The sequence below is a fragment of the Cellulosimicrobium cellulans genome, from assembly GCF_016921195.1.
Taxonomy (GTDB): Bacteria; Actinomycetota; Actinomycetes; order Actinomycetales; family Cellulomonadaceae; genus Cellulosimicrobium; species Cellulosimicrobium cellulans_F.
The window spans coordinates 1-57318 of the sequence record NZ_JAFGYF010000007.1; the positions used below are offsets into that span (position 1 = coordinate 1).

55 protein-coding genes (1 of these 55 only partly in view) are annotated in these 57318 nt (G+C 74.5%); 42 read left to right on the plus strand and 13 right to left on the minus strand.

Features of this window, described 5'->3' with window-relative positions; all coding sequences use genetic code 11:
* Positions 1-251: 251 nt before the first annotated feature.
* Positions 252-2069: an AMP-dependent synthetase/ligase gene (locus JN535_RS14490; RefSeq protein ID WP_205206259.1), complete on the minus strand. Its 1818-nt coding sequence runs from the start codon at positions 2067-2069 to the stop codon at positions 252-254.
* A 107-nt stretch (positions 2070-2176) separates the two neighbouring features.
* Between JN535_RS14490 and JN535_RS14495 the strand changes: the two genes are divergently transcribed.
* Both JN535_RS14495 and JN535_RS14500 read left to right on the plus strand, forming a co-directional pair.
* Positions 2177-2527, plus strand: coding sequence for a chorismate mutase (locus tag JN535_RS14495; protein WP_205206260.1), 351 nt, complete (start codon positions 2177-2179; stop codon positions 2525-2527).
* 156 nt (positions 2528-2683) lie between these two features.
* On the plus strand, positions 2684-3883 hold the full coding sequence (locus tag JN535_RS14500; protein WP_205206261.1) for a baeRF2 domain-containing protein: 1200 nt from the start codon (positions 2684-2686) through the stop codon (positions 3881-3883).
* A gap of 60 nt (positions 3884-3943) precedes the next feature.
* Here the strand turns inward: JN535_RS14500 and valS are convergent, their stop codons facing one another.
* Together valS and JN535_RS14510 are read right to left on the minus strand one after the other, a co-directional pair.
* Entirely contained in the window at positions 3944-6751 is a 2808-nt protein-coding gene (valS, locus tag JN535_RS14505) for a valine--tRNA ligase (RefSeq protein WP_205206262.1), read from the minus strand.
* 63 nt (positions 6752-6814) lie between these two features.
* Positions 6815-7795, minus strand: coding sequence for a hypothetical protein (locus JN535_RS14510; RefSeq protein WP_205206263.1), 981 nt, complete (start codon positions 7793-7795; stop codon positions 6815-6817).
* A 43-nt stretch (positions 7796-7838) separates the two neighbouring features.
* On the opposite strand from JN535_RS14510, the gene JN535_RS14515 reads away from it, so the two are divergent.
* Genes JN535_RS14515 through JN535_RS14525 form a run of 3 tightly spaced genes read left to right on the plus strand, consistent with a single transcriptional unit; the run spans position 7839 to position 10149 of the window.
* Positions 7839-8837, plus strand: coding sequence for a TIGR03557 family F420-dependent LLM class oxidoreductase (locus tag JN535_RS14515; RefSeq protein ID WP_205206264.1), 999 nt, complete (start codon positions 7839-7841; stop codon positions 8835-8837).
* A complete protein-coding gene (cofE, locus tag JN535_RS14520) occupies positions 8834-9712 on the plus strand; it encodes a coenzyme F420-0:L-glutamate ligase (RefSeq protein ID WP_205206265.1) in 879 nt (292 codons plus the stop codon). The genes JN535_RS14515 and cofE overlap by 4 nt, the downstream gene beginning before the upstream one ends.
* A gap of 53 nt (positions 9713-9765) precedes the next feature.
* Positions 9766-10149, plus strand: coding sequence for a hypothetical protein (locus JN535_RS14525; protein ID WP_205206266.1), 384 nt, complete (start codon positions 9766-9768; stop codon positions 10147-10149).
* Between the two features lie 33 nt (positions 10150-10182).
* Here JN535_RS14525 and JN535_RS14530 read toward each other — a convergent pair whose 3' ends face one another.
* The 4 genes from JN535_RS14530 to JN535_RS14545 form a co-directional block, all read right to left on the minus strand.
* Positions 10183-10548 carry a VOC family protein gene (locus tag JN535_RS14530; protein WP_205206267.1) on the minus strand — a complete coding sequence of 122 codons (366 nt, stop codon included), beginning with the start codon at positions 10546-10548 and terminating at the stop codon, positions 10183-10185.
* An 85-nt stretch (positions 10549-10633) separates the two neighbouring features.
* Complete coding sequence (locus JN535_RS14535; RefSeq protein ID WP_307868751.1) at positions 10634-11857, minus strand: AI-2E family transporter; 1224 nt, start codon at positions 11855-11857, stop codon at positions 10634-10636.
* A 62-nt stretch (positions 11858-11919) separates the two neighbouring features.
* Positions 11920-12513, minus strand: coding sequence for an HhH-GPD-type base excision DNA repair protein (locus JN535_RS14540; protein ID WP_205206268.1), 594 nt, complete (start codon positions 12511-12513; stop codon positions 11920-11922).
* A 7-nt stretch (positions 12514-12520) separates the two neighbouring features.
* Positions 12521-12931 carry a nitroreductase family deazaflavin-dependent oxidoreductase gene (locus JN535_RS14545; RefSeq protein ID WP_205206269.1) on the minus strand — a complete coding sequence of 137 codons (411 nt, stop codon included), beginning with the start codon at positions 12929-12931 and terminating at the stop codon, positions 12521-12523.
* 50 nt (positions 12932-12981) lie between these two features.
* Here JN535_RS14545 and JN535_RS14550 point away from each other — a divergent pair, with 50 nt between their 5' ends.
* Positions 12982-13485, plus strand: a complete 504-nt coding sequence (locus JN535_RS14550) for a metallophosphoesterase family protein (protein WP_205206270.1) — start codon at positions 12982-12984, stop codon at positions 13483-13485.
* Positions 13486-13491: 6 nt separating this feature from the next.
* Here JN535_RS14550 and JN535_RS14555 read toward each other — a convergent pair whose 3' ends face one another.
* A complete protein-coding gene (locus JN535_RS14555; RefSeq protein WP_205206271.1) occupies positions 13492-14442 on the minus strand; it encodes an AraC family transcriptional regulator in 951 nt (316 codons plus the stop codon).
* Positions 14443-14582: 140 nt separating this feature from the next.
* Here JN535_RS14555 and JN535_RS14560 point away from each other — a divergent pair, with 140 nt between their 5' ends.
* The 4 genes from JN535_RS14560 (at position 14583) to JN535_RS14575 (ending at position 16901) form a co-directional block, all read left to right on the plus strand.
* The gene (locus JN535_RS14560) at positions 14583-15485 is read left to right on the plus strand and encodes an NAD(P)H-binding protein (RefSeq protein WP_205206272.1); all 903 of its coding nucleotides are present in this window, start codon (positions 14583-14585) and stop codon (positions 15483-15485) included.
* Positions 15482-15958 carry an anthrone oxygenase family protein gene (locus JN535_RS14565; RefSeq protein WP_205206273.1) on the plus strand — a complete coding sequence of 159 codons (477 nt, stop codon included), beginning with the start codon at positions 15482-15484 and terminating at the stop codon, positions 15956-15958. The genes JN535_RS14560 and JN535_RS14565 overlap by 4 nt, the downstream gene beginning before the upstream one ends.
* A 62-nt stretch (positions 15959-16020) precedes the next feature.
* Positions 16021-16473 (plus strand): CoA-binding protein, encoded by a 453-nt coding sequence (locus tag JN535_RS14570; RefSeq protein ID WP_205206274.1) that lies wholly within the window; start codon positions 16021-16023, stop codon positions 16471-16473.
* Between the two features lie 2 nt (positions 16474-16475).
* Entirely contained in the window at positions 16476-16901 is a 426-nt protein-coding gene (locus tag JN535_RS14575) for a TIGR03667 family PPOX class F420-dependent oxidoreductase (RefSeq protein ID WP_205206275.1), read from the plus strand.
* 11 nt (positions 16902-16912) lie between these two features.
* Here JN535_RS14575 and JN535_RS14580 read toward each other — a convergent pair whose 3' ends face one another.
* Genes JN535_RS14580 through JN535_RS14595 form a run of 4 tightly spaced genes read right to left on the minus strand, consistent with a single transcriptional unit; the run spans position 16913 to position 20515 of the window.
* On the minus strand, positions 16913-17446 hold the full coding sequence (locus tag JN535_RS14580) for a hypothetical protein (RefSeq protein ID WP_205206276.1): 534 nt from the start codon (positions 17444-17446) through the stop codon (positions 16913-16915).
* 26 nt (positions 17447-17472) lie between these two features.
* A complete protein-coding gene (locus tag JN535_RS14585; RefSeq protein ID WP_205206277.1) occupies positions 17473-18378 on the minus strand; it encodes a putative F420-0 ABC transporter ATP-binding protein in 906 nt (301 codons plus the stop codon).
* The gene (locus JN535_RS14590) at positions 18375-19463 is read right to left on the minus strand and encodes a putative F420-0 ABC transporter permease subunit (RefSeq protein WP_374100512.1); all 1089 of its coding nucleotides are present in this window, start codon (positions 19461-19463) and stop codon (positions 18375-18377) included. The genes JN535_RS14585 and JN535_RS14590 overlap by 4 nt, the downstream gene beginning before the upstream one ends.
* Positions 19460-20515 carry a putative F420-0 ABC transporter substrate-binding protein gene (locus JN535_RS14595; protein ID WP_307868753.1) on the minus strand — a complete coding sequence of 352 codons (1056 nt, stop codon included), beginning with the start codon at positions 20513-20515 and terminating at the stop codon, positions 19460-19462. The genes JN535_RS14590 and JN535_RS14595 overlap by 4 nt, the downstream gene beginning before the upstream one ends.
* A 228-nt stretch (positions 20516-20743) precedes the next feature.
* On the opposite strand from JN535_RS14595, the gene JN535_RS14600 reads away from it, so the two are divergent.
* Positions 20744-21580: an SDR family oxidoreductase gene (locus JN535_RS14600; RefSeq protein ID WP_307868754.1), complete on the plus strand. Its 837-nt coding sequence runs from the start codon at positions 20744-20746 to the stop codon at positions 21578-21580.
* A gap of 12 nt (positions 21581-21592) precedes the next feature.
* On the opposite strand, the gene JN535_RS14605 is transcribed toward JN535_RS14600, so the two are convergent.
* Positions 21593-22405 (minus strand): class I SAM-dependent methyltransferase, encoded by an 813-nt coding sequence (locus tag JN535_RS14605; protein WP_205206280.1) that lies wholly within the window; start codon positions 22403-22405, stop codon positions 21593-21595.
* A gap of 143 nt (positions 22406-22548) precedes the next feature.
* On the opposite strand from JN535_RS14605, the gene JN535_RS14610 reads away from it, so the two are divergent.
* From JN535_RS14610 to dprA, 31 genes are all read left to right on the plus strand, one after another.
* A complete protein-coding gene (locus JN535_RS14610) occupies positions 22549-23295 on the plus strand; it encodes a winged helix-turn-helix transcriptional regulator (RefSeq protein WP_205206281.1) in 747 nt (248 codons plus the stop codon).
* Positions 23292-24875: a molybdopterin-dependent oxidoreductase gene (locus JN535_RS14615; RefSeq protein WP_205206282.1), complete on the plus strand. Its 1584-nt coding sequence runs from the start codon at positions 23292-23294 to the stop codon at positions 24873-24875. The genes JN535_RS14610 and JN535_RS14615 overlap by 4 nt, the downstream gene beginning before the upstream one ends.
* Positions 24876-25194: 319 nt before the next feature.
* Positions 25195-25431 carry a hypothetical protein gene (locus JN535_RS14620; RefSeq protein ID WP_205206283.1) on the plus strand — a complete coding sequence of 79 codons (237 nt, stop codon included), beginning with the start codon at positions 25195-25197 and terminating at the stop codon, positions 25429-25431.
* A 577-nt stretch (positions 25432-26008) separates the two neighbouring features.
* On the plus strand, positions 26009-29482 hold the full coding sequence (gene ileS, locus JN535_RS14625; RefSeq protein ID WP_205206284.1) for an isoleucine--tRNA ligase: 3474 nt from the start codon (positions 26009-26011) through the stop codon (positions 29480-29482).
* Positions 29479-30894, plus strand: coding sequence for a bifunctional folylpolyglutamate synthase/dihydrofolate synthase (locus tag JN535_RS14630; RefSeq protein ID WP_205206285.1), 1416 nt, complete (start codon positions 29479-29481; stop codon positions 30892-30894). Before ileS ends, JN535_RS14630 begins: the two co-directional genes overlap by 4 nt.
* 172 nt (positions 30895-31066) lie before the next feature.
* The gene (gene dhaK / locus JN535_RS14635) at positions 31067-32062 is read left to right on the plus strand and encodes a dihydroxyacetone kinase subunit DhaK (protein WP_205206287.1); all 996 of its coding nucleotides are present in this window, start codon (positions 31067-31069) and stop codon (positions 32060-32062) included.
* 69 nt (positions 32063-32131) lie between these two features.
* A complete protein-coding gene (dhaL, locus tag JN535_RS14640) occupies positions 32132-32776 on the plus strand; it encodes a dihydroxyacetone kinase subunit DhaL (RefSeq protein WP_205206288.1) in 645 nt (214 codons plus the stop codon).
* Positions 32773-33510, plus strand: a complete 738-nt coding sequence (gene dhaM / locus JN535_RS14645) for a dihydroxyacetone kinase phosphoryl donor subunit DhaM (RefSeq protein ID WP_307868756.1) — start codon at positions 32773-32775, stop codon at positions 33508-33510. Before dhaL ends, dhaM begins: the two co-directional genes overlap by 4 nt.
* Before the next feature lie 73 nt (positions 33511-33583).
* On the plus strand, positions 33584-34273 hold the full coding sequence (locus JN535_RS14650) for a TetR/AcrR family transcriptional regulator (RefSeq protein ID WP_307868757.1): 690 nt from the start codon (positions 33584-33586) through the stop codon (positions 34271-34273).
* 108 nt (positions 34274-34381) lie between these two features.
* The gene (locus JN535_RS14655; protein ID WP_205206292.1) at positions 34382-36112 is read left to right on the plus strand and encodes an MDR family MFS transporter; all 1731 of its coding nucleotides are present in this window, start codon (positions 34382-34384) and stop codon (positions 36110-36112) included.
* A gap of 4 nt (positions 36113-36116) precedes the next feature.
* Positions 36117-36611, plus strand: coding sequence for a DUF4233 domain-containing protein (locus JN535_RS14660; protein ID WP_307868758.1), 495 nt, complete (start codon positions 36117-36119; stop codon positions 36609-36611).
* Between the two features lie 78 nt (positions 36612-36689).
* Entirely contained in the window at positions 36690-37142 is a 453-nt protein-coding gene (gene ndk, locus JN535_RS14665) for a nucleoside-diphosphate kinase (RefSeq protein WP_205206293.1), read from the plus strand.
* Between the two features lie 206 nt (positions 37143-37348).
* A complete protein-coding gene (gene smc, locus JN535_RS14670; protein WP_205206295.1) occupies positions 37349-40903 on the plus strand; it encodes a chromosome segregation protein SMC in 3555 nt (1184 codons plus the stop codon).
* Positions 40904-41052: 149 nt separating this feature from the next.
* Positions 41053-41433: a hypothetical protein gene (locus JN535_RS14675; protein ID WP_205206296.1), complete on the plus strand. Its 381-nt coding sequence runs from the start codon at positions 41053-41055 to the stop codon at positions 41431-41433.
* 51 nt (positions 41434-41484) lie between these two features.
* A complete protein-coding gene (gene ftsY / locus JN535_RS14680) occupies positions 41485-42666 on the plus strand; it encodes a signal recognition particle-docking protein FtsY (RefSeq protein WP_205206298.1) in 1182 nt (393 codons plus the stop codon).
* Between the two features lie 208 nt (positions 42667-42874).
* Entirely contained in the window at positions 42875-44188 is a 1314-nt protein-coding gene (locus JN535_RS14685) for an ammonium transporter (protein ID WP_205206299.1), read from the plus strand.
* The gene (locus JN535_RS14690; protein ID WP_205206300.1) at positions 44185-44523 is read left to right on the plus strand and encodes a P-II family nitrogen regulator; all 339 of its coding nucleotides are present in this window, start codon (positions 44185-44187) and stop codon (positions 44521-44523) included. Before JN535_RS14685 ends, JN535_RS14690 begins: the two co-directional genes overlap by 4 nt.
* Before the next feature lie 16 nt (positions 44524-44539).
* The gene (locus JN535_RS14695; RefSeq protein ID WP_205206302.1) at positions 44540-46390 is read left to right on the plus strand and encodes a [protein-PII] uridylyltransferase; all 1851 of its coding nucleotides are present in this window, start codon (positions 44540-44542) and stop codon (positions 46388-46390) included.
* A gap of 109 nt (positions 46391-46499) precedes the next feature.
* Positions 46500-48110: a signal recognition particle protein gene (ffh, locus tag JN535_RS14700; protein WP_205206304.1), complete on the plus strand. Its 1611-nt coding sequence runs from the start codon at positions 46500-46502 to the stop codon at positions 48108-48110.
* 150 nt (positions 48111-48260) lie between these two features.
* Positions 48261-49385, plus strand: coding sequence for an amidohydrolase family protein (locus tag JN535_RS14705; protein WP_205206311.1), 1125 nt, complete (start codon positions 48261-48263; stop codon positions 49383-49385).
* Positions 49386-49555: 170 nt separating this feature from the next.
* Positions 49556-49993: a 30S ribosomal protein S16 gene (gene rpsP / locus JN535_RS14710; RefSeq protein WP_205206313.1), complete on the plus strand. Its 438-nt coding sequence runs from the start codon at positions 49556-49558 to the stop codon at positions 49991-49993.
* The gene (locus JN535_RS14715; RefSeq protein ID WP_205206314.1) at positions 49993-50232 is read left to right on the plus strand and encodes an RNA-binding protein; all 240 of its coding nucleotides are present in this window, start codon (positions 49993-49995) and stop codon (positions 50230-50232) included. Before rpsP ends, JN535_RS14715 begins: the two co-directional genes overlap by 1 nt.
* A 141-nt stretch (positions 50233-50373) precedes the next feature.
* Entirely contained in the window at positions 50374-50967 is a 594-nt protein-coding gene (gene rimM, locus JN535_RS14720; RefSeq protein ID WP_205206316.1) for a ribosome maturation factor RimM, read from the plus strand.
* Between the two features lies 1 nt (position 50968).
* A complete protein-coding gene (gene trmD / locus JN535_RS14725; protein ID WP_205206318.1) occupies positions 50969-51778 on the plus strand; it encodes a tRNA (guanosine(37)-N1)-methyltransferase TrmD in 810 nt (269 codons plus the stop codon).
* Positions 51779-52051: 273 nt separating this feature from the next.
* The gene (gene rplS, locus JN535_RS14730) at positions 52052-52411 is read left to right on the plus strand and encodes a 50S ribosomal protein L19 (protein ID WP_205206320.1); all 360 of its coding nucleotides are present in this window, start codon (positions 52052-52054) and stop codon (positions 52409-52411) included.
* 145 nt (positions 52412-52556) lie between these two features.
* Entirely contained in the window at positions 52557-53360 is an 804-nt protein-coding gene (gene lepB, locus JN535_RS14735; RefSeq protein ID WP_205206322.1) for a signal peptidase I, read from the plus strand.
* Positions 53357-54208, plus strand: a complete 852-nt coding sequence (locus JN535_RS14740) for a ribonuclease HII (RefSeq protein WP_374100513.1) — start codon at positions 53357-53359, stop codon at positions 54206-54208. Before lepB ends, JN535_RS14740 begins: the two co-directional genes overlap by 4 nt.
* Before the next feature lie 37 nt (positions 54209-54245).
* Positions 54246-54545, plus strand: coding sequence for a DUF2469 domain-containing protein (locus JN535_RS14745; protein WP_024840525.1), 300 nt, complete (start codon positions 54246-54248; stop codon positions 54543-54545).
* A 114-nt stretch (positions 54546-54659) separates the two neighbouring features.
* Entirely contained in the window at positions 54660-55019 is a 360-nt protein-coding gene (locus JN535_RS14750) for a YraN family protein (protein WP_205206323.1), read from the plus strand.
* On the plus strand, positions 55019-56557 hold the full coding sequence (locus tag JN535_RS14755) for a YifB family Mg chelatase-like AAA ATPase (RefSeq protein WP_205206325.1): 1539 nt from the start codon (positions 55019-55021) through the stop codon (positions 56555-56557). The genes JN535_RS14750 and JN535_RS14755 overlap by 1 nt, the downstream gene beginning before the upstream one ends.
* A protein-coding gene (gene dprA, locus JN535_RS14760; protein ID WP_307868763.1) for a DNA-processing protein DprA crosses the window boundary here: on the plus strand, positions 56550-57318 show its 5' portion. The gene runs 572 nt beyond the window's last position; the window shows 769 of its 1341 coding nt (coding positions 1-769); the start codon lies at positions 56550-56552; its stop codon lies beyond the right edge, outside the window. The genes JN535_RS14755 and dprA overlap by 8 nt, the downstream gene beginning before the upstream one ends.

Here is a 57318-nt window from a genome sequence, read left to right on the forward strand (position 1 = left end):
CGGGGTGGGTGGTGGTGCCGCGTCGTGGCGGGCCTGGCGGGAGCCGCGAGGAACGAGCGGCGGATGGTAGACGCGGCACCACCACCCACCCCGCCCACCCAGGGCGACCACACGCCGTCGCACCCAAGAACCACGGCTCTACCTCGCGCGACCACGGCTCTACCTCACGCAACCACGGCTCTACCTCGGCCGACCAGGGCTCTACCTCGCGCGACCAGGGCTCTACCTCGCGCGACCAGAGGTCTACGTCGTCAGGCGTCGGCGCCCACCCGGGCGCCGTAGAGGGCGTCGATCGTGTCGGCGAAGTCCTGGATGACCAGCCCGCGCTTCACCTTGAGGGACGGGGTGAGGTAGCCGTTCTGCTCGGTGAAGTCGGTCGTGAGGACGGTGATCTTGCGGATCGACTCGGCGCGGGAGACGGCCTCGTTGGCGTGCGCGACGGCGCGGTCGAGCGCGGCCAGGACGTCGGGGTGCTGCGCGGCGGTGTCGACGTCCATGCTCGGCAGGCCGTGCGTCGAGAGCCAGCCCGGCAGCATCTCGGCGTCGAGCGTGACGAGGGCGCCGACGAAGGGGCGCTGGTCGCCCACGACGACGACCTGGCTCACGAGCGGGTGGGCGCGCAGGCGGTCCTCGAGCACGGCGGGGGCGACGTTCTTGCCGCCGGCGGTGACGATGATCTCCTTCTTGCGGCCGGTGATGCGCAGGTAGCCGTCGTCGTCGAACGCGCCGAGGTCGCCGGTGCGGAACCAGCCGTCCCGGAGCGCCTCGGCGGTGAGCTCGGGCTGGTTGCGGTAGCCGCGGAAGACGTGGTCGCCCTTGACGAGCAGCTCGCCGTCCCCGTCGATGCGCAGCGAGGTGCCCGGGAACGCCGGCCCGACCGTGCCGATCTTGGTGAGCCCGGGCAGGTTCACGGCCGTGGGCGCGGTCGTCTCGGTGAGGCCGTAGCCCTCGAGGATGCGCAGCCCGACGCCGCGGTAGAAGTGGCCCAGCCGTTCGCCGAGCGGCGCACCGCCCGAGATGGAGTAGGTGAGCTGCCCGCCCATCGCGGCGCGCAGGGTCCTGTAGACGAGGCGGTCGGCGAGGGCGTGCTGCGCGCGCAGCCCGAGCGAGGGCCCGCCCGTGGCGTCGAGCGCGCGCGACCACGTGATCGCGACCTTCGCGGCCCAGTGGAAGATCTTGCGCTTGGCACCCGTCCCGGCCCTCTGCTCCGCGGTGTTGTAGACCTTCTCGAAGACGCGCGGCACGGCGAGCAGGAACGTCGGGTGGAACGTGCCGAGGTCGGCGACGAGGTTCTTCGTGTCCCACGAGTGCGCGAGGACCGCGTCCGACGCGACGACGACGACCTGGATGAAGCGCGCGAAGACGTGCGCCAGGGGGAGGAAGAGCAGGGTGCGGGCGCCGTCGGCGTCCAGGATCTCGGCGAGCCCGGCGCGGCCGTTGAGCGCGAGGTGGACGAAGTTGCGGTGCGTGAGCTCGACGCCCTTGGGACGGCCGGTCGAGCCGGACGTGTAGATGACCGTCGCGAGGTCGTCGGCCCGCTGGGCGGCGCGACGGCGCTCGATCTCCTCGACGGGGACGTCGGCCCCCGCGGCGCGCAGGGCGTCGACGGCGCCGTCCTCGACGACGAGCACGTCCTCGAGCTCGGGCAGGCGGTCACGCACGGACGCGAGCTCGGTGGCGTGCGCGGCGGTCTCCACGAGGGCGAGGCGGACGGCGGCGTCGGAGCAGATCCAGTGCACCTGCTCGGCCGACGACGTCTCGTAGACGGGCACGGGGACGGCCCCGACGGCCCACGTCGCGAAGTCGAGGAGCGTCCACTCGTAGCGCGTGCGGGACATGATCGCGACGTGGTCGCCGGGCTCGATGCCGCGGGCCACGAGACCGCGGGCGACCGCGACGACGTCCGCCTCGAACTCCTGCGCCGTGACGGGCTCCCACGGGCCGTCCGCGGTGCTCCGGCGCTCGACGAGCGTCGCCCGGGGACCACGGGCGACGCGGTCGGTGAGGAGGGTGCTGATGGTCGCCGTGGGGGAGACCTCGACGAGGCTCGGCGACGCGTGTTCCGTCATGGGACTCTCCGCTGAGTGGGACGGCAGGTAGGGACGGCGTGACACTTTACTCCGTACTCCGAGTATCGCGTTCCTCGCCCGGCACCGGGCACGCCTAGGATCGGTGCGTGACGAACCAGCCCGGCCAGCCCGCCGTCCCCGCCGAGATCCTCACGCTGCGCGACAGCATCGACAACATCGACGCGGCGCTCATGCACCTGCTCGCCGAGCGGTTCAAGTTCACGCGCCGGGTCGGGGAGCTCAAGGCGCAGGGCGGGCTGCCCCCGGCCGACCCCGAGCGGGACCGGCAGCAGATCGCGCGCCTGACGGGCATCGCCGAGGCCGCGGGGCTGGACCCGGAGTTCGCCGAGCAGTTCCGCGAGTTCATCGTCCGCGAGGTCATCCGCCACCACGAGCGGATCGCCGCCGACCACGCCGCGTCGGGCGAGGGCGCGCCGGTCCTCGACACCTACTCCTGACGCATCCGAGCCGCGCGAGGATCCGTTCCGACGCGCGGTGGCGACGCCAGTCGATCTGACCGACCCTGGAGGGGTCCCAGGGTGGGCCCCGGCACCGGGAGGACCGGCGTGCCGGGCGGCCCGCCCGCCACGCCGACGGACGCTAGAGGTGTTCGCATGAAGATCGATTGGCTCAAGCCCCTCCTCGGCCACCCGGGCCCCTTCGCGACGGTGTACATCGACGCCACGCGGGCCAACGAGGCCGGGGACCGCGAGGTCGAGAATCGCTGGAAGGGCGTGCGGCGCACGCTGCGCCAGGAGGGCGCGCCCGACGCCGTGCTCGACGACCTCGAGGAGGTGGTGCTGCGGCCGACGCGGGTCGGGGGCACCCACGGGCGCGTGCTGATCGCCGACGACACGGGCGTGCTCGTCGACCGGGTCGTCAAGGACCCGCCGGCGCTCACGAAGGGCTCCTGGGGCCCGGTGCCCGCGCTGCTCCAGGCGGCGCGCGCGGCGGACGAGTCGGTCGACTACGTGCGCGTCGTCGTCGACCGCCAGGGCGCAGACCTCACGTGGTCCGTCGCGGGCGGCCACCTGCCGTACACGGAGCCGGAGTCGGTCGAGGGCGGCCACGACGTCATCAACAAGGTCCGCACCGGCGGGCTGTCCCACAAGCGCATCGAGTCGCGCGCGGAGGACTCGTGGGAGCGCAACGCCGAGGCGGTCGCGGCCGAGCTCGAGCGGCAGGCGGCGGAGTACCACCCCGAGCTCGTCCTCCTGACCGGGGACGTGCGTGCCGTGCCCCTCGTGCGCGGCGCGCTCGGCCACGCCATCGCGGACCGCGTGGTCGAGGTGCCGGGCGGCGGTCGCGGTCCGGGGATCAACGAGGCGGCCTTCGAGGCGAACGTCGCCGACGCCCTCGACAGCTACCGGGAGCGCCGGCGCGAGAAGGTCCTCGCGGAGTTCCGCCAGGAGCAGGGCCGCGAGTCGGGCGCCGTCACGTCCGTCGAGGACGTCGTGGCGGTCCTCGCGCGCGGGCAGGTCAAGGAGCTCGTCCTGGCCGACGAGTACGGTCAGGACGCAGCCCTCGACGACCGCTCGCTGTGGATCGGGCCGAGCCCGATGCACATCGCCGCGACCAAGGAGGAGATCCAGGACCTGGGTGTCACGGAGGGCCTCGAGAAGCTCCCCGCGACGGTCGCTCTCGTCCGAGCCGCGATCGGGCAGGACGCGGGGCTGACGTTCGCGCCCGAGGGCAGCGTCGAGCTCATCGAGGGCGTCGGCGCGACCCTGCGGTGGGCCGACGAGGGCACCCCGCGCGAGGTCGCGGCGACGATGTCCGGCGACGACTCGCGCCTGCGCGGCGAGATCATCTAGGCCCGCCACCGACGACGCCCTCCCCGGCCGTGGCCGGGGAGGGCGTCGTCGTGCGTGGGGTCAGCCCTTCTTGCGGGCCTCGGGCTCGCCGAGCTCGGAGGAGACGACGACGATCCCGCCCTGGACGGCCGGGTCGCCCTGTCCCTCGGCGGCCGCGACGAGGTCGAGCGTGCCCGTGACGCGCCCGCCGTTGCGGACGTCGACGACCGACGCCTCGACGCCGGCGAGCGACGCCGCCGGCACCGCGACCCGGGCCGCGAGGATCGGGGTGCGCATCGACACCTTCGCCTCGGACTTGATCTTGCGCAGCGCCGCGAGCGCGTGGCCGGCCGCGGTGAGCACGGCCGGGTCGGCGCCGCCGGCGGCCGAGCGCGCGACGTCGGGCGTGGGCCACGGCGCCCGGTGGATCGAGCCCTCGGACGCGCGCCACCAGGACCAGACCTCCTCGGTCGCGAACGGCACGAACGGCGCGAAGAGGCGCAGGAGCGTGTCGAGCGCGATCGCGAGCGCGGCGCGTGCCGACCGGGTCTCGGGGGAGACGTCGGAGGCCGCGGCCCCGGCGCCGTACGCGCGGTCCTTGACGAGCTCCAGGTAGTCGTCGCAGAACGCCCAGAAGAACGTCTCGGTGACCTCGAGCGCGCGCGTGTGGTCGTACGCCTCGAACGCCTCGGTCGCCTTTTCGACGACGGTCGCGAGACCGGCGAGCATCGCGCGGTCGAGCGTCTCGGTGACGAGCGCCGGGTCGAGGACCACCTCGCCCGTCCCGGTCTCGGGGTCGACGCCGAACGACAGCGCGAACTTCGACGCGTTGAGGATCTTGATCGCGAGGCGACGGCCGATCTTCATCTGCCCGACCTCGAACGCCGCGTCCGTGCCGAGGCGCGCCGACGCCGCCCAGTACCGCACGGCGTCCGACCCGTGCTCCTCGAGCAGCCCCATCGGCGTGACCACGTTGCCCTTGGACTTCGACATCTTCTTGCGGTCGGGGTCGAGGATCCAGCCCGAGATCGCGGCGTTCTTCCACGGCAGCGAGCCGAACTCGAGGTGCGAGCGCACGACGGTCGAGAACAGCCACGTGCGGATGATGTCCTGGCCCTGCGGGCGCAGGTCCATGGGGAAGACGCGCTCGAACAGGTCGGGGTCGACCTCCCAGCCGCCCGCGATCTGCGGCGTGAGCGACGACGTCGCCCACGTGTCCATGATGTCGTTCTCGCCGACGAACCCACCCGGGACGCCGCGCTGGTCCTCGGTGTACCCGGCGGGCACGTCGGACGACGGGTCGACCGGCAGGACGTCCTCGGAGGGCACGATCGGGTGGTCGTGGTCGACCTCGCCCGACTCGAGCACGGGGTACCACAGCGGGATCGCGACGCCGAAGAAGCGCTGGCGCGAGATGAGCCAGTCGCCGTTGAGGCCGCCGACCCAGTTCTCGTAGCGCACGCGCATGAAGTCGGGGTGGAACGCGAGCTCCTTGCCGCGGTTCAGCAGCTCCTGGCGCAGGTCGCGCGTCGTGCCGTCGGCCGTCGTCCAGTCGCGGCCGCCGTTGCGGATGTACCACTGGCGCGACGTGACGATCTCGAGGGGCTTGTCGCCCTTCTCGAAGAAGTTCGCCTTGCGCTGGGTCGGCACGGGCTCGCCGTCGAGGTCGCCCGCGTCGCGCAGCGCGTCGACGACGACCGAGCGCGCCGAGAACGTCGTCTTGCCCGCGAGCTCGGCGAACACGCCCTGCCCGGCGTGGGAGGTGATCCAGTCCGGCGTCTCGCGCGTGATGCGGCCGTCGCGCGTGATGATCGAGCGCGTGGGCAGCTGGAGCTCGCGCCACCACTGCACGTCGGTGAGGTCGCCGAACGTGCAGCACATCGCGATGCCCGCGCCCTTGTCGCGCTCGGCGGCGGGGTGGGCGAGGACGGGCAGCTCGACGTCGAAGAGCGGCGAGCGCACCGTGGTGCCGAACAGGTGCTGGTACCGCTCGTCGTCGGGGTGCGCGACGAGCGCCACGCACGCCGCGAGCAGCTCGGGGCGCGTGGTCTCGATGAAGACCGGCGCGCCGTCGTCCGGGGTGCCCGGCGCGACGCGGTGGAACGCGACCTTGTGGAAGTGCCCGGGGTAGTCGCGCGCCTCGAGCTCGGCCTGCGCGACGGCGGTCTGGAACGTCACGTCCCACAGCCCGGGCGCCTCGGCCTGGTACGCCTCACCGCGCGCGAGGTTGCGCAGGAAGGCACGCTGCGCGGCCGTGCGCGACCGCGCGTCGATGGTCTGGTAGTGCTGCGCCCAGTCGACGGAGAGCCCGAGCCGGCGCCACAGCGCCTCGAACTGCTTCTCGTCCTCCGCCGTGAGGCGCTCGCACAGCTCGATGAAGTTGCGGCGGCTCACCGGAACCTGGTCCGCAGCCTTGACGGACTTGCCCTCGCCGCCCTCGTGCGGGGGCTCGAAGCCCTCGACGTAGGGGAGCGTGGGGTCGCAGCGCACGCCGTAGTAGTTCTGCACGCGACGCTCGGTGGGCAGGCCGTTGTCGTCCCAGCCCATGGGGTAGAACACCTCGAGGCCGCGCATGCGCTGGAACCGCGCGACGACGTCGGTGTGCGTGTAGGAGAACACGTGGCCCACGTGCAGGGACCCGGAGACCGTGGGCGGCGGGGTGTCGATGGAGAAGACCTGCTCACGGGTCTTCGAGCGGTCGAACGCGTACGTCCCCTGCTCGGCCCAGCGCGCGTCGTACGTCGCCTCGAGCCCGTCGAGGCTCACGCGGTCGGGTACTCCCGCGACCACCGCGCGGACGACGTCGCCGGCTACGCGCCCGGCGGAGGAGGTCGTTGCTGCAGTGGCTTCGGCCGCGCCCGTCGGCGCGTTCGTCGGGAAGTCGCTCATGGTCGCCCATTCTCCCAGATCCCGGGGCCGTGCCGGACGCCGTCTCGCACCCCGTCGGGGGCATCACCTCTCGTCGGGCGACCACGCCGGCCGACGCGGCCCCGCCGTGTCCGTCAGGCGCGCGGCGATCTCGTCGGCCGTCCCGAGGAGCCGTTCCCACACGGCGGGGTCGAGCAGGTCGAGCGGCCGCTCGCTGAAGAGGAACAGCCGGTCGCCGGTCACCTCCGCCGCGAGCGGGAACCGCCCCGCGACGAGCGTCTCGACGAGGCCCGGGGTGAAGACGGTCCGGGCGGTCTCCCGGGCGGACCGCACGGGACCGTAGGCGCGGTGGCGGTCGCCGGACGGGCCGTCGACCGGCAGCTCCCACGTGCGGTCGACGCCCCGCGGGGCACGGGCGCCGGGCGCCCCGCGCCCGGGCAGGGTCTCGACGACGAGGTGCGGCAGGGGCCGGTCGAGGGTGGTCGTCGCGTACGTCCACGCGAAGGGCTCGGCGTCGCGGTAGCCCGCGCTGTAGGAATAGGTCCCGACCTCCACCGCGCGCGGGCCGGGCGTGCGGACGACGTTCCGGGCGACGCGGAGGATGCCGAGGTCGAAGGCCGCGCTGGGCTGCTCCGGCTCGTCGACCCGCGGCTCGAAGGCGAACCCGTTCGCCGCGGCGAACCGGCCCAGCCGGTAGGTCACCTCCCGCTCCCGGGCGGACGCCCGTCGTGCGCCCCGGGCGACGAGGAGGCCGATCACGACCGTGCCGGCCGTCACCAGCGCGACGGCGGCCGGGACCCCCACCCCGGTGGCGCCCAGCCCGACCGCGATCAGGGCGAGGACGGCGCCCACGACGGCTGCCGCGACCGCCAGGAGGACCGCGAGGAGCGCGGTCCGCAGCACCACGCCGAGCGCCCGGGACGCGACCGACGGCCTCGGGTGCGCTCGCGTGGCACGTGCGTCGCCTCGAGCGTCGCGGTGGACCGCGCGCACCGCGGCGCGGTCCACGGGCTCGACGAGGGCTCGCACGTCGAGAGCCGCGCGCGCCGGCGGTGTGGTGCTCACGGGCGAGAGGCTATCGGTCGTTCGCGCGTACTAGGGTCGGAGCATGGGTCTGACGATCGGCTACGCCGCCATGCTGGAGCAGTTCCACCCGACCGAGGCCGTCGCGCTCTCGGCGTACGCGGAGGAGCACGGATTCTCCGGCACCATGGCCGCGGACCACTTCCAGCCGTGGGTCCCCGCGCAGGGCGAGTCGTCGTTCGTGTGGAACGTGCTCACCGCGCTCGGGGAGCGCACGACGGGCGACCTCGGGCCGGGCGTCACGGCGCCGACGTTCCGGTGGCACCCCGCGATGGTCGCGCAGGCCTCGGCGACGCTCGCCGCGATGTACCCCGGTCGGCACTGGCTCGGCCTGGGCTCGGGCGAGGCGCTCAACGAGCACGTCGTCGCGGGCTACTGGCCGGAGGCGCCCGAGCGCATCAACCGCATGTTCGAGGCGATCGACGTCATCAAGAAGCTGTTCCAGTCCGGGCTCGACAACAAGGACGTCAAGCACTCCGGGCAGTTCTACAAGATGGAGTCCACGCGCCTGTGGACCATGCCCGAGGTGCCGCCGGAGATCCTCGTCGCGACCGCGGGGCCCGTGACGGCCAAGCGCGCCGGCCGCCACGCGGACGGCCTCATCACCGTCGGTGCGCCGCTGGAGAAGATCTCCATGCTGTTCGGCAAGTTCGACGACGGCGTCCGCGAGTCCGGCCGCGACCCCCAGGTAATGCCCAAGGTGCTCCAGCTCCACCTGTCCTGGGCCGCGACCGACGAGGAGGCCCTCGCGAACGCGATGACCGAGTGGCCCAACGGCGGCATGAAGTTCCCCAAGGCCGACATCCGCTCGCCGCACGACTTCGAGCAGATGGCCAAGCTCGTGCGTCCCGAGGACTTCGAGGGTCGCATGGTCATCTCGGCCGACCCCGACGAGCACCGTGCGTACATCCAGAAGTTCGTCGACCTCGGCTTCGACCGCATCTACCTGCACAACGTGGGCCGCAACCAGCGCGAGTGGATCGAGGTCTTCGGCCGCGAGGTGCTGCCGAAGCTGGCGCGATGACGTCCGGGGTGGAGGCGGTCGGGCCCGACGGCGGCGCCGGCCCGGGCGAGCCGTCGCGACTCACCGCGTGGGCGCCGTCGGGCCTGGGCGAGGTCCGTCCGGGCGACGACCTCGCCGCGCTCGTCGGCGACGTGCTCGCCGCGGCGGCGCCGGGCGACGCTCTCGCGGAGGGCGACGTCGTCGTCGTGACGAGCAAGGTCGTGTCCAAGGCGGAGGGCCGCGTCGTCGCGGCGGACGACCGCGAGCAGGCCATCACGGACGAGACGGTGCGCGTCGTCGCGACGCGCGAGCGCCCGGGACAGCCCCCGCTGCGCATCGTCGAGAACCGCCTGGGTCTCGTCATGGCCGCGGCCGGGGTCGACGCGTCCAACACGCCCGAGGGGACGGTGCTGCTCCTCCCGATCGACCCGGACGCCTCGGCCCGGGCGCTGCGGGCCGCGTTGCGCGAGCGGTTCGGTCTGGACCGCCTCGGGGTCGTCGTGACCGACACGGCGGGTCGCGCGTGGCGCGACGGGCTGGTCGACATCGCGATCGGCGTGGCCGGGATCGTCGTCGCGGAGGACCTGCGCGGCGGCGTGGACGCGCACGGGCGTCCCCTCTCCGTGACGGTCACGGCGGTCGCCGACGAGGTGGCCTCCGCGAGCGAGCTCGTGCGCGGCAAGACCGCGGGTCGCCCGGTCGCCGTCGTGCGGGGTCTCGCCCGGTACGTGGGCGACGACGACGGCCCGGGTGCTCGGACGCTCGTCCGGACCTCGGCCGACGACCTCTTCCGGGAGGGGAGCGCCGAGGCCTACGACCGCGGCTACCGCGACGGGTTCGGCGAGGGCTTCCGCGAAGGGTCGGCGAACGAGCCGGTCCCCGTCGACCGAGCGTGAGCGCGGACCGCAATCCCGTGGCTCCGAGGCGCGGGGCCGGATAGCCTGCCCGGATGCTGCCCGCCGAGTGGATCCCGCACCGCCGACCTGACGACCGCGAGCACGTGGGCTGGATCCGTCTCGAGGGCGACGCCTGGGTCGCGGTCTCCCTGCTCGGGCGCGAGCTGACCGGTCCGGTGGACTGGCTCGAGGCCGAGGAGGCGCTCGACGGGGTCAGCCTCGCATGGCTGGCCGACGTCTGGATGCTCGAGCGGGAGGACGCGCCGCCGCTGCGCGTCCGGCTCGTGGAGGTGACTCCGGACGGCGTGGTCGTGCAGACCGACGACTTCGGCGCGATCGACGTCCCCGTGGAGCGCTACGACCTCCCGTGGCCGCCCCCGCCCACGCTGCGGCCGCGCCGTCCCGACGACCCGGACGGTCGTGTGCTGTCGCTCTGAGCACGACGACCGCCCGGGCGGGTTTCGGGGTCGTCACCCCGCGTCCGTCGTGCCCTCGTAGAGGCCGATCTGGTTCCCGTCGGCGTCCTCGAACGCGGCCCACCAGGACGTCGGGCTGATCTCCGACTTCTCCAGGACCACGCGCCCGCCGAGCTCGCGCACCTTCGCGAGCGTGTCGTCGATCGAGTCGACCTCGACGTAGCTGCGCGGGGTCGTGAACCCCTCGGACCGGGGCGCGAGGCCGCCGCCGCTGATCTTGTTCGGTGCCTGCCACATCGGGTAGCCCTCGAAGCCCGGGACCTCGGCGATCTGCCAGCCGAACAGCTCACCGTAGAACTGCGTGGCCCGGCCGGTGTCGCTCACCGGGATGTCGATGTGCGTGATGTCTCCGTGCGCCATGGTTCCTCCCCGTACCGATGACGGGCGGACACCCGCCGTCTGCCAGCCTAGGGACCGTCGGGACCGGCGCAACAGGGTGCGGGCGCTAGGACCGCTCCGGGGCCGCGTCGCTGGGGCGCGAAGCCTCAGGCTGCAGTTGAGGTTGAGGCTGAGGCTCGTGCTCGAGGTCCGGCTCGTCGGCCGTCCCACCGTGCGGTGCGGCCGCACCTGCCGCCCCCTCCCGCGCGGTGTCCGGGGCGGGGCCCGGAGGCGCGTCGTGCCGGGGGACGTCGTCGCCGGAGAGCCAGCGCAGCCAGCCCGAGCCCGGGTCGGGCTCGAGGACGAGCGCGCGCACGAGCAACGTGAGGGGGATCGCGAGGATCGCGCCGAGCGGCCCGATGACGAAGGTCCAGAACACGACCGAGACGAAGCTGAGGGTCAGGCTGAGGTTCACCGCGTCCGCCACGAACTTCGGCTGCACGAGCACCTGCAGCACGACGTTCACGACGCAGTAGACGGCGACGACGGCGAGCGCGAGCTGCCACCCCCCGACGACGAACGCCATGATCGTGGGCGGGACGAGGCCGAGCACGAAGCCGATGTTCGGGATGAAGTTCGTGACGAACGCGAGGATCGCCCACACGGTCGGCGCGGGGACCGAGAGCAGCCACAGCGCGACGCCGTCCACGATCGCCACGACCGCGCCGAACGACGCGTTGACGACGAAGTACCGCCGCACGCCGCCGCTGAACCTCGACGCGCGATCGATCGTGGCGGCGCGCTCGGCGCCGAAGACGGTCGTCGCGGTCGAGTACCGGGCCGCGTCCGCCGCCATGAAGATCGCGTACGCGAGCACGAAGAAGAAGGCGGTCGCGATGCCGAGCGCCATGCCCGACACGTTCCCGGCGAGGCTGAGCACGCGGCCGGGGTCGAGCCACGACGTCGCGGCCTCGGCGACGTCGGTGTCGATCCCGACGGCCGAGAGCTGGTCGACGACGTCCTCGACCGAGCGCACCAGCGCCGGCAGGTACTCGCGCACCAGGTCGGCGAACCGGAAGCCCGCGAAGACGAGCATCGCGAGGAGCGCCGCGAGGATGAGGTAGGCGACCACCACGACTGCCGCCGTCGCTGCCCAGCGGGGCCAGCCGCGGCGCTCGAGCGGGAACCGCACGGGGTGGCAGATGATGACGATGACCGCCGCGAGGAGGATCGGCGCGAGCACCTCACGGGCCATGTGGACGCCTACGAGGACCACCACGCCCGCGGCCAGAGCCAGGAGCAGACGGGTGGAGGGAGGCAGCGCCGGGGCGCGCGGCGTCGTCGTGGTCACGCGCCGACGATAGCGGCCGACGTCGGTGCCGCATCCGGGGCGTCCGCGGGCGCCCCGGGCGCTCAGCCCTTGGCCGCCTTCGCGGCGGCCTTCTGCGCCTTCTTGAACGTGCGGACCTCGGCGAGGGACTCCGGGCTCGTCACGTCGGCGATGGACCGGCGCGACCCCTCGTCCCCGTAGTGGCCTGCTGCTTCTCGCCACCCCGCGGGCCGGACGCCGCGCTGCTTGCCGAGCAGCGCGAGGAAGATCCTCGCCTTCTGGTCGCCGAACCCGGGCAGGGCGCGCAGCCGGGCGAGCACCTCGGTGCCGGTCGGTGCGCCGTCCGCCCCGGGCGCCGTCCAGATCCGGGTCACGTCACCCTCGTACTCGTCGACGACGACGCGCGCCAGGTCCTGCACGCGGGCCGCCATCGAGCGTCCGTACCGGTGGATGGCGGGCGGGGTCGTGGCGAGGGTGACGAACGCGTCCGGGTCCGCCTCCGCCACGGCGCGCGGGTCGATGGAGCCGAGGCGGTCGCGGATCTTGCGCGGTCCCGCGAACGCGTGCTCCATCGGGTACTGCTGGTCGAGGAGCATGCCGACGAGGAGGGCGAACGCGTCCTCGCTGAGGAGCGCGTCCGCGTCGGGGTCGCCGGTGATCCAGAGCTGGTCGGTCATGTCCCCATCATGGCAGCGCGCGGCGCAGGCGTCCGGTCCGGAACTGGTCCACACCCGTGCGGCGCAGGACGGCGCTCGTCCAGCCGGGCAGGAGCCGCAGCCCGTCCTCGCCCGTGACGCGCCGCACGTCCTCGACGCGGAACTCCTCGCCCCGGCGCTCCAGCACGAACTCGCCCGCGGCGTCGACGTTGCGCACCCAGTCCACGTCGGGCCCGTACGTGAGCGCGAGGACGACGCGGACGGGTTCGGCGGGGGAGGCGCGGTACGCGAACGCGAAGACGGGCGTGCGGTAGACGCGGCCGCTGCGCCGCCCGACGTGCCGGACCACCGCCATCGGCCCGACTCCTGTCGCGACGCGGAGCATCACGGGGTTGAGGAAGCGCTTGTTGGTGCGGGTCACCCAGCGAGGGATTGGCATGCCCCATCGTGGCCCGGCGCGGCCCGTCCGCGCGACCTATCGTGAGACCCGTGCCGACGCGACTGCTCCTGCTGAGCGACACCCACGTCCCCGTGCGGGCGCGGGCGCTGCCGGACCAGGTGTGGCGCGCCGTGGACGCGGCGGACGTCGTCGTGCACGCGGGCGACTGGGTGAGCGTCGACCTGCTGGACGCCCTGGAGGACCGCGCGGCGCGCCTCGTCGGCGTCGCGGGCAACAACGACGGCCCCGACCTGCACGCGCGCCTGCCCGAGGTGGCGCGCACCACGGTCGACGGGCTGCGGCTCGCCGTCGTGCACGAGACGGGCGGCAAGGAGGGGCGCGAGCGGCGCGCCGACGTCGCCTTCCCGGACGTGGACCTGCTCGTGTTCGGGCACAGCCACATCCCGTGGGACACGACCTCGCCGGGCGGCCTGCGGCTGCTCAACCCGGGGTCGCCGACGGACCGCCGCCGTCAGCCGGTCGGCACGTTCCTCACGGCCGTCGTCGAGGGCGGCGCGCTCCGGGACGTCGAGCTCGTGCCGGTGCCGCGCTGAGCCGCCTCAGGCGGCACCCGCGCGGGCCCGGTGCGCGGCGGGGCTCACGCCGCGCACGCGCTTGAACGCGGCGCTCAGCGCGAACGGCGACGCGTACCCGACGGCGCGCGCGACCGACGTCAGCGTGGCGTCGGGCTCGAGGAGCAGGTCGGCCGCGAGATCGAGGCGCCAGCCCGTGAGGTAGCCCATCGGCGGCTCGCCGACGAGCGCGGTGAAGCGGCGCGAGAACGCCGCGCGCGAGAGCCCGACCTCCCGCGCGAGGGAGTCGACCGTCCAGGCGCGGGCCGGGTCGTGGTGGATGAGGCGCAGGGCCGCGCCGACCACCGGGTCCGCGTCGGCGCGGTACCAGCCGGGTGCGTCGTCGCGCGAGAGCCACGTGCGCAGGCAGGAGATGAGGAGCAGGTCGAGCAGACGGTCGAGCACGGCCTCCTGCCCGGGCAGGTCCTGCACGACCTCGCGCGCGAGCATCTCGACGAGCGTCGCGTCGACGTCGCCGCTGCGCAGCACCACGCGCTGGGGCAGCACGCGCAGGACCCGGCGGCCCACCTCGCCGTCGAGCGGGTAGGTGCCCGTGATGATGACGGTCTCGCCGCCGGGGTCGTTGCCCCACGAGCGCACGCCGAGCACGGTCATGGGGGAGGGCCCGCCGTCGACCGCGCGGCACATGTCGGACTCGGGCCCGACGACCGCCTGGGGCGGGGTCGTCGGCGCGTCCGCCACCACGTAGTGGTCGGGGCCGCGCAGCAGGACGACGTCGCCCGCCGTGACGTGCTCGCCGGGGTCCGCTCCCGTGTCGCCCACGACCGGCCCGACCCAGCCCGACCCGCGCAGGACGGGCACGATCGTCAGCGGTGCCTCGTCCTCGATGCGCATGCCCCAGGGTGCGCGCAGGTGGCTGCGCAGGAGGAAGGCCCCGCGGGCACGAGGCCCGTCGAGGAGCCCGGCGACGACGTCCATGCGGTCAGGGTACGCACGGGCCCGGTCTCCGACCAGAGACGATCGCGTATGGAGGCGAGCGTCCGAGCCATGTTGCGTCTCGCCGCTGCCCGGTTGACTGGCATCCGTCCCGCCCGCACGAACCCGACAGGAGAGATGCCATGAGCGCCACGACACCGCGCCCGACCGCCGCCCCGAGCGCCACCTCGACCGATGCCACGATCCCCGGCCCGGTCCTCGTCCTCGGCGCGACGGGCAAGACCGGCCGACGGGTCGCCGACCGCCTCGACGCGCTCGGGGTCCCCGTGCGGCGCGCCTCGCGATCGGGGACGGTCCGCTTCGACTGGGAGGACGAGACCACGTGGGACCCCGCCGTCAGCGGGGCCGACGCGGTGTACGTGGTGTACGTGCCCGACCTCGCGATCCCAGGATCCCCCGAGACCGTCGCCCGGTTCGCGGCGCTCGCCCGGGAGGCGGGCGTGCGCCGGCTCGTCCTGCTCTCGGGCCGCGGCGAGGTCGAGGCCCAGCGCGCGGAGGTGCTCGTCGCCGACGCGTTCCCCGGCCGCACCGTGGTCCGGTGCGCGTTCTTCGACCAGAACTTCAGCGAGAGCTTCCTGCTCGAGCCCGTGCTCGACGGCGTCCTCGCGCTGCCGGTGGACCACGTCGCCGAGCCGTTCGTCGACCTCGAGGACGTCGCCGAGGTCGCGGTCGCGGCGCTCGTCGACGACGCGCACGCCGGCCGGGTCTACGAGCTCACCGGGCCCCGCGCGATCACGTTCGGCGAGGCCGTGGCGGAGATCGCGGCCGCGAGCGGGCACGACGTGCGGTTCGTGCCGACCACCATGGACGAGTTCGTCACGGGGCTGCGGGCGACCGGGCTGCCCGACGACGTCGTGGGCCTCATGCGCTACCTCTTCACCGAGGTGCTCGACGGGCGCGGGACCCCGGTCGCCGACGGGGTCCGCCAGGCGCTGGGCCGGGACCCGCGGGACTTCCGGGAGTTCGCCGCGCGCGAGGCCGCGACGTGGTCGACGGTCACGTCGACGTCCGGGCAGCCCTCGTGAGCGCCTTCGTCGCGCTCGTGGTCGCCGGAGCGGTCGCGACCGGTCTCGCGGGCGGGGTGCTCTTCGCGTTCTCCACGTTCGTCATGGGCGGCCTGCGCCGCCTCCCCGCTGCCGACGGGGCTGCGGCCATGGTCGCGATCAACAAGGACGCGCTGCGGCCGCCGCTCATGGTCCTGCTCGCGGCGAGCGTGCTCGTGCCCGCGGCGGCCGCCGTCGTCGGCCTGGTCGTCGGGACGCCCGGCGCGGGGTGGGCGCTCGCGGGCGCGGTGGTCTCCGCCGTCGGGATCCTCGGCGTCACGGCCGTGGCCAACGTCCCGCTCAACGAGCGTCTCGACGCCGCGGCGGAGCGGCCCACGGACCTCGTCGCCGCGTGGGCCGCGTTCCTCCCGCGCTGGCTCGCGTGGAACCACGTGCGGACCGTCGCGGGGGCGGTGGCCACCGCGCTCCTCGCGCTCGCTCTCGTCCGACCCTGACCGGCACCGGGCCAGCGGGTCCCGCGTGGAATAGCTGCGTCGGGGGCCCGGTTGCGCACGACATGAGCGACGTCACAGCGGCCGCGCCGGCCGACGAGCAGGAGACCGTCCGTCGGGTGCTCGAGGGCACCGAGACCTGGGCCGTCGTCGGCCTGTCGAGCAACACGTCGCGCGCCGCGTACGGCGTGGCGCGCGTGCTGCAGCAGCACGGCAAGCGCATCGTCCCCGTGCACCCCGCCGCGCAGACCGTGCACGGCGAGCAGGGTTACGCGACGCTCGCCGACGTGCCGTTCCCCGTCGACGTGGTCGACGTCTTCGTCCGCTCCGAGCTCGCGGGCGACGTCGCCGACCAGGCCGTCGCGATCGGCGCGAAGGCCGTCTGGTTCCAGCTCGACGTGATCGACGAGGATGCCGCACGCCGGGTCCGCGACGCCGGCCTCGACATGGTCATGGACCGCTGCCCGGCGATCGAGCTGCCGCGTCTCGCGGCGCGCTCGACCACGAAGGAGGCGTGACGGTGACCGCGATCGACACCGCGACCGACCTGGGTGCGCGCGCCGCCGCCCGTCTCGCCGACGAGCCGGTGATCTGGCTCGTGACGGTGGACCCGGACGGCGCGCCCCAGCCGACGCCCGTCTGGTTCTGCTGGGACGGAGCCGACGGGATCGTGGTCAAGTCCCAGCCGCGCACCGCGAAGCTGCGCAACGTCCGGGGGAACGACCGCGTCGCGGTGCACCTCAACAGCACCCGGTCGGGGGACGACGTCGTCGTCCTCACGGGCACGGCCGCGATCGACGACGGCGGCCTCGCTCCCGACGAGCGCACCGCGTACGACGCGAAGTACGACGACGGGATCCGCGGCCTCGGCATGACCCCCGACGGCTTCCACGCGGACTACTCCGTGACCGTGCGCGTCCGGCTCGAGCGCCTCCGCGGCTACTGACCGGGCACTGCTCAGCGGTCGAGGCGGGCGGTGGCCTGGTCGAGGGCCGTGCCGATCTCGTCCTGCGGGATGCGCAGCTCGCCGATCGAGGTCGAGAACGGCGCCTCGTCCATCCCGAGTGCCCGGACTGCGGGCTCGAGGTCGACGACGGCGCCGTCGTCGGAGATCCCGCCCCCGACGTAGACCGGCATGCCGGACACCTCGGGCAGCACGACCACGAGCACCGCCGCGAGCGCGTCCGGGTCCAGTTCGGGGGGCCGTGCGTCCTCGGGCGCGAGCAAGCGCACCCCGACGCCCAGGTCGCACGCGCCCTCGCAGTTGCTCGCGCCGGTGTACAGGCTCACCTCGACGGGGAGGTCCGCCGCGTCCAGCGCGTCCTGGACCGCGGGCAGAGCCCTCTCGACGTCCGCGTACGAGACGTTCGAGGTGTCGAACGGGGACCTGCCGTCGAGCACCGCGCAGCCGGAGAGGGCAACGACGCAGGCCACGGCGAGCCCGGCCGCGCCGGGCGTCGCCACGCGACGGGGAACCAGGGAAAGGCGCACCCGCCGAGGGTACGCGAGCGGGTCGCTCAGTCCTGCGGTGCGAACGTGAGGACGGGCCGTCCCGTGCGGGGGTGCGTGAGCACCTCGCACCGCACGCCGTAGACCGCGTCGAGCACCTCGGGGACCAGGACGTCGCGCACGTCGCCCGCGGCGACGACCCGGCCGTCCGCCAGCACGACGACGTGGTCGCACGTCTGGGCCGCGAGGTTGAGGTCGTGGAGCGCGGCGAGGACGGTCACGCCGTCGTCGGCGAGGTCGCGCAGGACGCGCATCGTGTCGAGCTGCGCGGCGATGTCGAGGTGGTTGGTCGGCTCGTCGAGCAGGAGCAGCGCGGGCTCCTGGGCGAGCGCGCGCGCCAGGTGCACGCGCTGGCGCTCGCCGCCGGAGAGCGTCGCGACCTCACGCTCGGCGAACGCGGCCATGCCCACCCGGGCGAGTGCCGCGGTCGCGACCTCCCGGTCGCGCGCGGAGTCGCCCGCGAGCAGCGAGCGGTGGGGGATGCGGCCCAGGAGCACTGCGTCGAGCACGGAGAGCGGGAGGTCGGTCGTCGCGTCCTGCGCGACGAGCGCGAGGACGCGCGCGCGCTGCCGCCGCGGCATCGTCAGCAGGTCCGCGCCGTCGAAGCGTGCGTGCGCGGCCTCGTCGGACCCCGTGGACGGGGCGCGCACCCCCGCGAGCACACGCAGGAGCGTCGACTTGCCGGAGCCGTTGGGACCGAGCAGCCCGCTCACCGCACCGGCCGGGGCGGTGCAGTCGACGCCGTCGAGGATCAGGCGACCGTCGACGGTCCACGACACGCGCGCGGCGTCGAGCCCCGCCGCGCCCTGCTGACCGGACGGGTTCCGCACCACCGCGTCAGCGGGGTGGTCCCGCACGGTGTCGGGTCCGACCGTGGGGCCCTCCTGCGTCGTCGTGCGCGTCGCCTCGCTCATGCGGTCTTCCTCCCGCGCCACAGGAGCAGCGCGAACACCGGCGCGCCGATCGCGGCGGTGACGATCCCGACGGGCAGCTCGCGCGGCGCGAACACGGTGCGCGCGAGCGTGTCCGCCCAGGCGAGGAAGGTGGCGCCGAACAGCGCGGACAGCGGCAGCAGGAGGCGGTGCCGTGCGCCCGTGAGCAACCGCACCGCGTGGGGCAGGATCAGCCCGACGAACCCGATCGACCCCGACTGCGAGACGAGCGCCCCGGTGAGCAGAGCGACGCCCACGAGCAGCGTCCAGCGCACGCGTGCGACGTCGACCCCGAGCGTGGACGCCGCCGTGTCGCCGAACGTGAAGGCGTCCAGCACCGAGCCGGTCGAGGCGAGCAGCGTCCCGAGCACGAGGGTCGCGCCGCCGGCGACCGCGACCGAGGTCCACGTCGCGCCGGCGACCGACCCCATGAGCCACGAGAGGATCTCGCGGTAGGAGTCGCCGGTCGCGGACCAGAAGATGACGAAGCTCGTCGCGGCCGCGGCGAGCTGGCTCACGGCGAGGCCGGCGAGCACGGTCCGCGTCGGCGTGAGCGCGCCGAGCGCGCCCGCGAGGCCGAGCGCCGCGACGAGCGCGAGGACGGCGCCCCCGAACGCCGCGACCGGCAGGAGCACGGTCCACCCGGCGACCAGCACGAGCACCGCGCCGAGCGACGCGCCCGACGACAATCCGAGGAGGTACGGGTCCGCGAGGGGGTTCCGCGTGAGCGACTGCATGACGACGCCGCACACGGCCAGACCGGCGCCGACCGCCGCGGCGGTGAGCACGCGGGGGAGGCGGAGCTGCCACACCATGCCGTCCTGCAGCGCTCCCAGCGGCTCGAGGCCGAGCAGCCCGCCGAGCCCGACGTGGGTCGCGACCGAGCGCCACACGTCCCCGACCGCGAGGTCCGCCGGACCGATGGTCACCGTCACGAGGACCGTCACCACGAGGGCGCCGACGCCGACCGGCACCCACCAGCCCGCGCCACGGCGCGCGCGGGACCCCGCACGACCGTCCGGTCGGACGGGGGGCACGGGGGCGGGCCGGGTGCGCAGCGTGGTCACAGGTCGAGCGCCTCCAGCTGCGCGGCGAGGTCCACGACGGCGTCGACGTTGCGCACGCCGGCCTCGGTCGCCGGGAACGGGATCGTCAGGTAGCGGCCCTCGCGCACCGCGGTCATCTCGGTCGTCGCCGGGTTGGACTCGAGCCGCTCGATCTTGGCCTCGGCCGTGTTCCACGCGGCGTCGACGAGGACGAGGACGTCGGGGTCCGCCGCGATCGCCTCCTCCCACGCGAACGCGGTCCAGGTGTCGTGCACGTCGCCCGCGACGTTCTCCAGCCCGACGGCGTCCATGATCATCTGCGGCGCGCCGATGCCCGCGCCGACGTACGGGATGTCGTCCCCGGACGAGTACCACAGGGCCGTCAGCCCGCGCTCGTCCCGGGCGACGCCGTCGAGCGTCGCGCGCTGCTGCGCGACGAGCTCCGTCGCAGCGTCCTGCGCGTCGAAGATCGTGCCGACCTCGGTGATCTCGGCGAACACGTCGTCGAAGGTCAGCGGGTCCGGCATGTACTCCGGCGCCTTGCACGCGGCGGGGGAGACGTACGTCGCGACGCCGAGCCGCGCGAGCGTCTCGCGGTCGCCCGCGCCGTCGGCCGTGAGGTTCGACTCCCAGCCCGCGTAGACGAGGTCGGGCTCGGTCTCCAGCACCGCCTCGGCGCCGGGGACCTTGTCCGACAGCGGCTCCACGACCGCGGGGACGTCCGCCGCCGCGTCGGCGAGGGACGCGGGGACCGGGCCGTCGGGGAACGCGCTCGCGACGATGCGGTCGCCGAGCCCGAGAGCGAGCAGCATCTCCGTGGTGCTCGACTTGATCGTCACCACGCGCTCGGGCGCGGCGTCGAACGTCACCTCGAACCCGCAGTCGTCGAGCGTGAGCGGGTAGGTCGTCGCCGCTCCACCGCCCGACGGCGGGGCGTCACCGCCCGCGGTCGGGTCGGCACCGGATGTGGTGCCCGACGAGCAGGCGGCGAGCAGCAGGGCGAGCGTGGCGGTCGGGAGCGCGAGGGCGGCGGGGCGGACGCGCTGGCGGTGCACGGTGCGGGAAGACGGCACGGGCGAGATCTCCGGGGTCGGGCGCGGTGCGGCGGCCCTCGGCGGGCACGCCGCTGCGGCGGTGCGTTCTCGATGCCGACCGGCGAGCGCCGGCCGGGACCGACGCGTCATCTCGCGTCGCGCGGACCCGCGGCACAGATCCGGTGCCGCCCGGACGGGCCAGTGCGGGGCCCGCGGTCCTCCGCCAGCCTAGTCCTTCTCGCGGTCCGCCGTGGCAGAGTGTCCGTCGTGACCGAGCCATCGAACCTGCCTGCCCAGACCCCCTCGACCGCACCGCTGCGCGCGGTGGTGACCGGCGCGTCGTCGGGCATCGGCGAGGCGTGCGTGCGGTTCCTGCGCGCCCGCGGCTGGGACGTCGTGGCGTTCGCGCGGCGTGCGGACCGGCTCGCCGAGGTCGCGGAGCGCACGGGCGCCCACCCCGTGGCGGGCGACGTGACGTCCGACGACGACGTCGCGCGCCTCGTCGCGGAGGCGGGCGCGCGCGGCCCGGTGCACGCGCTGCTCAACATCGCCGGCTTCGGCCTCGGGGTCGACCACGTGGACGAGGCGAAGATCGACGAGTGGCGCGCGATGTACGAGACGAACGTGCTCGGCACGGTGCGCGTGACGAAGGCGTTCCTGCCGCTCCTGCGCGCCTCGCGCCGCGGCGACGTCGTGCTCATGACGTCCACCGCGGGCCACGACACGTACGTCGGCGGCTCCGGCTACGTCGCGTCGAAGCACGCGCTGCTCGGCGTCGCGAAGACGCTCCGCCTGGAGCTGGTCGGGGAGCCGATCCGCGTCATCGAGATCGCGCCCGGCCTCGTGCGCACGCCGGAGTTCTCGCTCAACCGGTACCACGGCGACCAGGCCGGCGCCGATGCCGTGTACGAGGGGGTCGTGGACCCGCTGACCGCCGACGACGTCGCGGACGTCGTGACGTTCGCCGTCACGCGCCCGCACCACGTCAACATCGACTCGCTCGTCCTGCGCCCCGTCGCCCAGGCGTCGACGTACTCGCTGTGGCGCGCGCCGCTCGTCCCGAAGGGCGTCCCGGCGCCCGCCGAGGAGCACCGGGACGCCTGACGCCAGGACGCCTCAGGAGCGTGTCGCGGTGAGGAGCAGGTACTCCCACCCCATCACGCCCTCCTCGAGCGCGCGGTCGGCGAGCTCGCGGAGCGCCTGGTCGAGCTGCGCCAGCCGCTCGGGGTCGTCGCGGAGGCTGCGGCGCACCGCGATCGTCGGCCCGTAGCGGTCCGCGAAGTACGCCCGGAAGGCCTCGCCGTCCGGGAAGAGCGTCACCGGCAGCCGTCGCGTCCGGGTGCGCACGTCGTGCACGCGGTCGCCCAGCAGCGCCCGGACGTGCTCCTCGTCGCCCCACAGGGGCGGCGGCTGCGCGCCGGGCGGCGGTGCCGGCGCGAACGGCTTCATCGTCGCGAACATCTGCCCGATGAACCCTCCGGGCGTCCAGCTCGCGAGGGCGAGCGTGCCGCCCGGGCGGAGCACGCGGACCAGCTCGTCGGCCGTGGCCTGGTGCTGCGGCGCGAACATCGCGCCGATGCACGACAGCACGACGTCGAACGACGCGTCGGCGTACGGCAGCGCCTCCGCGTCGGCCTGCTCCCACGCGAGCCGGGCTCCGCGCTCCTGGGCCGCGCGCCGGCCGACGTCGAGCAGCTCCGGGGTGAGGTCCGAGGCGACGACGTCGGCGCCCGCGAGTGCGGCTGCGATCGCCGCGTTGCCGGTGCCCGCGGCGACGTCCAGCACGCGCTGCCCCGCGCGCACGCCCGCCACGTCGACGAGGGTCTCGCCGAGCTCGCGCACCAGCTCGGCGACCGCCGGGTAGTCCCCGGACGCCCATACCGCGCGGTGCTTGGCCTTGAGGTCCGAGAGGACCACGGTGTCCGTCATGTGCTTCTCCTGCTGTCCGGTCCGCGATCGCGGACCTGCGGTGGGTCACGTCCCCTCAGGATCGGCCTCCCTCCAGGAGCCATCCAGTACCGGATCTGTAGTGCCCGGGACGCGCGGCCCCCTGGCGCCGGACGGTCCCGCGGGTGTCTGCTGGAGGAGCGATCGAGGAGGCGGCGATGGCGGGATACGGCCAGTTCTGCCCGGTGGCGAAGGCCATGGACGTGCTCGACGAGCGCTGGACCCTGCTCGTCGTCCGCGAGCTGCTCGCGGGCAGCACGCACTTCAACGAGCTGCGGCGCGGCAACCCCCGGATGTCACCCGCGCTGCTCGCGAAGCGGCTGCGCACGCTCGAGCGCGCCGGCGTCGTGCGGCGCGACGAGGTCGACGGGCGGCCGACCTACCGCCTGACGGCCGCGGGCGAGGAGCTCCGTCCCGTGGTCGAGTCGCTCGGCGCGTGGGGCGCCCGCTGGATCGCCGACCTGGGTGACGACGACCTGGACCCCCACCTGCTCTTCTGGGACGTCCGGCGCACCGTCCCCACGGACGTCTGGCCGCGCGAGCCCACGGCGGTCGAGTTCCGGCTGGACGACGTCGAGCGCCGGGTCTCGCGGTGGTGGCTCGTCGTGCGGGCGGGAGACGCCGACCTGTGCGACGTCGACCCGGGCCTCGAGCCGGTGGTCGTGGTCCGGTCCGGGCTGCGCGCCCTGACCCGCGTGTGGCGGGGCGACACCTCGTGGGACGGTGCGCTCCGCGCCGGCGACGTCGTGCTCGTCGGGCCCTCCGAGGCTCGGCGCGAGCTGCCCGTGTGGATCGGTCAGTCGGACCTCGCGCGCGTGCCGCGCCCGGAGGACGCCGCCGCGCGGCAGCGCGTGCCAGGCTGGGGGGCATGAGCGACTCCACCCGTCGTGCCCCGGCGCTCGCGGCGCTCGCGGGCATCGTGTGCGCGGCCGTCGGGTTCGCGGCCGCCGAGCTCGTCGCGGCGCTCGTCGGGCCGGGGTCCAGCCCGCTGTTCGCCGCCGGGGCCGGGGTGGTCGACGCCGTCCCCGGGCCGGTCAAGGACTGGGCGGTCGCGGCGTTCGGGACGGCCGACAAGGCGGTGCTGCTCGGCGGCATGGTGGTCGTGCTCGCGGCGGGCGCGGCGCTCGCCGGCTGGCTCGAGCTGCGCCGTCCGCCGTGGGGCGCGGCGCTCCTGGGCGGCGTGGGAGCGGTGGCCGCGGTCGTGGCCGCGACCCGGCCGGGAGCGAGCGTCGCGTGGGCGCTGCCCTCGCTCGTCGGGGTGGGCGCCGCGATCCTGCTGCTGCGCGCGTCGCTCGCTCCGCTGCGCGGGCCCGCCCAGGCCTCCTTCGTCGGTGCGGGCCGCGACGGCGGCGGGGCGGGCACCGGCTCCGGACGTGCGTCGATGGACCGGCGACGCTTCCTCCTCGTCACCGGCCTGGCCGCCGCGGCGGGCGTCGTCGCGCTCGCGACGTCCCGCGCGGTGTCCGCCGGGTCGCGCGCCGTCACGGCCGCGCGCGAGGCGCTGCGGCTGCCACCCCCGGCGACGCCGGCGCCGGCAGTCCCCGCCGGGGCGGACCTGCGGGTCCCCGGACTCGCGCCGTACGTGACGCCGAACGGCGACTTCTACCGGATCGACACCGCGCTGCGCGTGCCCCAGGTCGACCCTGCCTCGTGGACGCTGCGCGTGACCGGTCTCGTCGACGAGCCGTTCGAGCTCACGCTCGACGAGCTCCTCGCGCTCCCGCTCACCGAGCACCACGTGACGCTCACGTGCGTGTCGAACGAGGTCGGCGGCGACCTCGTAGGCAACGCGCGGTGGCTCGGGTACCCGGTGCGCGACCTGCTGGCGCGCGCGGGCGTCCGCGACGCGGCGGACATGGTGCTCTCCACGAGCGCCGACGGCTGGACGGCGAGCACCCCGCTCGACGTGCTCAGCGATCCGGAGCGGGCCTGCCTGCTCGCGGTCGGCATGAACGGTGAGCCCCTGCCCGCGGAGCACGGGTTCCCCGCGCGGCTCGTCGTCCCGGGCCTGTACGGGTACGTGTCGGCGACCAAGTGGGTCACCGAGCTCAAGGTCACGACGTTCGCCGACGACGTCGCGTACTGGTCCACGCGCGGCTGGTCGGAGCGCGGCCCGATCAAGATCGCGTCGCGCGTCGACACGCCGCGCGCGGGGACTGCCGTGGCCACGGGCGCTGTGGCGGTCGCGGGCGTCGCCTGGGCGCAGCACACGGGCATCTCGGGCGTGGAGGTCCAGGTCGACGACGGACCGTGGCGCTCGGCGACGCTCGCCGACACCGTGGGTCCCGACACGTGGCGGCAGTGGTCGTACGCGTGGGACGCGACGCCGGGAGAGCACCGCCTGACGGTCCGCGCGACCGACGCCGACGGCCGCACGCAGACCGCCGACGTCGCCCCGCCCGCGCCCGACGGCGCGTCGGGGTGGCACGAGGTCACCGTCCGCGTCGGCTGACGGGACCGGCGTCCGGACCGTGGACCGGAGGTTGCCCGTGCGGAGGCGGGCTGGCACCATGGCCGCGTGACCTCCGCGCGGCCCACGAGCAGCACGCTCGTCCCCGCGCGCCCGCCGGTCGCCTCCGCCACCTGTTGTTGAGGGCTCGCGGCGCCCTGCGCAGCCTCGACCTGGTGTCCGCGAGCAGCCTCCCGCCCCTCCCTCCTGGCGAAGGGGCGTGACGGTCGCCGGTCTCGTGCCACGGACTCATCGATGAGTCCCGCGCGACGCCCGGGTCTGCACCTCCGGACGCCCGCCGAGCACAGGACGCGAGACCACCATGTACGTTCCCCCGAGCATTCCCCGCTACCGTCCGACGACGACGCCACCGCTCGCCACGCCGTCGTCCGCGGCCGCCCGCCCGCCCGCGGCGACGGCCACCGCCGTGGTCGGGCCCGGTGCCGCCCACCCGGCGCAGCCTGCCGTGGCGTCACCGCCGCCCCTCACGCTCGAGTGGCTCGTGGCGCGCGACATCGACGCCTACACCGCGCGTCGCCGCGCGAAGACGCGGCGCTGACGACCCCAGACGGTGTCGGTGGCCCGTGGGACGCTCGGGGCTCCCGACGAACGGAGCCTGCCGACACCCGACGGACTCCCGACCGATCTCGACGAGCACCTGGAGGTCTGGTGCGAGGACCTGCTCGCACCCGTGACGCGCGACCAGCAGCGGCACGTGTCGCAGACGGCGTGCCGGATGTTCGAGGGCGGGGGCCCGGGTGGAGGGGTGGGACCGGTCCTGACCCGGGCGCGCCCTGCGACGGACTGGTTACCATGGACCCACAGGCGTCGACCCGGCCATCACCGGCGAGCCTCCGGAAGAACGGGACCCGCGCCGTCGGGCAGGCCTGACGGCCCGGCGGCCAGGTCCTCACTAGAACCGGACGGGTGGGCCCGTCACAGCCTGCGACGAGCGGTCGGTGACCGCCCGCCGGGCCCGACGGCGTCGGGCACCGGGGGACGACGCCGGCAAGCGAGGTGGTACCGCGGCGAGCCCGCCCCTGGTGGGGGAGTCGTCCTCGCAGGAGAGCACGACCGACCCGTACCACCACGGCGGACGAACCCGCCGGCCGCTACCCACCGGAGTCCTCGAGACCATGGCCTACCCGCTGCACCGCGCACCCTCGTCCGCCGCCACCCCCTCGGGCGCCCCGCACCCCGGAGCCGCGTTCGGCGTCCCCGCCTCTCCCGACCTGCCCGCCATCGAGCGCGACGTGCTCGCCTACTGGGACGCGGACGACACCTTCCGCGCCTCGGTCGAGCGCAACCCCGCGGGCGACAACGGCAGCAACGAGTTCGTCTTCTACGACGGCCCGCCCTTCGCCAACGGCCTGCCCCACTACGGGCACCTGCTCACCGGTTACGCGAAGGACGTCGTGCCGCGCTACCAGACGATGCGCGGCAAGCACGTCGAGCGCCGCTTCGGCTGGGACACCCACGGCCTGCCGGCGGAGCTCGAGGCGATGGACCAGCTCGGGATCAAGACCAAGGAGGAGATCCTCGAGCTGGGGATCGAACGGTTCAACGACGCGTGCCGCGCGTCGGTGCTCAAGTACACGAGCGAGTGGCGCGACTACGTGACCCGCCAGGCGCGCTGGGTCGACTTCGAGCACGACTACAAGACGCTCGACCCGACCTTCATGGAGTCGGTCCTGTGGGCGTTCAAGCAGCTCTACGACAAGGGCCTGGTCTACGAGGGCTTCCGTGTGCTGCCCTACTGCTGGAACGACCAGACGCCGCTGTCCAACCACGAGCTGCGCATGGACGAGGACGTGTACCAGGTCCGCCAGGACCCGGCCGTCACCGTCGGCTTCCGGCTCGAGACGGGCGAGCTCGCGCTCATCTGGACGACCACGCCGTGGACCCTGCCGTCCAACCTGTTCGTCATGGTCGGGCCGGACGTCGAGTACGTCGTCGTGGAGTCGTCGTTCACGGGCGTCAAGGAGCGCTACGTCATCGCGGCCGAGCGTCTTGGGGCGTACGCGCGCGAGCTCGCCGACGAGGGCGTCGAGGACGTGACGACGCAGGTCGTCGAGCGGCTCACGGGCGCCGACCTCGTCGGGCGCTCCTACACGCCGCCGTTCTCCTACTTCGCCGGGCACGCCGGTGCGCACCGCGTCGTCGAGGCCGACTTCGTCACGACCACGGACGGCACCGGGCTCGTGCACAACGCCGGCGCGTTCGGCGAGGAGGACAAGGTCGTCTCGGACCGCGAGGGCGTCGAGCCCGTGCTGCCGGTCGCGTCCGACGGGAAGTTCGTCTTCCCCGTCGTCGACTACGAGAGCCTCCAGGTCTTCGACGCGAACGCCCTCATCATCGACCACCTCAAGGGCCGCACGCGCCACGACGCCGCCGCGGCCCGGGGCGAGGAGGTGCCGGACCTCGCGCTCGGTGCGACGAGCGCCGGCACGGTGCTGCTGCGCCGCGAGTCGTACGCGCACTCCTACCCGCACTGCTGGCGCTGCCGGCAGCCGCTCATCTACATGGGCGTGTCGTCGTGGTTCGTCGCGGTGTCGAAGTTCAAGGACCGGATGGTCGAGCTCAACGAGCAGATCTCCTGGACGCCCGACCACATCCAGCACGGCCAGTTCGGCAAGTGGCTCGAGAACGCGCGCGACTGGTCGATCACGCGCAACCGCTTCTGGGGCAGCCCCGTGCCGGTGTGGCGCTCCGACGACCCCCAGTACCCGCGCGTCGACGTCTACGGCTCGTTCGCCGAGCTCGAGCGCGACTTCGGCACGCTCCCGCGCAACGAGAAGGGCGAGCCCGACCTGCACCGCCCCTTCGTCGACCGCCTGACGCGGCCGAACCCCGACGACCCGACCGGGCGCTCGACCATGCGCCGCGTCGAGGACGTCATGGACGTCTGGTTCGACTCGGGGTCCATGCCCTACGCGCAGGTGCACTACCCGTTCGAGAACACGGACTGGTTCGAGCACCACAACCCCGGCGACTTCATCGTCGAGTACATCGGGCAGACGCGCGGCTGGTTCTACACCCTCCACGTGCTCGCGACGGCGCTGTTCGACCGGCCCGCCTTCCGCTCGGCGGTCTCCCACGGCATCGTGCTCGGCTCCGACGGCCGCAAGATGAGCAAGTCGCTGCGCAACTACCCCGACGTCAACGAGGTCTTCGACCGCGACGGCTCCGACGCGATGCGCTGGTTCCTCATGAGCTCGCCCATCCTGCGCGGCGGCAACCTCGTCGTCACCGAGGACGGGATCCGCGACGCGGTGCGCCAGGTGCTGCTGCCGCTGTGGAGCACGTACTACTTCTTCACGCTGTACGCGAACTCCTCCAAGGCGCAGGCCCGGACCGGGGCCGCGGTGCCCGACGGCGGCTACGTCGCGCAGCGGGTGTCGCCCGAGCGCGTGGCCGGGCTCCCCGCGCTCGACCGCTACCTGCTCGCGCGCACGCACGACCTCGTCGTGCGCGTGACCGAGCAGCTCGACGCGTACGACATCGCGGGCGCGTGCGAGAGCGTGCGCGAGCACCTCGACGTCCTGACGAACTGGTACGTGCGCACGCAGCGCGACCGGTTTTGGGCGGAGGACGCCGACGCGTTCGACACGCTGTACACGGCGCTCGAGACGCTCACGCGCGTCATGGCGCCGCTCGCGCCGCTGCTCGCGGAGGAGGTCTGGCGCGGCCTGACGGGCGGGCGCTCCGTGCACCTCACGGACTGGCCCGCGGCCACCGAGGACGCCGGGGAGCCGTTCGTCGGCGAGGACGGCTCGTCCGCCACGGCCGTGCGGCACGTCCCGGACCCGTCCCTCGTGCGCGACGACGCGCTCGTCGCCGCGATGGACGAGGTGCGCGCGGTCGCCTCGGCCGCGCTCGGCCTGCGCAAGGCGAACCAGCTCCGCGTGCGCCAGCCGCTCGCGCGCCTCACGGTCGTCGTGGACGACCCGGCGGCGCTCGCCCCGTACACCGACCTGCTCGCGCGCGAGCTCAACGTCAAGGTGGTCGAGCTCGAGTCTACGGACTCCGACGCCGCCGAGCGGTTCGGCATCACCCAGCGGCTCGCCGTCAACGCGCGCGCCGCGGGCCCGCGCCTGGGCCGCGGCGTCCAGGCCGTCATCAAGGCCTCCAAGGCCGGGGCATGGCGCGTGGACGACGCCGGAGACGTCGTCGTGACGACGGACGACGGCGACGTCGCGCTCCTTCCGGCGGAGTACGAGCTGACGACGGTGGTCGCCGCCGCCCGGGCCGGCGGTCCCGAGGCCGACACCGAGGCGCCGAGCGTCGCCGCCGCGGTGCTCGCGAGCGGCGGCTTCGCCGTCCTCGACCTCGCGCTCGACGACGCGCTGCTCGCCGAGGGCTACGCGCGCGACGTCATCCGCGACGTGCAGGACGCGCGCAAGGCGGCCGGGCTCGACGTGGCCGACCGCATCCGCCTGACGCTCGACGTGCCGGGCGAGTGGCTCGTCGCGGTCGAGGAGCACCGCGAGCTCGTCGCGCGCGAGACGCTCGCGGTCGAGATCGCCGTGGAGACCTCTCCGACCGGCGAGCGCGCCGTGCGCGTCGAGAAGCTCGAGGGCACCGTGCCCGACACGGCGGTGATCCTGTGAGCGCCGCCCGTGCCGGCGGCGGGCGCCGGCAGAGCGCGAAGGACGCCCGCGCGGCGGCGGAGGACGCTGCCGCGCAGGCGGACCTCGAGCGCGTCTACCAGCACATCGTGTCCCGTGCTCCCGAGCACGACTTCGACCCGACGATCGACCGGGTGCGTCGCCTGTTCGAGCTGCTGGGGGACCCGCAGCACGCGTTCCGGACCATCCACCTCACCGGGACCAACGGCAAGACGAGCACCGCGCGCGTCGCGGAGCGCCTGGTGCGCGAGCACGGCCTGCGCACCGGCCTGTTCACGAGCCCGCACCTGACGAGCGTCACCGAGCGGATCGTCGTGGACGGCGAACCCCTCTCGGCGCGCCGGTTCGTCGAGGTGTGGGAGGACGTCTACCCGTACGTGCAGGTGGTCGACGCCGAGCTCGCCGAGGCCGGGCAGTCGCAGCTCAGCTTCTTCGAGGTGCTCACGGGCGTGGCGTTCGCCGCGTTCGCGGACACGCCCGTCGACGTCGCGATCGTCGAGGTCGGCATGGGCGGCGAGTGGGACTCGACCAACGTGGTCGACGCCGAGGTCGCCGTCGTGACGCCCGTCGCGCTCGACCACGAGCGCTGGCTCGGCAGCACGCTCGAGGAGATCGCGACCGTCAAGTCGGGCATCGTCAAGGAGGGCGCGACCGTCGTCTCCGCGGCGCAGCGCCCGGAGGTCGAGGAGGTGCTGCGCGCCCGCGCGGAGCGCGTCGGCGCGCGCCTGCTGCGTGAGGGCGTGGATCTCGACGTCGCCGCGCGCCAGGTCGCGGTCGGCGGCCAGCTCCTCGACCTGCGCACGCCCGCCGCGCTCTACACCGAGGTGTTCCTCCCGCTGCACGGCGAGCACCAGGCGCACAACGCGCTCCTCGCGCTCGGGGCGGTGGAGGCGTTCCTCGGCGGCCGCGCGCTCGACGGACCGCTCGTCGAGGCGGCGTTCGCGGACGTCACGTCGCCGGGCCGGCTCGAGGTCGTGCGGTCCAGCCCGACCGTCCTCGTCGACGCGGCGCACAACGCCGCGGGGGCGGAGGCGCTCGCGGCCGCGCTCGGCGAGGCGTTCGACCTGCGCCACCTCGTCGGGGTCGTCGCGATCATGGCGGACAAGGACGCCGAGCCGCTCCTCGCGGCGCTCGAGCCGGTGCTGTCCGAGGTCGTCGTGACGCGCAACAGCTCGGAGCGCTCGGCCGACCCGACGGACCTCGCCGAGCTCGCCGCGGACGTGTTCGGCGAGGACCGTGTGCACAGCACCGAGCGGCTCGACGAGGCGCTCCAGGTCGCGGTCGACCTCGCGGAGCGGGACGACACGGTGGGTGTCGGGACGAGCTCGGGCGTGCTCGTCACGGGCTCCGTGGTCACGGTCGCCGACGCGCGGATCCTGCTCGGGCGGGGCTGACCTCCCGGGCCGGCGCGCGGCGCTCCGCTCCGGCGGAGCGCCGTCCGTCCGGGGATCTCGCGCGGCCCGGTGCGCCCGGGTGTTTGATGGAGGCGACGACGGCGACGGGCACGCCGGGCGGGGGCGTCGGCGTCCGGGTCCCCGGGCGCACGGACCGATGGAGGGATGACCGGTGAAGAAGCTGCTCAACGATCCCCAGGACGCCGTGACGGAGTCCCTCGAGGGCTTCGGCCAGGCGCACGCGGACCTCGTGGAGGTGCACGTCGCGCCGCCCTACGTGTCGCGCGCCGGGGGAGCGGTCCCCGGGAAGGTCGGCCTGGTCTCGGGTGGCGGCTCGGGACACGAGCCGCTGCACGCGGGCTTCGTCGGGCTGGGCATGCTCGACGCCGCCGTGCCCGGCGCCGTCTTCACCTCGCCGACACCGGACCAGATCGTCCCCGCGATGCTCGGCGCCGACTCGGGCGCGGGCGTCCTCGCCATCGTGAAGAACTACACGGGCGACGTGCTGAACTTCGAGACGGCGGTCGAGCTCGTCGAGGCGGAGGGCACGCAGGTCACGAGCATCCTCGTCAACGACGACGTCGCGGTCGAGGACTCGCTGTACACCGCCGGCCGACGCGGCGTCGCGGGCACGGTCGCGGTCGAGAAGATCGCCGGTGCCGCCGCCGAGCGGGGCGACGACCTGGGCGCGGTGACGGAGATCGCGGGCCGCGTCGTCGCGAACGTGCGCTCGATGGGCGTCGCGCTCACGGCATGCACGGTCCCGCACGTCGGCAAGCCGAGCTTCGACCTGGGCGACGACGAGGTCGAGATCGGGATCGGCATCCACGGCGAGCCCGGACGCCACCGCATCCCGCTCGCGTCGGCCGACGAGATCACGCGGCGGCTCGTCGACCCGGTGGCGGACGACCTGGGCCTCGCCGACGGCGAGGACGTGTTGCTGTTCGTTAACGGAATGGGCGGTACGCCGCTGTCCGAGCTGTACGTCGTCTATCGTCAGGCGAGGAGGCTGCTCGAGGGGCGCGGCGTACGGGTGACGCGCTCGCTCGTCGGCAACTACGTCACGTCGCTGGAGATGCAGGGTGCGTCCGTCACCGTGCTGCGCCTGGACGACGAGCTCACCGCCCTGTGGGACGCTCCCGTCCACACGGCTGCGCTGCGCTGGTGAGGCGGTGCCCTTTCGTGCAGTCTCCGAGAGCCGGCGGACCGCCGGCTCGACGGCGAGGAGAGGTGGGGCATGACGCTGGACGTGGCCTGGGCGGCCCGGTGGACCCGGCTGAGCGCGGAGCGCATCGCGGCGGCGCGGGACGAGCTGACCGAGCTGGACCGCCAGATCGGTGACGGCGACCACGGCGAGAACCTCGACAGAGGGTTCCGCGCGGTGGTCGTCAAGCTCGACGGGGCGGCTGCCGGAGAGCAGCCGCCGGGCCAGATCGGCGACGTGCTCAAGCTCGTGGCCACGACGCTCATGTCGTCCGTCGGCGGTGCCTCGGGGCCGCTCTACGGCACCGCCTACCTCCGTGCCGCGAAGGTGACGGGCCTCGCCGAGCTCGACGCGCACGGGGTCGTCGCACTTCTCGAGGGCGCGCTGGAGGGCATCACCGCGCGCGGGAAGGCCCAGGTCGGGGAGAAGACGATGGTGGACGCCTGGCAGCCGGCGGTCGACGCCGCCGAGGCGGCGGCCGACGCCGGGGCGTCGACCGCCGACGTGCTCGCCGCGGCGGCGCGGGCGGCCCGTGCGGGCGCCGAGGCGACGATCCCGCTCGTCGCGACCAAGGGCCGCGCGAGCTACCTCGGGGAGCGCAGCGCCGGGCACCAGGACCCGGGTGCGACCTCCACGGCCATCCTTCTCGAGGCCGCGCACGACGCGGCGACCGCGTGAGCGGCGCCGCCGCGCCGGTCGGGGCGCGGGCGCGCGTGGCGCTCGTCCTCGTCTCGCACTCGCAGCGGCTCGCGCAGGGTGCGGTCGAGCTCTCCGCGCAGATGGCGCCCGGCGTGCTCCTGCTCGCCGCGGGCGGGACGGACGACGGCGGGCTCGGCACGAGCTACGACCGGGTGTCGGCCGCGCTCGAGGAGGCGCTCGGCGTCGCGGACGGTGTGGTCGTGCTCGCCGACCTCGGCTCGGCCGTCATGACGGTCGAGTCCGTGCTCGACATGGAGGACGGGTACGACGGGAGGGTCCGGCTCGCCGACGCCCCGTTCGTCGAGGGCGCCGTCGCGGCGGCGGTGACCGCCCACGGCGGCGGGGACGTCGCGGAGGTGCTCGCGTCCGCCGAGCACGCGGGCGGCACGTTCGCGGTCGCTGCCGGCGCTCCGCAGAGCGGAGGCTCGGTCGCCGACGCCGTGCCCGCCGCGGAGGGCGCGGCGCGCGCCGTCGTCACGCTGCGGAACCCGCTCGGGCTCCACGCGCGACCGGCGGCGGTGCTGGCCCGTCTCGTCGCGGGCTTCGACGCGAGCGTGGTGATCGACGGCGTCAACGGGGCGAGCGTGCTCGAGCTCATGAAGCTCGGCGCGACCGGCGGCCAGGAGCTCACCGTGACGGGGGAGGGGCCCCAGGCCGCCGACGCGGTGGCGGCCGTCGTGGACGCGGTGGAGGGCGGGTTCGGCGAGGTCTGAGCCAGGCCGTGTGACCGCCGTCACGCAATATTGCAGCTGGTGCAATATTGCACAGGGTGCAAGAATGGTCCTCGTGCCCACGACTCTCCCCGACGTGCCCGCTCGACCCTCGGTGGTCGAGCGGGCCGCCGCATGTCTCGCGCCGACGCCCGGTGGGCTCCGCGAGCGCAAGAAGCGCGCGCGGCGTGAGGCGCTCGTCGAGGCGGCGCAGGCGCTCGTCCTGGAGCGCGGCCTCGACGCGGTGACGGTCGAGGACATCTGCGCCGAGGTCGGCGTCTCGCCGCGCACGTTCTTCAACTACTTCCCCTCCAAGGACGACGCCGTGCTCGGCCTCGAGGACTTCTCCGTCCGACCGGAGGTCGTCGTCACCTTCGTCGAGGGCGGTCCCACGGGGGCGCTGCTCGACGACCTCGAGGTGGTCGTCGCCGACGTGCTGGGGCACCAGGTCGTCACGCCCGAGCGCATGGCGCGCACGCTCGAGCTCGTCCAGCGCGAGCCGCACCTCGTGGCGCGCCACGTCGCGTGGGTCGACGGCCACCGCGCCGAGCTCGTCGAGATGTTCGCCGCGCGCCGTGCGGTGCGCCCGTTCGTCCCCGACCCCGAGCTCCTCGCCCTGGTGGTCATGAGCCTGCTGCGCGCGAGCACTCTCGAGTGGCAGCAGCGCGACCGCGAGGGCGAGCCGGTGGACCACCTGCCGACCGTCGTCGGACAGCTCCGCGCGCTGCTCCAGGACTCGCGCGCCCCCGATCCCGCGGCTCGCTAGCCGCACGCCCCCCCGGGGCCACCGCACCATCGCCTCACCAGCTCCCCACCCGACGACGGGCCGCGCCCGTCGGCGCGCTCCCGCCCGTCCCGACCGAACCGGATCCTCATGGCCTCCACCACCGCAGCACCGACCGTCGACGGCGGCAAGCCGCTCGTCGTGCTCACCCCGCGCACCGTGTGGGTGATCTTCGGCGCGCTCATGGCGTCGATGTTCCTGTCCTCGCTCGACCAGTCGATCGTCGGTACCGCGATGCCGACGATCGTCGGCGAGCTCCACGGCGTCGAGCACCAGGGCTGGGTCATCACCGCCTACATCCTGGCGATCGCGATCGTCATGCCCCTCTACGGCAAGTTCGGCGACCTCTGGGGTCGTCGTTGGCCGTTCCTCGTCGCGATCGGGCTGTTCACGATCGCGTCGGCCGGTGCGGGCTTCGCGCAGTCGTTCCCCGAGCTCGTCGCGTGGCGCGGTGTGCAGGGCCTCGGCGGCGGCGGGCTCATGATCCTCTCGCAGGCGATCATCGCCGACATCGTGCCCGCCAAGGACCGCGGCAAGTACATGGGCCCCATGGGCGCCCTGTTCGGCATCGCGGCGGTGATCGGCCCGCTCCTCGGCGGCTGGTTCACCGAGGGCCCGGGCTGGCGCTGGGCGTTCTGGATCAACGTCCCGATCGGCGTGGCGGCGTTCGTCGTCGCGTGGGTCGCGCTCAAGCTCCCCTCGCACCGCTCCGGCCGCAAGATCGACGTCGCCGGCATCTTCTTCCTCGTCGTCGCCACCTCCGGCATCGTGCTCGTCACGAGCTGGGAGTCGCTCACCAGCTCGCGCGGCTACGACTGGTCGGACCCGTGGCTCCTGGGCCTCGTGGCCGCCGTGGTCGTCTCCGTCGCGGCGTTCATCGTGGTCGAGAACCGCGCCGAGGAGCCGCTGCTCCCGCTGCACCTGTTCAAGAACCGGACGTTCACGATCGCGACGCTCATCGGCCTCGTGCTGGGGATGGGCATGTTCTCCGCGCTCGCGTTCCTGCCGACGTTCCTCCAGATGTCGACCGGCGCGGGCGTGACCGAGTCCGGCTTCCTGCTCCTGCCGATGATGGCCGGCGTCATGCTCACGGCCATCGGCTCGGGTATCGCGATCACCAAGACCGGGCGTTACAAGATCTTCCCGGTGGTCGGTCTGGCCGTCACCGCCGCGGGCATGATCTGGCTCACCCGGATCACCGGGGACATGTCGATGTGGCTCTTCGGCGCCATGATCTTCGTCATGGGGGCCGGGATGGGCCTCGTGATGCAGACGATCGTCCTCGCGGTCCAGAACGCCGTCGACCCGCACGAGCTGGGGACGGCGACGAGCGCCAACAACTTCTTCCGCGAGATCGGTGCGGCCGTCGGGACGGCGCTGTTCAGCACGATCTTCACGTCGCGTCTTGCCGACAACCTCGAGGGCGTCTTCGCCGGGCTGCCCGCGGGCTCGGCCCCGGCCGGGGCCGAGGGCTCGTCGCTCACGCCGGAGATGGTGCAGCAGCTCCCCGAGCCGATCCACACGGGCGTCGTCGACGCGTTCACGGACGCGCTCGCCCCCGCCTTCTGGTACCTCGTCCCGCTCGTGCTCGTGGGGTTCGTCCTCGCGCTGTTCCTGCGGGAGGTCAAGCTCTCCGACGTGGCCGGGATGGTCGCGCGCGGCGAGGCCGTCGCGGACCACGGCGACCTCGTCGAGGACGCCCCGGCGCAGGCCGCGGACGGCACGGCGGACACCGGCGCGGTCGTCGTGCCCACGGCTGGTCCCGACGCCGGGGACGACCGGTCGGAGGGCCGGGAGCGCGACGGCGCGCCGGTATCCTGACCGGGTGAGCACCCCGCCGTCGCAGCCCGCCGCGCAGCCGTCCCGCTACGGCCGTGCGGCGGGCCCGGTGCGCCCGTCCCCGGGCGACCGCATCAAGCCCAAGAAGCCCGCGAAGGTCCAGTTCGCCTCGACCACGCTCCTCCTCGAGGCGTTCCTCGTGGTGTTCGCCACGCTCGTCGCGTACGGCCTGCGGGACGTGCCCTACTCGCGCGGGCCGCTCGAGCTGCCGAGCGCGACGTCGATCTGGCTCGTGGGCGGCGCCCTCGCGGTCGTGCTCGTGGTCCTCTCGCGCACGGTCGGCACGCCCGGCGGCTATGTGGCCGGGTCGGTCGTCCAGGTGCCGGTCCTGGCCTTCGGGCTCGTGGTGCCCATGATGTTCGTCGTCGGCGGCCTGTTCGTCGCCCTGTGGGTCGTCTCGATCCGGCTGGGCGGACGCATCGACCGCGAGCGCGCGGCGTACGACGCCGAGCACCCCGAGACGGCACCGAACGCCGACTGAGGACGGGCGAGCCCGCCCCGCGCGCCGCTGGTGGGCGCGGCGACGCGCACGTCCGTCCGGCCGGTAGGCTCGGCGACCATGACCGACGTCGCACCCGCACTGACCGAGACCATCGAGCGCACCCTCATCCTCGTCAAGCCCGACGGCGTCCGCCGCGGCCTGTCCGGCGAGATCCTGCGTCGCGTCGAGGCCAAGGGCTACACCCTCGTGGCCGTGCGCCTGCTCGACGCCACCCCGGAGCTGCTCGCCGCGCACTACGCGGAGCACGAGGGCAAGCCGTTCTACCAGCCGCTCGTCGACTTCATGCTCTCGGGCAAGATCCTGGCGGTCGTCGCCGAGGGCCAGGGCGTCATCCCCGGCTTCCGCTCGCTCGCCGGCGCGACGAACCCGACGGAGGCCCTCCCCGGCACGATCCGCGGCGACCTCGGCCGCGACTGGGGCCTCAAGGTCCAGCAGAACCTCGTGCACGGCTCGGACTCGCCCGAGTCCGCCGCGCGCGAGATCGCGCTCTGGTTCCCCGAGCTCGGCTGAGGCCCTCCCGCTGCGCCCGCCTCGCCCCCGCCGCCACTGCGCGAGGGGCGGGGCGGGTCTTTCGCGCTCGTTCCTCGCGCTCCCGGTGCGTTCTCCTCGCCACCCGCCACGCCACGGCCCGCCCCTCGCTCCGTCTCCAGCCGCGCCGCCACGGCCGGTCCCGGACGTCCGCAGGATCGTGGGAGCACCGCACTAGGCTCGGGTGCGTGCACCTCAAGACCCTGACGCTGCGCGGCTTCAAGTCGTTCGCGTCCGCGACGACGCTGAGCTTCGAGCCCGGTGTCACGTGCGTCGTCGGGCCGAACGGCTCGGGCAAGTCCAACGTCGTCGACGCGCTCGCGTGGGTCATGGGGGAGCAGGGCGCCAAGACCCTGCGCGGCGGCAAGATGGAGGACGTCATCTTCGCCGGGACGGCGGGGCGCCCGCCGCTGGGCCGTGCCGAGGTCTCCCTGACGATCGACAACACCGACGGCGCGCTGCCGATCGACTACACCGAGGTGACGATCTCTCGCACGCTGTTCCGCAGCGGCGGCTCCGAGTACGCGATCAATGGTTCCCCGTGCCGCCTGCTGGACATCCAGGACCTCCTCTCCGACTCCGGCCTCGGGCGCGAGATGCACGTGATCGTCGGGCAGGGGCAGCTCGACGCCGTCCTGCGCGCGACGCCCGAGGACCGGCGCGGGTTCGTCGAGGAGGCCGCGGGCGTCCTCAAGCACCGCAAGCGCAAGGAGAAGGCGCTCCGCAAGCTGGACGCGATGCAGGCCAACCTCACGCGGCTCGCGGACCTCACGACGGAGATCCGCCGCCAGCTCGGGCCGCTGGGCCGGCAGGCCGAGATCGCCCGCAAGGCCGCGACGATCCAGGCGGACCTGCGCGACGCGAGGGCCCGCCTGCTCGCCGACGACCTCGCGCAGCTCACCGCGACGCTGGAGCAGGAGATCGCCGACGAGGCGGCGCTGCGGGCGCAGCAGGCCGACGTGGAGCGCGCGCTCGCGGCCGCGCGCGACACGCTCGGCCGGCTCGAGCACGAGGCCGCCGAGGCCGCGCCCGCCCTCGGCGCCGCGACCGACGTCTGGTTCCGGCTCTCGTCCCTGCGCGAGCGGCTGCGCGGCACGCAGACGCTCGCGGAGGAGCGCGTGCGTCTGCTCGGCCGCCCGGAGCCCGCCCCGCGTGGCCAGGACCCCGACGAGCTCGAGGCCCAGGCGGAGCGCGTGCGCGCGACCGAGGCCGAGCTCGAGGCCGACGTCGCTCGTGCGCGCGAGGCGCTCGCCGCGGCGGTCGCGGAGCGCGAGGACGTCGAGCGGTCCGCGGGGGAGGCCGAGCGCGCGGTCGCGACCCTCCTGCGCGGCGCGGCGGACCGGCGTGAGGGCCTCGCGCGCCTCGCGGGCCAGGTCGCCGCGCAACGCACGCGCGTCGAGGCGGCCGAGGCGGAGATCGGTCGGCTGCGCGAGTCGCTCGCGGAGGCCGAGCACCGGGGCGCGCAGGCACGCACCGAGTTCGCGGTGCTGGAGACCCAGGTGGTCGGGGCCGAGGAGGGCGAGGAGGGACTCGACGCCGAGCACGAGGCCGCGGCGGACGAGGTCGAGCGCACCAGCGCCGCCGTGACCCGGCTGGAGGCCGACGCGTCCGCCGCGGACCAGGAGCGCGCCACGTGGAGCGCGCGCATCGAGGCGCTCGAGCTGAGCCTGGACCGCAAGGACGGCGCGGGCGCGCTGCTGGCGGCGGACGGTGTCGGTGTCGTGGGGTCGCTCGCGGCGCTGCTGGGCGTCGAGACCGGGTACGAGGACGCGGTCGCCGCGGCGCTGGGACCGGCGGCGGACGCCGTCGCGGTCGAGTCCGTCGACGCCGCGGTCGACGCGCTGCGATACCTGCGCACGGAGGACGCCGGCCGTGCCGGCCTCGTCGTGGCGACCGCGGATCCCGGCGCGGGTCCCGCCGACGTCGCGCTGCCCGACGGCGCGCGCTGGGCCGTCGACGTCGTCACCGCGGGCGGGGACGTCGGTCACGCGGTGCGATCCCTGCTCGCCGGCGTGGCCGTCGTCGACGACCTGGGCCAGGCGCGCGGGCTCGTGGCGCGGCACCCGGACGTGGCCGTCGTGACGCGCGGCGGGGACTTCCTCGCGGCGACGCGCGCCTGGGGCGGGTCGGCGTCGGCGCCCAGCGTGCTGCACCTGCAGTCCGCGCTCGACGAGGCGCGCACCGCGCACGCCGACGCGACCGGCCGCGCCGAGCGCGCCCGGTTCGCCCTCGTGGGCGCGCGCGAGGCCGCGCAGGAGGCTCGCGCGCGGTACGAGGACACGCTCGACCGGCTCAACGAGTCGGACGCGCAGCTCGCCGCGGTCGCGGAGCAGCTCGGGCACCTGGGGGCGACGGCGCGCTCGGCGGCAGCGGAGGCCGAGCGTGTCCGCGCCTCGCTCGAGCGCGCGTCGCAGGGTCTCGACGACGCCCGGGAGGTGCTCGCGGGCCTCGTGGAGCGGCTCGACGCCGCGGAGGCGGCGCCGGAGCAGTCGGAGGAGGCCGTCGCCGAGGCGTCGGCGGAACGCGACCGGCTGCTCGCCCTCGCCTCGGCTGCGCGCACGACGGAGACGGAGGCGCGCCTCGCGCTGCGGACGAGCGAGGAGCGCGCGCGGGCGGTGGCCGGCCGCGCGCAGTCGCTCGCCCGGGCCGCCGCGACGGAACGCGAGGCGCGGGAGCGGGCGGCGCGGCGGGAGGCCGCGCGGGTGCGGCAGGCGGAGCGTGCGTCGGCGGTGCGCGACGGCGCTGCTCGCGCCCTCACCGCGGTCGACCGGTCGCTCGCCCGCGCGGGCGCCGAGCGCGAGGCCGCCGAGGCTGCGCGCGCCGAGCGGGACGCCGCGGTGACGGCGGCCCGGCGCGAGGTCGACGACCTGGCCGCGCGACTGCGGGAGCTGACCGACGTCGCGCACCGCGACGAGGTCGCGCGCGCGCAGCAGCAGCTGCGGATCGAGCAGCTCCAGGCGCGCAGCGTCGACGAGCTCGGCCTCGACCCGGCCGTGCTGGTCGAGGAGTTCGGTCCGCACCGCGACGTCCCGGTGACGTCCGAGGACGACGAGCCGCGCACCGTCCCGTACGACCGCGCCCAGCAGGAGAAGCGGCTCCGGGCCGCCGAGCGCGACCTCGGCCGCCTCGGCAAGGTCAACCCGCTCGCGCTCGAGGAGTTCGCGGCGCTCGAGGAGCGGCACAAGTTCCTCGCCGACCAGCTCGCGGACCTCAAGAAGTCGCGCGCCGACCTCCTGGAGATCGTCAAGGAGATCGACGAGCGGGTCGAGCGGGTGTTCGCGGACGCGTACCGCGACACCGCCGAGCAGTTCGAGCGGGTCTTCGCCCGCATGTTCCCCGGCGGCGAGGGACGGCTCGTGCTCACGGACCCCGACGACATGCTCACGACCGGGATCGAGGTCGAGGCGCGACCGGCGGGCAAGAAGGTCAAGCGGCTCTCGCTGCTGTCCGGCGGCGAGCGCTCGCTCACGGCGGTCGCTCTTCTCGTGGCCATCTTCAAGGCGCGGCCGTCGCCGTTCTACGTCATGGACGAGGTCGAGGCCGCCCTCGACGACATGAACCTCGGCCGGCTGCTCGAGATCTTCCGGGAGCTCCAGGAGGACTCCCAGCTCATCGTCATCACCCACCAGAAGCGCACGATGGAGATCGCCGACGCGCTCTACGGGGTGACGATGCGCGGCGACGGCGTGACGACCGTCATCAGCCAGCGGATGAACGAGGCCCGCGAGGACGTCCCGGTGTGAGCGGAGTCCCTCGCGCGCGAGCACCGCGCCGGCCTGCGCTGATGCCCTGAGATCGTTGGAATTCCGGGCCTTGTGAAGATGTGGTGCTGATCGGACGGCACGGCGTGGCAGCGGTCGCGCCGGGTGGCTCCACCCGGATACTGGACCTCATGGTCTGGATGTTCGTGTGGCTGGGGCTCACGCTCGGCGTCGCCGCCGTCGTGTTCCTGTTCGCGAGCGTCGTCGCGCGCTCCGAGGCACAGTCGTCGGGCGCGCAGGGGGACCGGTCGGCCGACCAGGGCATGCGCGCGTTCTGGCGTGACTTCCGTTCGGGGCTGCGCCGCCGTCGTCGCCGGGGAGGTCTCGACGCGCACCACGTGGGGACCGTCCGCATGCCGCGGCCCGTGGACACGAGCATCGACGACTTCTTCACCGCGACCCAGGTGACGTCCAACGCGTACGTCGACGCGGAGGAGCTCACCGACGTCCTGCACCGCGCCCGCGAGCGCGTGCGGCCGCTGCACCCCGGGGCACGCCCTCCCCAGGCGTGACCGGTGAGCGACCACCGCGTCACCGCCGCCCTCGTCTGAGAGACTTCCGGGGTGAACGACCTCCTCCCGCTCTGGATCGCCCTCGGCGTCGTCCTCCTCGTCGCCCTCGCCACCGTCGGGACCGTGTCGGTCCGTCGACGCGCCCGCCCGCGCCGCGACGTCGTCGAGCCGCCGCCCGCCGCACCGACCGCGCCCCCGACGAGCCCCGGCACGGCGTCGGCGCCACCCGCCGTCGAGGCCGCGCCCGAGCTCGAGGAGCCGTCGACGGCCGCGCCCGCGATCGAGCGACCCGAGCCCGTCGGCGGACGGCTCGTGCGCCTGCGCGAGCGGCTCGCCCGCTCCGGGTCGCCCCTGGGCGCGCGCCTGCTCTCGGTGCTCTCGCGCGACCACCTCTCGGAGGACGACTGGGACGAGCTCGAGGAGACCCTCCTGCTCGCGGACGTCGGGGCCGGGCCCGCGGCCGAGCTCATCGACGCGCTGCGCACCAAGGTCCGCGTGCTCGGCGTCCGCGACGCCGCGAGCGTGCGGGACCTCCTGCGCACCGAGCTCGTCGCGCTCGTCGACCCGTCGCTCGACCGCTCGCTCGCGACGTCGCCCACGACGGGTGAGGACGGCTCGCCGGTCCCGGCCGTCGTGCTCGTCGTCGGCGTCAACGGCACGGGCAAGACCACCACGGTGGGCAAGCTCGCGCGCGTGCTCGTCGCGGAGGACCGCAGCGTCGTCCTCGGGGCGGCGGACACGTTCCGCGCCGCGGCGGCGGACCAGCTCGAGACGTGGGGCTCGCGCGTCGGCGTCCCGACCGTGCGCTCGGACCGTGACGGCGCCGACCCCGCCGCGGTCGCGTTCGACGCCGTGCGCCGCGGACGCACCGAGGGCGTTGACGTCGTGCTCGTCGACACCGCAGGGCGCCTGCAGAACAAGCAGGGGCTCATGGACGAGCTCGGCAAGATCCGGCGTGTCATCACCAAGGAGGCGCCGCTGTCGGAGGTGCTCCTCGTCCTCGACGCGACGACGGGGCAGAACGGTCTCAACCAGGCGCGCGTCTTCGGCGAGGTCGCAGGCGTCACGGGCATCGTCCTGACGAAGCTCGACGGCACCGCTCGCGGCGGCATCGTCGTCGCGGTCCAGCGCGAGCTGGGCGTCCCCGTCAAGCTCGTCGGCCTCGGCGAAGGCCCGGACGACCTCGCCCCGTTCGACCCGGAGCAGTTCGTCGACGGCCTCATCGGCGACTGACGCACGACCTTCGCCGGTCGTGCCACGCTGCGATCACGAGGGTGTCCCGATCCGGGCGCCGAGGCGTCCCTTCGCCGAGGTGAAACGGAACGTTTACGTCCGAGGAGCGCTTGTCACACCCGCGTAACACGGCGACACCGCGGGGGAAACCCGCCCGCACCACCGTAGTCCCCGACCGGCCGCCCGGCTGGCGAGGGGAGATGATCCGATGGAGTGGGACACCGGGGCAACCGCGTGGATGCTGATCTCAGCATCCCTCGTGCTCCTGATGACGCCCGGACTGGCGTTCTTCTACGGCGGCATGGTCCGCGCCAAGTCCGTGCTGAACATGATGATGATGTCGTTCGGCGCGATGGCCGTCGTGGGCGTCGTCTACGTGCTGTGGGGCTGGTCGATGTCCTACGGCGAGGCCGGGACGGGTGGCCTGTTCGCCAACCCGTTCGCGCAGTTCGGCCTGTCGGGAGCGATCACCGACGCGGACGGGAGCGCCGTGGCGAGCACGCTCGGCAACTACCCGAACGTGGTCGACATCGCGTTCCAGGTGACGTTCGCGATCATCACGGTCGCGCTCGTGTCGGGTGCGCTCGCCGACCGCGTCAAGTTCGGCACGTGGCTGACGTTCACGGCGATCTGGGTCACCGTCACGTACTTCCCGCTCGCCCACATGGTGTGGGGCGGCGGCTTCCTCTCGGCCAACGAGAACGGTCTCGCCGCGAGGGTGTTCGGGGTGACCGACGGCGCCGCCACGGTCGCGCCGATCGACTTCGCGGGCGGCACCGTCGTCCACATCAACGCCGGCGTCGCGGCGCTCGTGCTCGCGCTGCTCATCGGCAAGCGCAAGGGCTTCGGCACCGAGCCGATGCGCCCGCACAACCTGCCGTTCGTCATGCTGGGCGCGGCCCTGCTGTGGTTCGGCTGGTTCGGCTTCAACGCCGGCTCGGCGTTCGGCGCGAACGAGACCGCCGGCCTCGCCTGGATCAACACCACGAGCGCCACGGCGGCCGGCATCATCGGCTGGCTGGTGACCGAGAAGATCCGCGACGGTCACGCCACGTCGCTCGGCGCCGCGTCCGGCGTCGTCGCGGGCCTCGTGGCGATCACGCCCGCGGCCGGCGCGCTCAACCCCGTCACGTCGATCGTCCTCGGCCTCGTCGCCGGCGCGCTCTCCGCGCTCGCGGTCGGCCTCAAGTACCGCTTCGGGTACGACGACTCGCTCGACGTCGTCGGCGTCCACCTCGTCTCCGGCCTCTGGGGTACCGTCGCGATCGGCTTCCTCGCGACCGACACGGGCCTCTTCTTCGGGGGCGGCGCGCAGCAGCTCGTCGTCCAGGTGCTCATCGCGCTCGTCGCGATCGTCTTCACCGCGATCACGACGACGGTCATCGGCCTGATCCTCAAGGTCACGATGGGCTGGCGCGTGAGCGAGGACGCCGAGGTCGGCGGCATCGACCTCGCGGTCCACGGCGAGACGGCGTACGAGTCCATCCAGCAGGGCAGCGTCATCAGGGAGGTGCGGGCATGAAGCTCGTCACGGGAATCATCCAGCCGCACCGGCTCGACGACGTGAAGTCGGCGCTCGAGGCCGCGGGCGTGCGGGGCATGACGGTCAGCGAGGCCAGCGGGTACGGCCGCCAGAAGGGCCACACCGAGGTCTATCGGGGCGCCGAGTACACGGTCGACCTGGTCCCCAAGGTCCGCGTCGAGGTCCTCGTCGACGACGCCGACTCCACGGCCGTCACGGACGTCATCGTCAAGGCCGCGCAGACCGGCAAGATCGGCGACGGCAAGGTCTGGACGGTCCCGGTGGACGACGTCGCCCGCGTGCGCACGGGCGAGCACGGCCCCGGCGCCCTGTGAGGCGACGGACCATCGGATGACCGACCACGCCGACACCCCGACCACGGGCGGGGTCGCGGGGGGATCGGCGGGGCGCCCGGTGCAGCGACCGGGCGAGCTGAGCGCGGAGGACCCGCACCCCGACGGGGTGCGGGACCTCCGCGCGCGGACGCTCGCCGTCGCGCGCGCCATGAGCGGGCCCGGTCGCAGCGGGGTCGCGCGGCGCGCCGCCGTCGTCGACCTCGTGACGTCGTCCCTGCAGGGTCTGTGGCGCGACGCGACCGACGGCGTCGCGCCCGACGGGATCGCCCTCGCCGCGGTGGGGAGTCTCGGCCGGGGCGACATGGGACCCGCGAGCGACCTCGACCTCGTGCTCGTCCACGACGGCCGTAGCCACTCGGGAGAGGAGATCGCGCGCGTCGCCGAGCGCCTGTGGTACCCGCTCTGGGACGCAGGCGTCGACCTCGACCACTCCGTGCGCTCGCTCTCGCAGTGCCGTCAGGTCGCGTCGAAGGACGTGCCCGCGGCCGTCGGCTGGCTCGACGTGCGCGCGGTGGCGGGGGACGCGCTCGTCGTGCACCGCGCGTCCTCTGCCGTGCTCACCGACTGGCGATCCGCGTCGCGCCGCCGCCTGCCCGACCTGCTCTCCTCGACGCGGGAACGCGCCGAGCGCTCGGGCGAGCTGGCCTACCTGATCGAGCCCGACCTCAAGGAGTCGCGCGGCGGGATCCGGGACGCGGTGGTGCTCTCGGCCCTCGCGGCGACCTGGCTCACGGACCGTCCGCACGGGTCGGTCGACCGCGCGCACGCGCACCTGCTGGACGTGCGGGACACCCTGCAGGTCGTCACGGGGCGGCACACGAGCCGCCTGCTGCTCGCCGACCTCGACGAGGTGGCCGCGCTGTCCGGGTACGACGACCCGGACGAGCTGCTCGCGAGCCTCGCCGCGGCAGGCCGCGAGGTCTCCTACGCGCTCGACACGACCGTCCGGCGCGCCCGCCAGGCGCTCCAGCGACCGTCGGTCGCGCGTCGTCCCGTCCTCGTCCGGGGACGTCGGGCCGCGCCGCGGCTGCGGCCGGTCGGCGACGGGCTCGTCGAGCACGACGGCGAGCTCGTGCTCGCCGTCGACGCGCACCCGGAGGCGGACCCGCTGCTGTCCCTGCGCGCCGCCGCCACCGCCGCGCGGACCGGCCTCATGCTCTCGCCCGTCTCGGTCGCCAGCCTCGCGCAGTGCCCGCCGCTGCCCGAGCCGTGGCCCCGGGCCGCTCGTGCCGCGTTCCTCTCGCTCCTCGGGTCGGGCCAGGCCCAGGTCGCCGTGTGGGAGGCGCTCGACCTCGCCGGGGTCGTGACGACGTGGATCCCCGAGTGGGCGGGGGTGCGGAACCGGCCCCAGCGGGCCGCCGTGCACCGGCACACCGTCGACCGGCATCTCGTGGAGGTCGTGGCACGGGCCGCCAGGGGCCGCAAGGACGTGGAGCGCGGCGACCTGCTCCTGCTGTCGGCGGTGCTGCACGACATCGGCAAGCGGGCGGGCGCCGTCGACCACTCGGTCGAGGGCGCGCGCCTCGTGCCCGCGATCCTCGGCCGCATGGGTTTCGAGCCCGACGTCGTGGCGGACGTCGAGCGGCTCGTGCGCCACCACCTCACGCTCTCGCGGCTCGCCGTGAGCGAGGACCCCGACGACCCGGCGACGGTCGCCGAGCTCGCCGACGCCGTCGACCACCGGCCGGACCTCCTCCGGGTGCTGCGCGCCTTGACCGAGGCGGACGCGTCGTCCCTGGGTCCGAGCGCGTGGACCGCGTGGCGGGCTCGCCTCGTCGACGACCTCGTCGGCCAGACGCTGCGGGTCCTCGCCGCCGTGCCGGGAGACGCGGACACCGCCGGGTAGGCTGGTCCCTCGCGGACGGCACCCTCTGCCAGCCCGCGCTCGGGCTCGGGCGACGGCAGGGGGAGCGCCACCGCGGACGAGACTTCCGACGACTGGTGAGGATGACGCGGTGTTCAACACGCTGTCGGACCGACTGACTTCGACCTTCAAGAACCTGCGTGCGAAGGGCCGGCTGTCCGAGGCGGACATCGACGCGACGATCAGGGAGATCCGGCGCGCGCTGCTCGACGCCGACGTGGCGGTCCCCGTCGTGCGCGAGTTCAGCGCGACCGTGCGCGAGCGTGCGCTCTCGGCCGAGGTCTCGGGCGCGCTCAACCCGGCGCAGCAGGTCGTCAAGATCGTCAACGAGGAGCTCGTCGGCATCCTCGGCGGCGAGAGCCGCGGCCTGCGCTTCTCCAAGACCCCGCCGACCGTCATCATGCTCGCCGGCCTCCAGGGCGCCGGAAAGACGACGCTCGCCGGCAAGCTGGCGCTGCACCTGCGCGAGCAGGGGCACACGCCGCTCCTCGTCGCGGCCGACCTCCAGCGCCCCAACGCGGTCACCCAGCTCACGGTCGTCGCCGAGCGCGCCGGGGTCCCGGTCTTCGCACCGCACCCGGGCAACCAGAGCGGCGTCGAGGTCGACGACGTGATCGGCGACCCGGTCGCCGTCGCGCGTGAGGGCGTCGAGACGGCGCGCCAGCGCCAGCACGACGTCGTCATCGTCGACACCGCGGGCCGGCTGGGCCTGGACGCCGTCCTCATGCAGCAGGCCTCGGACATCCGCGACGCCGTGCAGCCGGACGAGGTCCTGTTCGTCATCGACGCGATGATCGGTCAGGACGCCGTCGCGACCGCGAAGGCGTTCGAGGAGGGCGTCGACTTCACGGGAGTCGTGCTCACCAAGCTCGACGGCGACGCGCGCGGCGGTGCCGCGCTGTCCGTCCGCGGCGTCACCGGGCGGCCCATCCTCTTCGCCTCGACGGGCGAGAAGCTCACGGACTTCGAGGCGTTCCACCCGGACCGCATGGCGTCGCGCATCCTCGACATGGGTGACGTCCTCACGCTCATCGAGCAGGCCGAGAAGGCGTTCGACGCCGAGCAGGCCGCGAAGATGGCCGAGAAGGTCGCCACGGGGCAGGACTTCACGCTCGCGGACTTCCTGGTGCAGATGCAGCAGATGAAGAACATGGGCTCGATGAAGAAGATGCTCGGGATGCTCCCGGGCATGGGCCAGATGCGCGAGGCGCTCGAGAACTTCGACGAGCGCGAGGTCGACCGCATCGAGGCGATCATCCGCTCGATGACCCCCGCCGAGCGCGACAACCCGAAGATCATCAACGGGTCGCGCCGCGCGCGCATCGCGCGCGGGTCCGGCGTGACGACCAGCGACGTCAACCAGCTCCTCGAGCGGTTCGCGGGGGCGCAGAAGATGATGCGCCAGATGAGCCGTGGGGGCGGCATGCCGGGGATGCCCGGCATGGGCAACCTGCCGGGCATGGGCGGCAAGAAGGCGCGCGGGCGTCAGGCGCCGCAGCGCAAGGTCAGGGGCAAGTCGGGCAACCCGGCGAAGCGCGCCGCGCAGGAGCGTGCGGCCGCCGCGCGCGCGGCGGGGGAGACGACCGGACCGTCCGCGCCCGCCGGGTCGGCGTTCGGCGTGGGCGGCCCCACCGAGCCGGCCCGGACGACGCCCGACGACCTCCAGCTCCCGCCCGGGTTCGAGAAGCTGCTCGGTCGCTGACCCGCCGTCGCCGGTTCGGCGGCGCGCGACCGGGTCCCGGGTGCGTCCCGCAGCCGCCCGGGCGCTAGGTTATGTCCGTGGCACCGCCCGGTGCCGCGCCGTGCCCGCGAACCGGGCCGCCCGTCCTGCTCGTCCTCACCCAGGAGCCCCATGTCCGCGCTGGAAGGCCCCACGCTGCACGTCCGTGGCCGCGTCATCGTCGGCGACGACCGCGAGGTGGGCGACCTGTGGGTCAAGGACGGGCGGATCAGCCTCACGCGACCGTCCGCCCAGGGCACCAACATGGTCGAGCTCGAGGGCTGGGCGCTGCCCGGCCTCGTCGACGTGCACTGCCACGTCGGCCTGGGCGCCCAGGGCGCGGTCGACGCCGCGACGGCGCAGGACCAGGCCGTCGCGGACCGCGACAGCGGCGTCCTCCTCGTGCGCGACGCCGGCTCGCCGCTCGACACGCGGTGGGTGCACGGCCGGCGCGACCTGCCGCGCCTCGTGCGGGCCGGCCGCCACCTCGCGCGGCCCAAGCGCTACCTGCGGCATTACGGGCTCGAGCTCGACGACGTCGCGCAGCTCCCCGAGGCCGTGCGCCGCGAGGCGCGCCACGGCGACGGCTGGGTGAAGATCGTCGGGGACTGGATCGACCGCGACCTCGGGGCCGAGGGCGACCTGCGGCCCCTGTGGCCCGACGACGTGCTCGCCGAGGCCGTCGCCGCGGCGCACGCGGAGGCCGCGCGCGTCACCGTGCACGCCTTCTCCGAGGAGGTGATCCCGTCCCTGCTCGCCGCCGGCGTCGACGGCATCGAGCACGGCACCGGGATCGACCCCGACCTGATGTATGAGATCTCCGAGCGCGGGATCGCCGTCACGCCCACGCTGCTGCAGATCGGGCAGTTCGAGGCGATCGCCCGGCAGGCCGACGCGAAGTACCCGGTGTTCGCGGCGCGCATGCGGCGGCTGCACGAGCGGCGGTACGCGCAGGCCAGGGCGCTGTACGAGGCGGGGATCCAGCTGCTCGTGGGCACGGACGCCGGCGGGACGATCGGGCACGGCCGCCTCGCGGACGAGTGCGCCGAGCTCGTCGCGGCAGGCATCCCCGACGCGGCGGTGGTCGCGGCAGCGAGCTGGCAGGGCCGGGAGTACCTCGGTTACACGTCGCTCGTCGAGGGCGCGTCCGCGGACTTCGTCGTGTACCCGCAGGACCCGCGGAAGGACGTCGGCGTCCTGCGCGCCCCGACCGCGGTGGTGCTGCGCGGGGAGATCGTCGCGCCGCAGGCCGGCTGAGCGGTCGGCGCAGGTTGGTCGGGGCCGGTCCGGTCTGGCACAATGTCCCGGTACTCGGCGTGCCCCGGCCCCTCTCTCCGGCGCGTGCCGTGTCCTGAACCCCTTCCTCGTCCTGTCCCCACGGGACGGGTCCGGGTTCACCCGAACCAGAACCAGGAGAGACCACCACTGTGGCCGTCAAGATTCGTCTGAAGCGTCTCGGCAAGATCCGTGCGCCGTACTACCGTGTCGTCGTCGCCGACTCGCGCACCAAGCGCGACGGTCGTGTGATCGAGGAGATCGGCAAGTACCACCCCACCGAGGAGCCCTCGTTCATCGAGATCACCTCGGACCGCGCCCAGTACTGGCTCGGCGTCGGTGCGCAGCCGACCGAGCAGGTGCTCGCGCTCCTCAAGATCACGGGCGACTGGCAGAAGTTCAAGGGCCTGCCCGGCACCGAGGGCACGCTCAAGGTCAAGGGCGAGAAGGTCGACCCGGCCGCCGCGATCGAGGCCGCCGCCGCCGACGCGGAGAAGGTCAAGGCCAAGGCCGCCGAGAAGAAGACCGAGGCTCCGGCCGAGGAGCCCGCCGACACGGCCGACGAGGCCGCTGCCGACGAGCAGGCCTGATGATCGCGGAGGCGCTCGAGCACCTCGTGCGCGGCATCGTGGACAACCCGGACGACGTCCGGGTGAGCACGAAGACGCTGCGTCGCGGTGACCTGCTCGAGGTCCGGGTGCACCCGGACGACCTCGGCCGCGTGATCGGTCGCGGTGGTCGCACCGCCCGTGCCCTGCGCACGGTGATCGGCGCGCTCGCGACCGACGGGCCCGTCCGCGTCGACGTCGTGGACGTCGACCGCCGCTGAGGCCCGCACCGACGTGCCCCGTGAGGGGCCACGGGCAAGGCCCGGCCCGCCGACCGGCGGGCCGGGCCTTCCTGTTCCCGCCGTCCGACCAGGTGTCGACCCGGCACCACCCCGACCAGGACCCCCGGAGGAGTGACGACCATGGAGCTGACCGTCGCGCGCATCGGCAAGGCGCACGGACTGCGTGGCGAGGTCGCGCTCGACCTGCGCACCGACGATCCCGAGGAGCGCCTCGCGGTGGGCGAGCGCCTGGAGACGCGTCCCGCGACGGCGGGCCCGCTGAGCGTCGCGACCGTCCGGGTGCACCAGGGGCGGTGGCTCGTCGGTTTCGAGGGCGTACGCGACCGCACGGCCGCGGAGGCGCTGCGCGGCGTCGAGCTCGTGGTCGAGGTCGACGCCTCCGACGAGGAGGACGCGTGGTACCCGCACGAGCTCGTCGGGCTGCGTGCCGAGGACACGGAGGGCCGTCCCCTCGGGCGCATCGACGGCCTCGAGCACCTGCCCGCGCACGACGTGCTCGTGCTGCGCGAGACGGGAGGAGCCCGCACGCTCGTCCCGTTCGTCCGGCAGATCGTCCCGCTCGTCGACGTGGCCGGCGGCCGGGTCGTGCTCGATCCGCCGGGCGGCCTGCTCGCGTCCGACGCGGACCGGCTCGAGGTCGCGTCCCCAGACCGCGACGACCCCCCGGGCGCCGGCGCGCGCGAGCAGGGCGACCAGCACGACGGCGAGGCCTGAGGTGCGGATCGACGTCGTCACCATCTTCCCCGACTACCTCGCCGCGCTCGACCTGTCGCTCGTCGGCAAGGCTCGCGCCGCGGGGATCCTCGACCTGCGCGTCCACGACCTGCGCGACTGGACGACGGACCGGCACCGCACCGTGGACGACACGCCGTTCGGCGGCGGTGCCGGCATGGTCATGCGCCCCGACGTCTGGGGGCGCGCGATCGACGACGTGTCGGGACTCTCGGCCGCGGCGCCCGAGCGCGACGCGCGGGCGGTGCACCTGGTGGTGCCGACGCCGTCGGGCGAGACCTTCACGCAGCGCACGGCCGAGGCGCTCGCGACCGAGGAGCACCTCGTCGTCGCCTGCGGGCGGTACGAGGGGATCGACGCGCGCGTCGCCGAGCACTACCGGTCGGTCGGCATGCCGGTCAGCGAGCTGTCGATCGGCGACTACGTGCTCAACGGGGGAGAGGTCGCCGCGCTCGTCATGGTCGAGGCGGTCGGCCGCCTGCTGCCGGGCGTCGTGGGCAACCCCGAGTCGCTGGTCGAGGAGTCGCACGGTGCCGCGGGGCTCCTCGAGTACCCCGTCTACACGAAGCCGCCGGCGTGGGGCGATCTCGAGGTGCCCGACGTGCTGCTCTCGGGCCACCACGCGCGCATCCACCGTTGGCGCCGCGACCAGGCCCTGGCGCGGACGGCCGCGCGGCGACCCGACATGGTGCGCGCGCTCGACCCCGAGACGCTCGACCGGCACGACCTGGAGGTCCTCGCTGCGGCGGGTTGGTCCGTCGTCGACGGTCGCCTCGAGCGCGACGTCCCCTGACCGCCGCCGCCCGGCGTCCCGTCCGCGACCGGGCGGGCTGCCGCTCGACCCCCGGCATGTGGCAGAATGGTCGACCGGTGTGTGCCGCCCCGGACCTCTGCCACAGGGGAGCCCGCGCCCGGATCCTCGGGCGGACTGGCACGACGGGTCGACGACCGCGAGGTGGTCGGCCGTCCGCGCGCAGCACGGCACACCCCACCGACAGACGACGACGGCCCGGCCTGCCCGGGCCACGAGCACGCGTCCGACCTGTGGCGGGCGAGGAGAAGCACCATGCACACGCTGGACAGCGTCGACGCAGCATCGCTACGCAGCGACGTCCCGGAGTTCCGTCCCGGCGACACGCTCAAGGTCAACGTCAAGGTCGTCGAGGGCAACCGCTCCCGCGTCCAGGCGTTCCAGGGCGTCGTCATCGCCCGTCAGGGCAGCGGGATCCGCGAGACGTTCACGGTCCGCAAGATCAGCTTCGGCGTGGGTGTCGAGCGCACGTTCCCCGTGCACTCGCCGTCCATCGAGTCGGTCGAGGTCGTGACGCGCGGTGACGTGCGTCGCGCCAAGCTGTACTACCTGCGCGCGCTGCGCGGCAAGAAGGCGAAGATCAAGGAGAAGCGCGAGACCGCGCCCGCTCGCTGATCGGCTGCCGGCAGTCGCTGCCGCTCCGCTCGTCCGACGGCGGTCGTCCCCTCGGGGGGACGGCCGCCGTCGTCGTTCTCGCGACACGCGGTCCGCGGGCCGGTCCCGTTTCCCGGATCACGGTCCGAGGTGGCATGGTGAACGCGTGACCGACAGCGCCCCGCCCCGCGGCCCGCAACCCGACGCCGGCACCGAGCGCACGGCGCTCGGCCCTCGCGACGACGGGGAGACCCCGCGCGGGCAGCACCGCACCGCGTCCCGCAGGGAGCGCCCGGCGCGGAAGTCGTCGCTGCTGCGCGAGACGGCGATCATCGTGGTCAGCGCGCTGGTGCTGTCGCTGCTCATCAAGACGTTCCTCGTGCAGGCGTTCTTCATCCCGAGCGCGTCGATGGAGGACACGCTGGTCGAGGGCGACCGGGTGATGGTGTCCCGGCTCGTGCCGGGCGCGCTCGACGTGCACCGGGGCGACGTCGTCGTGTTCAAGGACCCGGGTGGCTGGCTGCCGCCGCCGGAGCCCCAGGAGGAGAGCCCGGTGTCCGAGGCCGTCCGTGCGGCGCTGACGTTCGTGGGCCTGCTGCCGCAGGACACGGGCGAGCACCTCATCAAGCGGGTGATCGGCGTGCCGGGCGACCACGTGGTGTGCTGCGACGCGGAGGGCCGCGTGAGCGTCAACGGGGTGTCGATCGACGAGACCTACATCAAGCCCGGGTCGATCCCCAGCCAGGACGCGTTCGACCGGACGGTGCCCGAGGACATGCTGTTCGTCATGGGCGACAACCGCCAGAACTCGGCGGACTCCCGCTACAACACGGGCAAGCCCGGGGGTGGGTTCGTGCCGATGGGCAACGTCGTCGGGACGGCCTTCGTCAAGGTGTGGCCGCTCTCGCACCTCGGGCTCCTCCGCAACCCCGGCGACGTGTTCGCCGACGTGCCCGAGGTGGAGCCGTGACGCTCGACGCGGTCGCCCCTCCCGCCGGGTCCCCGGCCCCCGAGCCCGCCGCGCCCGTGCGCGTGCGCCGTGCCCCCGCGCGGCGCCGCCCGGACCTGCGTCAGGAGCGTGCGATGCTGCGCGACGGCGCGCGGCTCGTCGCGGGCATGGACGAGGTCGGTCGTGGCGCGCTCGCCGGCCCGGTCTCGGTGGGCGTCGTGGTCGTCGACCTCGCGACGAAGCCCTGTCCGCCCGGCCTCACCGACTCCAAGCTCCTCACCGCGTCCGCGCGCGAAGCGCTCGTGCCGCTCGCGCGCTCGTGGTGCGTGGCCTGGGCCGTGGGCCACGCCGGTCCCGCCGAGATCGACGCGCACGGCATCGTCGGCGCGCTGCGCCTCGCCGGCCGCCGGGCGCTCGCCCAGGTGCGACGCACGGCCGGCGACGTCGACGCCGTCCTGCTGGACGGCAAGCACGACTGGCTCAGCCGTCCGTCGGCGGTCGACCTCTTCGAGGCGTTCGACCTCGACCCGCACGACGAGGGACGGCTCGTCGACCCGCGTGTGCGCACCCTGGTCAAGGCCGACCTCCAGTGCGCCTCGGTCGCCGCGGCGAGCGTCCTCGCCAAGACCGAGCGTGACGGTCTCATGACGAGCCTCGCGCGGCAGTACCCCGCCTTCGGGTGGGACCAGAACAAGGGGTACGGCGCGGCTGCGCACGTCGAGGCGCTGCGCGCGCACGGACCGACGCCGCAGCACCGCCGGTCCTGGCGCCTGCCCGAGCGGGGCGACGAGGCGCTCGACGTCCCGGCGTACGGGGCGCCCGTCGACGTGCTCGAGCTCGACCCCGACGCGGGCCTGGCGACCAGCTGAGGCGGGCTCGCGGCGCTCGATGGTCCATGATGGAGGCGTGAGCGCCGAAGACCTCGAGAACTACGAGACCGAGATGGAGCTCGCGCTGTACCGCGAGTACCGCGACGTGGTGGGCCTGTTCTCGTACGTGGTGGAGACCGAACGTCGCTTCTACCTGGCGAACCAGGTGGACCTCCAGGTGCGGTCCGCCGCGGGCGAGGTGTACTTCGAGCTGCGGCTCGCCGACGCGTGGGTGTGGGACGTGTACCGGTCGGCGCGGTTCGTGAAGTCGGTCCGCGTCGTGACCTTCAAGGACGTCAACGTCGAGGAGCTCGCGAAGGCCGAGCTCCAGCTCTGACCACGGTCCTGGCCGTCCACAGGGCCAGCTTCTGACGGTCCCGTCCACAGGGCTCCGCAGGTCGCTCGCGCCCGCCCCGCCCCACGCTCCACGGTGTCCCGCGGAGGTGATCCCATGGGGGCGAAGGACGCCGTCGGGCGGTACGGGGAGAGGGTGGCGGCGGCCCACCTGGTCGAGGCGGGCTGGACCGTGCTCGACCGCAACTGGCGCGGGACGCGCGGCGAGCTCGACGTCGTGGCGCTGGACGGGGACGTGCTGGTCGCCGTCGAGGTGAAGACGCGCCGGGGGACGGGCTTCGGCCACCCGGCCCAGGCCGTCACCCCGGCGAAGCTCGGCCGCCTGCGGCGGCTCACGGGGGAGTGGCTCGCGACGCACGACGTGCGCGCGCGGGCGGTCCGCATCGACGTCGTCGCCGTGCTCGTGGCGCGCGCGGGCGCCGCGCACGTGGAGCACCTCGTGGGGGTGAGCGCCTGATGGGGCTCGGGACGACCCGGGCCGTCGCGCTCGTCGGGCTGTCGGGCCACGTCGTCGAGGTCCAGGCGCACCTCGCGGCCTCGGTGCCCGGGTTCGTGCTGGTGGGGCTCCCGGACGCCGCGCTGAGCGAGTCGCGGGACCGTGTCCGCGCGGCCGTCACGTCGTCGGGCATCCCGTGGCCGCAGCGCAAGGTCACGATCAACCTCTCGCCCGCCGCGCTCCCCAAGTCCGGCACGGGCTTCGACCTGGCGATCGCGGTGGCGCTGCTCGCCGGTGCGCAGGTCGTCCCGGCGCGCGCCGTGGAGGACGTGGTGCACCTCGGCGAGCTCGGCCTCGACGGGCGCCTCCAGCCCGTCCGCGGCGTCCTGCCCGCGGTCGCCGCGGCGGTCGCCGCAGGGTTCCCGGACGTCGTCGTGCCGGCGGCCGACGTCGAGGAGGCCCGGCTCGTCCCGGGTGCCCAGGTCGTCGGCGCGGTCACCCTCGCCGACGTCGCCCGGTTGCACGGGGCCTCGCTCGACGACCCGGGCGGCGCGGTGCCGCCGGTCGTGGCTCCGCGACCAGCCGCCGTGCGGCCGCAGCCGGGTGACCTCGCGGACGTCGTCGGGCAGCACGAGGCGCGGCACGCGCTCGAGGTCGCTGCCGCGGGAGGGCACCACCTGCTGCTGGTCGGGGCGCCGGGTGCGGGCAAGACGATGCTCGCATCACGGCTGCCCGGGATCCTCCCCGACCTGACGGAGGGCGAGGCCGTCGAGGTGACGGCCGTGCACTCGGTGGCCGGCGTTTTCGACCCGGGGTGCGGGCTCGTGCGCCGGCCGCCGTACGAGGACCCACACCACACGGCGACCCCGGCGGCGATCGTCGGGGGCGGCAGCGGACTGCCCCGGCCCGGTGCCGCGTCGCGCGCCCACCGCGGCGTCCTCTTCCTGGACGAGGCGCCCGAGTTCGGGGCGCGCGTGCTGCAGACCCTGCGCCAGCCGCTCGAGCACGGTGAGCTCGTGATCCACCGGGCCGGCGGGACGGCGCGGTACCCGGCACGCTTCCAGCTCGTGCTCGCGGCGAACCCGTGCCCGTGCGGCAAGGGCGTCGGCAAGGGTCTGGAGTGCACGTGCTCGCCGGTCGCGCAGCGCCGCTACTTCGGCCGGCTGTCCGGTCCGCTCCTCGACCGCGTGGACGTCCAGGTCGAGGTCCGGCCCGTCACCCGGGTCGAGCGGGCCGGGGCCGCGCAGCCGGAGCCGAGCGCCGCCGTCGCGCGGCGCGTCGCCGCTGCCCGGGAGACCGCGGCCGCACGCCTGGCGGGGACGCCCTGGCGGACGAACGCCGAGGTGCCCGGCACCTGGCTGCGCGACCGGCTGGGCCCCGACCCCGGACTCTTGGCGGACGTCGACACGGCGCTCGACCGCGGCACGCTGAGCCTGCGCGGCGCGGACCGCGTGCTGCGCCTCGCCTGGACCGTCGCCGACCTCGCCGGGCACGCCGCGCCCACGCGCGCCGACGTCGGGGCCGGGCTCGCGCTCCGGACCCGGGGCTACCGTGGCTGAGCGCCGGGAGGGTCCGACGACGCCCGTGCGCCCGGCGTTCGACGTCACCGACGACCGTCTCGCCCGGGCGGCGTGGTCACGCCTGGCGGAGCCGGGGGACGAGGTCGCGGTGGCGCTCGTCGAACAGCTCGGTGCGTCGGCCGCGCTCGCCTGGCTCGTCGAGGCGGTGAACGACCCGGCGCAGGCGCGCCGGGTCCTCGTCGGGCTCGCGGACCCTGACGACGACGGCGAGGGGTACGACGACCCGCTCCGGGCTGCGGGGCTGGCCGCCGTCGTGCCGTCCGACGGCACGTCGTCCATGTCCGGTCGTGACGCTCGGAGCGGGCCGGTGGCGCGGCTCCTGCGCTCCGTCGCCCGCTGGGCGCCGCGGCTCGAGGGACTCGACCCGCGCCGCGAGCTCCGCGTGCTCGAGCGGCTCGGCGGTGCGCTCGTCCTCCCGGGGGACGCGGCCTGGCCTTCGGCCCTCGACGACCTCGGGGCGGCGCGTCCGCTGGCCCTGTGGGTGCGGGGGTCGGACCGCCTCGCGCAGCTGGCCGCACGGTCCGTCGCGGTGGTCGGCGCGCGAGCCTGCACGGACTACGGGCGCCACGTGACGGGGGAGATCGCGTCGGGCCTCGCGGCGCGTGGGTTCACGGTCGTCTCCGGCGGGGCGTACGGCATCGACGCGGCCGCTCACCGCGCGGCACTGGTGTCGTCCGGGCCGACGGTCGCGTTCCTCGCGGGCGGGGTGGACCGTCTCTACCCGGTCGGCAACACCGAGC

Coding starts and splice junctions, on each gene's coding strand:
- JN535_RS14490 (WP_205206259.1), bottom strand. CDS start 2,069: ATGACGGAACACGCGTCGCCGAGCCTCGTCGAGGTCTCCCCCACGGCG.
- JN535_RS14500 (WP_205206261.1), top strand. CDS start 2,684: ATGAAGATCGATTGGCTCAAGCCCCTCCTCGGCCACCCGGGCCCCTTC.
- valS (WP_205206262.1), bottom strand. CDS start 6,751: ATGAGCGACTTCCCGACGAACGCGCCGACGGGCGCGGCCGAAGCCACT.
- JN535_RS14515 (WP_205206264.1), top strand. CDS start 7,839: ATGGGTCTGACGATCGGCTACGCCGCCATGCTGGAGCAGTTCCACCCG.
- cofE (WP_205206265.1), top strand. CDS start 8,834: ATGACGTCCGGGGTGGAGGCGGTCGGGCCCGACGGCGGCGCCGGCCCG.
- JN535_RS14525 (WP_205206266.1), top strand. CDS start 9,766: ATGCTGCCCGCCGAGTGGATCCCGCACCGCCGACCTGACGACCGCGAG.
- JN535_RS14530 (WP_205206267.1), bottom strand. CDS start 10,548: ATGGCGCACGGAGACATCACGCACATCGACATCCCGGTGAGCGACACC.
- JN535_RS14540 (WP_205206268.1), bottom strand. CDS start 12,513: ATGACCGACCAGCTCTGGATCACCGGCGACCCCGACGCGGACGCGCTC.
- JN535_RS14545 (WP_205206269.1), bottom strand. CDS start 12,931: ATGCCAATCCCTCGCTGGGTGACCCGCACCAACAAGCGCTTCCTCAAC.
- JN535_RS14555 (WP_205206271.1), bottom strand. CDS start 14,442: ATGGACGTCGTCGCCGGGCTCCTCGACGGGCCTCGTGCCCGCGGGGCC.
- JN535_RS14560 (WP_205206272.1), top strand. CDS start 14,583: ATGAGCGCCACGACACCGCGCCCGACCGCCGCCCCGAGCGCCACCTCG.
- JN535_RS14570 (WP_205206274.1), top strand. CDS start 16,021: ATGAGCGACGTCACAGCGGCCGCGCCGGCCGACGAGCAGGAGACCGTC.
- JN535_RS14585 (WP_205206277.1), bottom strand. CDS start 18,378: ATGAGCGAGGCGACGCGCACGACGACGCAGGAGGGCCCCACGGTCGGA.
- JN535_RS14605 (WP_205206280.1), bottom strand. CDS start 22,405: ATGACGGACACCGTGGTCCTCTCGGACCTCAAGGCCAAGCACCGCGCG.
- JN535_RS14615 (WP_205206282.1), top strand. CDS start 23,292: ATGAGCGACTCCACCCGTCGTGCCCCGGCGCTCGCGGCGCTCGCGGGC.
- JN535_RS14620 (WP_205206283.1), top strand. CDS start 25,195: ATGTACGTTCCCCCGAGCATTCCCCGCTACCGTCCGACGACGACGCCA.
- ileS (WP_205206284.1), top strand. CDS start 26,009: ATGGCCTACCCGCTGCACCGCGCACCCTCGTCCGCCGCCACCCCCTCG.
- dhaL (WP_205206288.1), top strand. CDS start 32,132: ATGACGCTGGACGTGGCCTGGGCGGCCCGGTGGACCCGGCTGAGCGCG.
- JN535_RS14655 (WP_205206292.1), top strand. CDS start 34,382: ATGGCCTCCACCACCGCAGCACCGACCGTCGACGGCGGCAAGCCGCTC.
- ndk (WP_205206293.1), top strand. CDS start 36,690: ATGACCGACGTCGCACCCGCACTGACCGAGACCATCGAGCGCACCCTC.
- JN535_RS14675 (WP_205206296.1), top strand. CDS start 41,053: ATGGTCTGGATGTTCGTGTGGCTGGGGCTCACGCTCGGCGTCGCCGCC.
- JN535_RS14685 (WP_205206299.1), top strand. CDS start 42,875: ATGGAGTGGGACACCGGGGCAACCGCGTGGATGCTGATCTCAGCATCC.
- JN535_RS14690 (WP_205206300.1), top strand. CDS start 44,185: ATGAAGCTCGTCACGGGAATCATCCAGCCGCACCGGCTCGACGACGTG.
- JN535_RS14695 (WP_205206302.1), top strand. CDS start 44,540: ATGACCGACCACGCCGACACCCCGACCACGGGCGGGGTCGCGGGGGGA.
- JN535_RS14705 (WP_205206311.1), top strand. CDS start 48,261: ATGTCCGCGCTGGAAGGCCCCACGCTGCACGTCCGTGGCCGCGTCATC.
- JN535_RS14715 (WP_205206314.1), top strand. CDS start 49,993: ATGATCGCGGAGGCGCTCGAGCACCTCGTGCGCGGCATCGTGGACAAC.
- rimM (WP_205206316.1), top strand. CDS start 50,374: ATGGAGCTGACCGTCGCGCGCATCGGCAAGGCGCACGGACTGCGTGGC.
- rplS (WP_205206320.1), top strand. CDS start 52,052: ATGCACACGCTGGACAGCGTCGACGCAGCATCGCTACGCAGCGACGTC.
- JN535_RS14750 (WP_205206323.1), top strand. CDS start 54,660: ATGGGGGCGAAGGACGCCGTCGGGCGGTACGGGGAGAGGGTGGCGGCG.
- JN535_RS14755 (WP_205206325.1), top strand. CDS start 55,019: ATGGGGCTCGGGACGACCCGGGCCGTCGCGCTCGTCGGGCTGTCGGGC.